We start from the raw sequence: 57,671 nt of genomic DNA, 5'->3' as shown, positions 1-57,671 counted from the left end.
GGAGTTACGGAATCGGCAGTACGAAGCGTTCCGGAAAGCTACTATGAAGGCTCACTTGCGCTTGGCGCAACAAAAGAAAGAAGCATTTTCTTTGTTATGCTTCCGGCAGCAAAGTCAGGGATCCTGGCAGGCGTTGTCCTTGGGATCGGACGTGCCATCGGTGAGACCATGGCCGTGATCATGGTAGCCGGAAACCAGCCACGTATGCCGAAGGGACTTCTTCAGGGTGTCCGTACCATGACTGCAAACATCGTAACAGAGATGGGATATGCATCAGGACTTCACAGAGAAGCACTGATCGCAACAGGAGTTGTACTCTTTGTATTTATCCTGATCATCAACTTAAGTCTTTCACTGCTGAACAGGAGGGCGGAGCATGCAAACTAATGTATCAGTAGCCGCGGATCCTGCGGTAGAAACAACCATGAAAAAAAGGAATACACTTACCATAGGAGATCAGCTGAAGTCTTATGCAAGACATCCTGGCGCAGGAGTCCTGGCATTCCTCACATTGCTGGGAGCAGTGATCACTTTTGCACTGCTGTTCTTCCTGATCGGCTATGTGCTTGTAAAAGGTATTCCTTATCTGAATGCAAGTCTGTTCAGCCTTACCTATACCTCAGAGAATGTTTCCCTTCTCCCGTCACTGATCAATACCCTGATCATGACACTGGTATCTCTGACGATTGCCGCTCCGGTAGGAATTTTTGCAGCGATCTTCCTTGTGGAATATGCAAAAAAAGGCAGCCGCTTTGTAAAGCTGATCCGTATTACCGCAGAGACACTTTCCGGCATTCCATCCATCGTATATGGTCTGTTCGGTATGCTGTTCTTTGTAACTGCGCTGCACTGGGGCATGTCTCTTCTTTCCGGTGCCCTGACCATGGTGATCATGGTACTTCCCCTGATCATGCGTACCGCTGAGGAAGCGCTGAAATCCGTTCCGGATTCTTACCGTGAGGCAAGCTTCGGACTTGGAGCAGGCAAGCTCCGTACTATTTTTACTATCGTACTTCCCTCCGCAGTTCCCGGAATCCTGGCAGGTGTGATCCTGGCCATCGGACGTGTGGTAGGTGAGACAGCGGCACTTCTTTATACCTCCGGTACTGTTGCGGCAGTTCCAAACAGCCTGATGGGTTCCGGACGTACCCTGGCACTTCACATGTATGTGCTTTCCAGTGAGGGACTTCATGTAAACCAGGCATCTGCAACAGCAGTAGTCATTCTGGCATTTGTACTTGTTATCAATGGACTGTCCGGTCTGGTAGCCAGAAAAATTGCGAAAGGATAATGATCGATCATGAGTGAAAATACAAAAATTTCAATTGACAATATGAATCTCCATTACGGAAGCTTTCATGCCCTGAAGGGAATCAATATGGAGATCCCGGAAAAAGAGATCACAGCATTTATCGGACCAAGCGGCTGTGGTAAATCCACACTTCTGAAATCCTTAAACCGTATGAACGACCTTGTGGAAGGCTGTACCATCACAGGAAAGGTAGAGCTTGACGGGGAAGATATTTACGGAGATATGGACGTGAATCTTCTGCGTAAACGTGTTGGCATGGTATTTCAGAAGCCCAATCCGTTCCCAATGAGCATCTATGATAACATTGCATACGGCCCGAGGACTCACGGTATCCGTTCCAAGGCAAAGCTGGACGAGATCGTGGAAAAATCTCTCCGTGATGCGGCCATCTGGGATGAGGTCAAGGACCGTCTGAAAAAAAGTGCTCTTGGAATGTCAGGGGGACAGCAGCAGCGTCTCTGCATTGCCCGCGCCCTGGCAGTACAGCCGGAGGTGCTTCTTATGGATGAGCCCACATCTGCCCTGGACCCGATCTCCACTTCCAAGATCGAGGATCTGGCAGTAGAGCTTAAAAAGGATTACACCATTGTCATGGTCACACATAACATGCAGCAGGCAACCCGTATCTCCGACAAGACAGCATTTTTCCTTCTTGGTGAGGTTGTGGAATTTGCGGATACAGACAAGCTGTTCTCCATGCCGGCAGATAAGCGTACAGAGGATTATATTACAGGAAGGTTTGGTTGATATTATGTCAGAACGTTTTGTAAGACAGCTGGAAGAGCTTCACGTGGAACTGATCACCATGGGAAGTCTCTGCGAAAAAGCAATTTCACTTTCTGCCAAAGCTATTCAGGGTGAAGGCGGGATGACTCTCATTGGAAAGATCTTTGAGACGGAAAAAGAGATCGATGCACAGGAAAGAGAGATCGAAAATCTCTGCATGAAGCTTCTTCTTCATGAGCATCCGGTAGCCGGAGATCTGCGATCCATTTCCGCAGCGCTGAAGATGATCTCCGATATGGAACGCATCGGTGACCAGGCAGCAGATATTGCGGATCTGTCCAAGCATATCGAGGACAAAGCAGTTACCGGAAACAGCATCAACATCCGGAAGATGGCTGAGGATACAGTCCGCATGGTGACAGAAAGCATTGATGCTTTTGTAAAGGGCGATCTGGAACTCTGCAGACAGGTGATCAATGATGATGACAAGGTAGATAATGCGTTTAATGAGATCAAGGAAAAACTGGTTGAAATCTTAAGCAGCGGAAGCCCGGATGCCAGATTGGGGCTTGACATTCTCATGGCTGCGAAGTATTTTGAACGTATCGGTGATCACGCAGTAAACATTGCGGAGTGGGTAGAATACTCCATTACCGGAGTCCACAGAAGCAGCGCCAGTCACACGGACAATTATCTTACCGGAGAATGATTATTTTGAGTAAAAAAATATTTAAGTATATTATGCTGGTCTCATCCATGGTTACCGTGCTGGGACTGGCATTTGTCATTGGTATCCTTTCTCATTCATTCCAGCGTCAGCTGATGAATGAGCTGAAAAAAGAAGCTGTTTTCATTTCCAGAGGAGTAGAAGCAGCAGGGACAGATTATCTGGATCAGCTGAGTAACACAGATTCCAGGATTACCTATGTGGATGAAAGTGGAAAAGTCCTCTATGATAATGAAGCAGATGTGGAAAATATGGAGAATCACGGTCACAGAAAAGAGATCCGTGAGGCAGAGCTTAACGGAGAAGGAGAAGATGAGAGAATGTCTTCCACGCTTTCCGAAAAGACCATGTACTATGCGCTGCGCCTGGACAATGGCAATGTTCTTCGTGTCTCCAGCACCCAGAAATCAGCTTTTGCGCTTGTGTGGCAGCTGGTACCGCCGCTTTTGGGCGTATTGTTTCTGATTCTTGTTCTTTCTGCGGTATTTGCTTCCAGACTTTCCGGCAGGGTGGTGGAACCTCTTAACAATCTGGATCTGGAACATCCTGAAGAAATTAATGTGTATGAAGAGGTGGAACCTCTTATCAGCAAAATTTACCGTCAGAACCGTCAGATCCGTCTGCAGCTTGAGGCGGCCAGAAGACAGCAGAAAGAATTCTCCATTATTACGGAGAACATGCAGGAGGGCCTTCTTGTGATCGACCGTTATACCATGGTACTTTCCGGAAACTCCAGTGTCGGGAAGCTTCTTAAGGTAAACGAGATCAGAACCGGGGAAAGCGTATATCTTCTGAACCGTTCCGAGGACTTCAGAGGTGTTGTGGAGCAGGTTCTTGAAGGAAATCATGAGGACAAAATTCTCCGTCTGGATGGCAGCGACATCCAGGTGATCGCCAATCCGGTCACAAGAGAAAACAAGACAGAAGGTGCGGTGATTCTTCTGGTGGACGTAACCGAAAAAGTAGAACGGGAACAGCTGCGCAGAGAATTTTCCGCCAATGTTTCCCACGAGCTGAAAACACCGCTGACTTCTATTTCCGGCTTTGCAGAGATCATGCAGGACGGATTTGTGAAGGATGAAGATGTGAAGGTTTTTGCAGGGCGCATCTACAAGGAAGCACAGAGGCTGATCCGCCTGGTTGGAGATGTGATCCGGATTTCCCGTCTGGATGAAGGCGGAGTGCCGTATCAGTGGGAAGAACTGGATCTGTACAGTATGGTTCATGATATTTTTTCCACACTTCATGAAGCTGCCAGGAAGCAGGAAGTGCATATGTATATGGAAGGCGGAAGTACCATGCTGGATACGGTGCCTACCATTATGGAAGAAGTTCTTTACAATGTCTGTGATAATGCCATCAAATATAACCACAGGGGTGGAGAGGTTTTTGTACAGCTGAAGGATGAAGGCGATGTGGTTCGTATAAATGTGCGGGATACGGGAATCGGGATTCCGAAAGAAGATCAGGAACGCATTTTCGAGCGTTTTTATCGGGTGGACAAAAGCCATTCCAAGGAAATCGGCGGAACCGGCCTTGGCCTTTCTATTGTGAAGCACGGGGTAAAAACTCTGAACGGCAGGCTGTGGCTTAACAGTGAACCGGGACAGGGAACCGAGATCATTATGGAATTTCCGAAACATCATATGGAAAAGGAAGCAGCAGAGTGAACATAGGTCGTGCAGCGATGATGTTCATAGGCATGCAGCAGAGTGGAAGATGAACGGCCGTTCTGTTGTATGCATCTGCTGTTTTTTATATCGTAGTATATTGCTAGTTGGAGGTTGATGGTTTGACAGACTGGAAGGGTTATGCTATCTTATGTAATAATAATCAGAATAAGCAACAGGAAAGCGGATGATAACGGTCCGCTTTCTGTATTATAATTGGTTCGGAATAATTCCGGACGACTATACTGAGGGGAATAAAAATATGATACAGGCAATTGTTTTATTGGTGTTCCTGATCTTTCTGAATTCTGTTTTCGCAGGTGCGGAAATGGCGATTCTGTCCATGAATGAAGCGAAGATGAAGGAGCTGGCAGAAGAGGGAGATCACCGGGCGCAGATTTTGATAAAGCTTACAGAACAGCCGGCACATTTTATGACAGCGATCCGTGTAACGGTAACTACGGCCGGCTTTCTGCAGAGTGCTTTTGCAGCGGAATATTTTGCACAGCCTATGACTGCGGCACTGATAAAGGCAGGAGCAGATGTACCACAGAACATTCTGAAAATCGTATGTATGATCATTGTGACCATACTGCTTTCCTATGTAAGTCTTCTGTTCGGAGAACTGGTGCCAAGACGTCTGGGAATGAAAAATCCGGATGAGCTGTCTCTGCGTCTGGCAGGACTTCTTAAGATCGCGATGATCGCAGTCTGGCCGGCTACTGCACTTCTGACAGTAACTGCCAATGGTGTGCTGTATCTGATGGGGATCAAACCGGAAGAAAAAGAGGAGCAGGCCACAGAGGAAGAGATCCGTATGCTGCTTACAGAGGGAAATGAACAGGGCAGCATCCAGCAGGAAGAAAGCGAGATGATCCAGAATGTTTTTGACCTGGATGATACTGCGGCAGATGAGATCTGTACACACAGAAGAGATGTGGTTGTCCTCTATATGGAGGATTCAGATGAGGAATGGGAACGGATTATCAGAGAGAACCGTCACACCTTTTATCCGGTATGCGGGGAAGACCAAGATGATATTATCCATATTCTGGACACCAGAGATTATTTCCGCCTGGATGACAGATCCAGAGAAGCTGTTCTGCAGCATGCCTGTTATTCACCGTTTTTTGTACCGGAATCCATGCGTGCCAACCTGATCTTCCGGGAAATGAGGGAAAAACGGGATTATTTTGCAGTAGTGCTGGATGAATACGGCTGCTTTGTGGGAATTGTCACTCTGCATGATCTTGTGGAGACGCTGGTAGGAGATATTGACGACAGGACAGATCTGCCGAAGCCGGATGATATTGAGAAGACAGGAGAACATATCTGGAAAATACAGGGAGGAGCGATCCTGGATGATGTGGCAGAGGTCATAAATGTGGAGCTTCCTGTAGAAAAATATGATACTTTCAGCGGCTTTGTCTGCGGAGTTCTGGAACGTGTACCGGAGGACGGAGAACAGTTCCGATGCAGCTGGAAAAACCTGGATATTGTGGTAAATCAGGTCAGAAACCATACCGTTGTGGAGGGAATCGTTCATGTTCAGCCAGAGAAAAAAGTGCAGGAACAGAAAGAAGAGATCTGACAAAACCTTGTTCAGCCAGGTCATGGGACAGTTATCGGGAGAAAGATCTCCGGGGATTTATGGACATTTTCGAACATGTTGTTGCTTGAAAGTATGTTATTTTTATGACATAATAAGGAAATAACCCGAGGAAAGCTTGTGATGGGGGAGAGAAAATGCCAGGTTTTACAAGACAGATCATACTGCATACACTGACGGAACTTATGAACGAAAAACCATTGTCCAAGATCACGGTAAAGGACATCGTGGAACGCTGTGGAGTAAACAGGAATACATTTTACTACCATTTCAGAGATATTCCGGATGCAGTGGAAGCAATGGTAAAGGAAGAGCTGAATGACATTCTGAAGGATCAGAAAGTACCGGAATCAGTCAGCGACTGTATGGAAATCCTTGTCAACGCAGTTCAGAAGAACAAAAAAGCCATGATACATCTGTACCGCTCGATCCAGAGGGATGTATTTGCCGATTATCTGGATCATGCCGCAGAGCGTGTGGTGGAGGAGCTGATCAACAGGGCGGTCGGAGACTTTGAAATGGATCAGGAAGATAGGCATCTTATAAGCCGGTATTATAAATGTGTATTTGTGGGAGTGATCCTGGACTGGCTACGGCATGATATGGATTATGATATCCTGTCAGATATGCATAAGCTGGAGTATATTTACGAGAAGAGCCTTGAGAGTCAGTACAAAAATCTGAAATAAAAGCTATGATTTCAACTAAATGAAGATTAAAAATATCCATTTAGTGTAGAACAGGAATGTCCTCGAATTTTATTAAGGTATAGAAACGGTTAATTTTGAGCTGGTGTCTGAAATTTAGGCACTGGCTCTTTTTTGTCTGTTTTTTTAAACGACACAGGGATGTATAATTCAGTACAATAAATGAGAAAAAATTATCAAGGAGGGAACGTATGGATGACCTGAAACAGCTGAAGCTTGTAAAAAACATCTACATCGTCATGTCATTACTGTTCTGTGTGCTGGGTATTTTTCTGATGGCAAGGCCCAAAAGCTCTGTAAAAATGCTGTGCGTGCTTATGGGAATCATGCTGATCCTGTACGGAGCTATTAAGATCAGCGGATATTTCACGAGAGATGTTTTCTGTCTGGCATTTCAGTTTGATCTGGCTTTCGGGATCCTGCTGATGGCAGTGGGAGTGATCCTGATAGCCAGAAAAAATTTCGCAGTGGATCTTATTTTTTCCGTGTTCGGAATCCTGATCCTGGCAGATGCCCTGTTTAAGATCCAGATGTCTGTAGATGCGAAGAGATTCGGTCTGGCGTTGTGGTGGCAGATCCTGCTGATCGCACTGGTCACCGGAGTGATCGGAGTTCTGGTTTTTATCAGACCATTTGAAGCAGCAGCTATGATGATGGTGTTGGTAGGATTTTCCATTTTACTGGAAGGGATCCTCAATCTATGGGTCGGGATCCTGACGATCAAGATCATCAAGAGTCGGCTTTAAACATAAATATAAAAATAACCAATCACTTTAGATAATAACATAGGAGGAAATAGAGTATGGGAATCGTAGACAAAGCAAAACAGGCAGCGATCGCAGCTACCGTAACAAAAGCACTGGATTATCTTGAGAAGGATCCGGAGACAAATATACCGAAGATTATGGAAATGGTTGATAAAGTAACACCGGATGGCTGGTATGCAGGACAGAGAAATGCGATCCGTCACTCCATCGAGGCAAAGGACAACTGGTATCAGCTGATCCTTCGTATGTATCAGCTGGATGCGGGAGTACGCCAGACATTCTTCCGTAACTTTATTGTAAATGCCAGCCTTAAGGGAAGCGCAACACAGGAAAAAGTATCCGAAGAGAATGACTGCAATGTACCGTGGGCAATCCTTCTTGACCCAACCAGCGCATGTAACCTTCACTGCACAGGATGCTGGGCAGCAGAGTATGGCCACAAACTGAACCTGGATCTTGAGACCATCGATTCTATTGTTAAACAGGGTAAAGAGCTGGGAACTTATATGTACATCTACACAGGCGGTGAGCCTCTTGTCCGCAAAAAAGACCTTATTAAGATCTGTGAGATGCATCCGGACTGCGAGTTCCTTTCCTTCACAAACGGAACTCTTATTGACGAAGAATTCTGTCAGGAAATGCTCCGTGTGAAAAACTTTGTTCCGGCTATCAGCCTTGAGGGAACAGAGGCAACTACAGACGGACGACGTGGAGATGGCGTATACCAGAAGGTTATGCATGCCATGGAGCTTTTGAAGAGCCACGGACTTCCGTTCGGTGTTTCCACATGCTACACATCTGCAAACGTAGATGCAGTAAGCAGCGAGGAGTACTTCGATCATCTGATCGAGTGCGGAGCTTATTTTGCATGGTTCTTCCACTATATGCCGGTTGGAAATGATGCGGCAGCAGATCTTCTTCCCACACCGGAGCAGAGAATCAAAATGTACGACAGCGTCCGCAGATTCCGTGCCACAAAATCTCTCTTCACTATGGACTTCCAGAATGATGCAGAGTATGTAGGCGGATGTATCGCAGGTGGCCGCCGTTACCTTCATATCAATGCAAACGGAGATGTGGATCCTTGTGTATTCATTCATTTCTCCAATGCGAACATTAAAGAATGTACACTTCTTGAGGCGCTGAAGAGCCCGATCTTTATGGAGTATCATAAAGGACAGCCATTCAACAAGAACATGCTTCGTCCATGTCCGATGCTTGAGAATCCGGAGCTTCTCCGCAAGATGGTTGAGCGTGCAGGAGCGAAATCTACAGACCTTCAGTCTCCTGAGACAGCGGAGCATCTCTGTGCAAAATGTGACCACTATGCAGAAGTATGGAAAAAACAGGCAGATGAGCTCTGGGATGAGAGCCAGGCGAAAAAAGCTGCAAAAAAATCAACAACTTGTTAATTAATACTTGATATAGATGGTGGGATACTGTATAATGAACCCGTTTTTCAGGAGTCTGAAATAACAGTTCAGATAAGAGTGTCGAAACAGAAGAGACACGATACGTGTACTGACAGATAACAGGGCGGTTATATTCAGCAGTGGGTATAACTGCCTTCTTTTTTATGTTATCGTCAGGACATAGGGAAAGAAAGGATGGATTCATTATGGAAAAACAGGAGAAAAACACAGCCAGCCCTTATGAGCTGGACGGACGCCCACCTCTTAAGGTGGCAATTCCCCTTGGACTGCAGCACGTGCTTGCCATGTTTGTGGGTAACCTTACCCCGCTTCTTATCATCACGGCAGCCTGCGGAATTGAAGCAGGAGGGGATCTTCAGGTTGCATTACTTCAGAATGCAATGCTGATCGCAGGAATTGTTACACTTGTACAGGTCTTTACGATCGGACCGGTCGGTGGCAAGCTTCCTATCGTTATGGGAACAAGTTCAGGTTTCATCGGCGTATGTCAGAGCGTTGCCGGAGTCATGGGAAATGGTGTCGTAGCCTACGGCGCGATCATGGCAGCATGTTTTATCGGCGGTCTTTTTGAGACGGTTCTGGGAAGCTTTCTGAAACCTTTGAGAAAATTTTTCCCGTCTGTTGTAACCGGTACCGTTGTACTTTCAATTGGTCTTTCACTGATCGGTGTGGGAATCAGCTCCTTTGGAGGCGGAAGCTCCGCAAAGGATTACGGTTCTCTGGAAAACCTTTTCGTAGGTTTTGTGGTTCTGATCGTGATCATTGCACTGAAGCACGGAACAAAAGGTTTCACAAGCTTTTCTTCGATCCTCATCGGTATTATCGTGGGATATATTCTGGTAAGTATCATGGCACTGGTACTTCCAACAACATTTACATATGTAGATGATACAGGTGCCACTGTAGAAGCTACAAAAGCCTGGGTTCTGAACTGGGATAAGGTTGCACAGGCAAAATGGTTTGCAGTACCTGCACTTATGCCTGTAAAATGGGTATTTGACGCACGTGCCATCGTGCCGATCCTGATCATGTTTATTGTAACTGCAGTGGAGACTGTTGGTGATATTTCCGGAATCACAGAGGGTGGTCTTGGAAGAGAAGCTACTGATAAAGAGCTTTCCGGTGGTGTTATGTGTGACGGTCTTGGTTCTTCCTTTGCAGCACTGTTCGGTGTACTGCCGAATACTTCCTTCAGCCAGAACGTTGGTCTGGTTGCCATGAATAAGGTTGTAAACCGTTTCTGTATCGCTACTGGTGGAATCTTCCTGATCGCATGTGGACTGTTCCCGAAACTGGCTGCGCTGATCTCTATCATGCCGCAGAGTGTTCTGGGCGGCGCTGCTGTTATGATGTTCTCATCGATCGTTGTCAGTGGTATCCAGCTGATCACCAAGTGGCCGGTAGGACCAAGAAACGTTACCATCGTTTCTGTTGCACTGGGTCTTGGCTATGGACTTGGTTCCAATACAGCGATCCTTGTGCATCTGCCACAGGCTATCAGTCTGATCTTCGGTGGTTCCGGTATTGTACCGGCAGCGGTGTTTGCGATTATTCTTAATATTGTTCTTCCGAAGGATGAGAAGAGTGAGATTGAGAGAGCTGAGGAGATGCTTGAGAAAGTTAAGAATAAATAAAAAAGTGTAAGAATAAAAAGAGTTTTTTTCTTTTTTGAGGCTGTTGGACTTTATTGGTCTGACGGTCTCTTTTTTTTTATAATTTTTTATTTTGGGGATAAAGGTTCGGCCTTTTGGAAGGCGGTAATTTGCGAGAAGGGGAAGCACTCGGAGTTGCGAAGGCCGTCTCCCCTTCTCGCGCTCTTCCCCTCCTGGCCACGCCGCTGTTCTGCGTTGTGGTGGGCGTGAATGTTCTGACAGGGTGCGGGATTCGGGGGTGTCGAGAAGGGGAGGCTGTGCCGATCTGTTGGGTGGTGGATAATAATAAAAAGGATCTGTAAAAGGCGAGATTTCACAAATAGTTCTGCCTTTTTCAGATCCTTTTTTTGTTAGTAATTGTAGGCTCCCTCATAAGCATTGCATCGTTCTTTCCGATGTCCCTGCTCCACACAGGAGCTGCACCGGTCACAAAACTCCTGCTCATAGCAGGTAGAACAGACACACCCCTTACAGGCATCCCGGTCATAAGCCGGCGTGCAGGTAAAAGGAAGGGTATCTTTTGCAGTTTCCGTACTCATAAAATCACGCTCCTTTTTTCTACATTATAGACCCAACAAAAAAACGTTTCAATACAAATAATCAGAAAACATCAAAAGATACCCAACAAAAATCAGTCATAATTCATAATAAAAATATCAACTGAATCAAGGAAATCCCCCGCAGAATTGCAAAAAACAATAAGTAGCGAATCATTACCTGCCAGGGAACAGACCTACCTGCTCCACAGAATATTTCCAAAACAAATATAAAGTTCTACAAAGATAGACCAACCAGGGAACAGGCCCGCAAGCGGGCCGCCTTCCCGTCCACCAACCTCAGAATCGGCACAACGCTCCACAACCAACACAGCAGAATCCATCACCCCGCCAGCAATCCCACACCAACCAAAACGCAGAACAACTGCGTGGCCAGGAGGGGAAGAGCGCGAGAAGGGGAGACGGCCTTCGCTAACTCCGAGTGCTTCCCCTTCTCGCAAACCTGCCCACGCCAAAGTGTCCCCCAGAAAGGGAACCCCATCGCCCCCCAACAAAATGCGTCCCAGAAAGGGAAAAAAGGTGCAGGCTAATAAGGATGCCCCAAATCCTTATCCTACCGGGAGGAACACCACCTGCCAGAAGCCCCGCAAGGCAGCACCAGTCCACTCTCTGTCACAGGAAGTCCAATCTCCTGTGACTCCACACTACCTTTCCACGGTTTCAGTTCCGTAGCCAGCATATAAGTCAGCACCGCCGGAGCAAGACCCGTAGTATAAGAATTCACAAGGAAGAATAACGGATCATCACTTAAGATTTTAGTACAAAGTTTGATCAGCGGATGAATAGCATCCTCGATCTTCCAGATTTCCCCTTTCGGTCCACGGCCATAAGAAGGCGGGTCCATGATGATCGCATCGTAATGATTGCCTCTGCGGATCTCACGCTCTACGAACTTCACGCAGTCATCCACAAGCCAGCGGATCGGCGCACCGGAAAGTCCGGAAGCAGCAGCATTCTCTTTTGCCCAGTTCACCATACCCTTGGAAGCGTCCACGTGAGTAACGGAAGCGCCGGCTGCAGCTGCAGCCAGAGTAGCGCCGCCGGTATAGGCAAAAAGATTCAGCACCTTGATCGGGCGTCCTGCATTGCGGATCTTTTCACCGAACCAGTCCCAGTTCACAGCCTGCTCCGGGAAAAGTCCTGTATGCTTGAAGCTGAAAGGCTTCAGATTAAAAGTAAGGTCCTTGTAATGAAGCTCCCACTGATGAGGCAGATCAAAGAACTCCCACTCACCGCCGCCACGGCTGCTTCTGTGATAATGTCCGTTCATATGCTTCCAGCCACGGTTTTTGCGGGGAGTATCCCAGATTACCTGCGGGTCCGGACGAACCAGAAGATAATCCCCCCAGCGCTCCAGCTTTTCTCCTTTTGATGTATCAATAACTTCATATTCTTTCCATCCATCTGCAATCCACATGATGATCAATACCTCTTTCATAATAGTAAATTTATAAGATATATATAGCATTTTTATATAGCATTTCCGGAGATTACTGTACCAGATCCGGCTGATCGGGACATGAATCCATAAAACACCATAATAATGTTTTTTCCAGTATAGAGGAAAAATGGATGCTGTGCAAGAGAAGTGCAGAATTTTCCACGAAAGATTTGACAACAGCGCTTTTACATACTAAAATGTACGCAGAGATTTTCTGCCGGGGCAGAGGCTTCCCGCTTCCGTGAAACTGTGGCTGTTTTTTGCGGAAGAGATTTTGCAGAGAATTCCTGACAGACAGAAGTCTTTAACAGAAGAAACACAGCAACCGCAGATATGAAACTGTGCACAAAAAGAGGAGAAGCAAACTTATGAAAAAATATTGTGAGATGAGCAGGGAAGAGCTACTCGATTTAAAGAAAGAACTCGACCGTGAGTTCGCCGAGATCAAAGCCGAAGGTCTGGCACTGGATATGTCCCGTGGTAAACCGGCACCGGATCAGCTTGATCTTTCCATGAAAATGATGGAAGTACTTGCGGGCGATGCAGATCTGAAATGTGAGACCGGTGTGGACTGCCGTAACTATGGTGTCATCGACGGAATCCCGGAAGCCAAGAGACTTCTCGGCGAGATGTCTGAGGTAGAGCCTGAGAACATCATCATTTATGGTAACTCCAGCCTGAACGTAATGTTCGATACCATTGCACGTTCCTATTCTCACGGAGTTATGGGAAATACACCGTGGTGCAAGCTTGACAAGGTGAAATTCCTCTGTCCTGTACCTGGATATGACCGTCATTTCCGTATCACAGAATTTTTCGGCATTGAGATGATCAACATTCCGATGTCTCCGGAAGGCCCGGATATGGATATGGTTGAGAAATACGTCAATGAAGATCCGGCAGTAAAAGGTATCTGGTGTGTTCCGAAATACTCCAATCCACAGGGTTATACCTATTCAGAGGAAACAGTTAAGCGTTTTGCACATCTGAAACCAGCAGCACCGGACTTCCGTATTTACTGGGATAACGCTTACAGCATTCATCATCTCTATGATGACAATCAGGATTTCCTTCTTGAGATCCTTGATGAGTGTGCGAAAGCAGGCAATCCGGATATTGTTTATAAATTTACTTCTACCTCCAAGGTAAGCTTCCCTGGTTCCGGTATCGCAGCAGTTGCTGCATCCAAAGCGAACCTGGATGACTTCCGCAAATATATGACTGTACAGACTATCGGACACGACAAGCTGAACCAGCTCCGTCACGTTCGCTTCTTCAAAGATATCAACGGACTGCATGAGCATATGAGAAAACACGCAGATATTCTCCGTCCGAAATTCGAGCTTGTTCTTGCAACACTGGATAAAGAACTTAACGGACTTGGAATCGGTGAGTGGACGAAACCTCACGGTGGATATTTCATTTCCTTTGATGCAATGGAAGGCTGTGCGAAAGCCATTGTTGCCAAAGCAAAAGAAGCAGGTGTTGTCATGACTGGCGCCGGAGCAACCTATCCATATGGAAAGGATCCGAAAGACAGCAACATCCGTATTGCACCAAGCTATCCAAGCGTTGAGGAACTTGGCAAGGCAGCAGAGGTATTTGTTCTCTGTGTGAAGCTTGTAAGTGTGGAAAAACTTCTGGAGAAATAAATCGATCACATCAGACTGCCCGGTATTTCAGCGTACGTAATACCGGGCAGTCATAACTATCGGAGAGAGATCATGGGTGAGGAAAAAGAAAAAATGAAAACCGGCAAAAAGGTGATCATTGCACTGATCATAATCCTGCTGATCTTTACAGCAGCAGCTTATGGATACGGTGTGCATTATTTTACAGATCATTTCTTACCGGGATCACAGGTAAACGGTTTTAACTGCTCCTATAAAACTGCAGACGAAACTGAGAAACTTCTTGCAAAAGAAGTGCAGGCATATGTCCTTACTGTGGAAACAAGAAACAACGGAAAAGAGAGCATTACCGCAAAAGAAGCAGGTTTGGTCTACAAACCGGATGGCGGAGCCAGGAAACTGATCAAAAAGCAGGACCGTTATAAATGGTTCCTTGCATTTAATCAGAAGAAAAAATATACACTGGCAACAGATACCACTTATGAAGATCAGAACAAGCTGACAGAAACCGTAAAAAAACTGAAATGTATGCAGAAAGACAAGATGGAGAAACCTGTAGATGCATGCATTAAAGACACTGGCGAGTCTTATGAGATCCAGCCGGAAAAAGAAGGAACCACACTGGACACCAAGAAAGTGCAGAAAGTGATCCGAAAAGCAGTTTCTGCCGGAGATGTAACAGTCAGCCTGGAAAAAAACAACTGCTATAAAAAACCATCCGTATATAAAGACGACAAAACCCTGAAAAAAGAATGTGACCAGATGAACAAGCTTACCAGCTGTGTGATCACATATGATTTTTCAGACCGTTCCGAGCAGCTTGACCGGAATACTATTAAGGACTGGCTTGTTAAAGACGCAAACGGAGATTATTCTGTAGATAAAAATCAGGTTGCGGCATATGTAAACAGCCTGGGTTATAAATATGATACGTTTGGATGCACCAGGACATTTACTACTTACGATGGCCGTCAGAAGACCATCCAGGGCGGTGATTATGGTTGGGCTATCGACCAGACAACAGAGACGGAATGGCTTTATAATGCAATCCTTGCGGGAACTACAGAAGTAAGACAGCCTGCTTATGCTTACAGTGGCCTTTGCAGAGATACCAATGATATTGGAAATACCTATGTAGAAATTGACCTGACCAACCAGAGAATGGTATTTTATAAAGATGGACAGCTTCTGGTAGATACACCGGTAGTTACCGGCTGTGTGCGAAAGGGACATGCCACACCAACCGGATGCTTTGCGCTGGATGCCATGCGTTCACCGGCGGTCCTCAAAGGACCTGGATATGCGTCGCCGGTTACATACTGGATGCCGTTTTCCGGGGGAGTTGGAATCCATGATGCAAGCTGGCGTTCACAGTATGGCGGACAGATCTATATAACCAATGGTTCTCATGGGTGCGTAAATACCCCGAAGGATCAGGCTGCAATCATTTACAATAATATTAGCGTAGGAGTACCGATCGTAGTTTATGAATAAGAGACTAAAAGAAATATTAAAAGAATACGAAGAAAGAAAACATAAAATTATCAAGGGAGATGAAAGTATGAATATCGTTGTATTGGCAGGTGGAACCAGTACAGAGAGAGAAATCTCCATCGTAACCGGAACCGGTGTATGCAAGGCACTTCGTCAGAAAGGACACAATGCCATTCTCGTAGATATTTTCTGTGGCCTGGAGCCGGTAGACTGGGATGAACCTTTCGGAGATAAAGATTATGAAGTAGATTCCGCAGCGGAATATATGAGAAGCTTTGACGATGATATCGAAGAGATCAAACGAACAAGAAGAAGCTTTTTCGGACCGAATGTCCTGGAACTGTGTCAGGCTGCTGACATTGTATTCATGGGTCTTCATGGCTCTAACGGAGAAGACGGAAAGGTTCAGGCAACTTTCGATCTTCTGGGAATCCGCTACACAGGAACCGGATACTTAAGCAGTGCCCTTGCCATGGATAAAGGCCTCACCAAGAAGATCTTTCTTATGGACCAGGTACCGACACCCAAGGGTGTTTCCATGCTGAAAGAAAACTGTACAAGAAATATCCAGGATCTTGGCATGGAATTTCCTGTTGTTGTAAAAACATGCTGCGGTGGTTCCAGTGTAGGTGTTTATATTGTAAACAACCAGAAAGAATATGAGGATGCCATTGACGGTGCCTATTCTTATGAGGATGAAGTCGTTGTTGAGGAATACATCAAAGGCCGGGAGTTTTCTGTTGCAGTTGTAGATGGCAAAGCTTATCCAATTATCGAGATCGCACCGAAGCAGGGCTTCTACGATTATAAGAACAAATATCAGGCAGGTTCCACAGTAGAGACCTGTCCGGCTGAGATTTCTCCGGAACTGACAGAGAAGATGCAGCACTATGCGGAGGCCGGTGCAAAAGCTCTCTGCATCGAAGGCTACGCACGTTTTGACTTCATGATGAAGGAAAACGGCGACATGTACTGCCTGGAAGCAAACACACTTCCGGGAATGACACCGACCAGCCTGATCCCGCAGGAAGCAAAAGTTCTGGGAATTGATTACCCGGATCTCTGTGAAGAGCTGATCCGCATTTCTCTTAAAAAATACAGCAAATAAAATATCTGACCATAACTCCTCCTGTTGACCGAAGCAGTTTCAGAACATGTTGATCTCTGAAATGCTGTAAATACAACAGGAGGAGTTTCTGGCAAAAGAAAGGATTTTATTCATGAAAAATCTTACATTGGAAAATATCACAAAAGTCTGCAATGGTACTTACCATGGCCCGCAGGAAAAACTTCAGGAAGAAGTGACTGCCATCACAACAGACAGCCGTAAAGTAGAAAAAGGCGGTCTTTTTGTTCCGGTAGTAGGAGAGCGTGTGGATGCCCACCGCTTTATTCCCCAGGTGATGGAAGCAGGTGCACTTGCAACCTTATCCGAGAGGGTTCTTGAAGGTGCTGACTATCCGTACATTCAGGTAGAATCTTCCCTTCAGGCAGTGAAGGACATTGCGGAGTTTTATCTGGAGCAGCTTGATATTCCGGTTGTGGGAATCACAGGAAGTGTTGGAAAAACCAGCACAAAAGAGGTGATCGCCTCTGTCCTGAAAGAGAAATACCGCACCCTGAAAACCCAGGGGAATTTCAACAATGAACTGGGACTTCCGCTGACTGTATTCCGTCTCCGTAACGAGGATGAGATTGCGGTCCTGGAAATGGGAATCAGTGACTTCGGCGAGATGACCCGCCTTGCAAAGATCGCGAAACCGGACACCTGCGTGATCACAAACATCGGAACCTGCCATCTGGAAAATCTTGGAGACAGAGACGGTGTCCTGAAAGCAAAAACAGAGATCTTTAAATATGTGAAGAAAAATATCGTACTCAATGGTGATGACGATAAGCTTTCCACAGTAAAAGAATACAATGGTATCCGGCCGGTATTTTTTGGAAACGGAGAAAATGCTTCTGTCACCTGTGAAAATGTGGAGAGCCGTGGACTGAAAGGAATGAGCTGTGACATCTGTCTGAAGGGAAAAATGGCAGAGAACGGAGAGTTCCAGAAATTCCATGTAGATATCCCAATGCCAGGACGCCATATGGTTTCCAATGCGCTGGCAGCAGCAGCCATCGGCAGACTTTACGGACTGAATGCAGAGCAGATCAAAAAGGGTATCGAAAGCCTGGAGCCGGTCAGCGGAAGATTCAATATGATCGAGACCGACAAGTTCCTGATCGTAGATGACTGCTACAACGCAAACCCCATGTCCATGAAGGCATCTCTGGATGTTCTGCAGGACGGACTTGGAAGAAGAGTTGCCATTCTTGGAGATATGGGCGAGCTTGGAACCGACGAAGTTGCACTTCATGAAGGCGTTGGCGTTCATGCAGGTCACTGTAAGATCGACGCCTGCATCTGTGTTGGACCGCTTGCGGCACACATTGCGAAAAAGGCATCCGAGACCAATCCGGACCTGACAGTTATCCAGGAAAACGATCTGGAAAGCCTTCTTAAAAATCTGAACACCTATGTAAAAAAAGGAGACACCATCCTTGTAAAAGCTTCTCATTTCATGAAATTTGAAAATGTAGTCAAAGCACTGCAGGAAATGTAAAAAGACCGAAAACCAGGCGATCATTTGACGAACGAAAATTCTTTCCAGCCAGGCGATATAGAAGTATAATATTCCTAAAGCAATGAGCAGTGCGTCCGGAACCGGTATCCGGTGCGTTGTAAAGCAAAACAGAATGACGTGTGGGTACTGCGGGCAGTGAAAAGGGAGGGGCTTATGCTGGAGATGATCATGAAGCTGAACATTCCGCTTTACGTCATGACATCCATGGGATGTATCGGTGGCCTTGGGATGCTGGCAACAAACCTTACCTACAGAAGAATGATCCGAAATACACAGCGATTACAGAATCTCAAAGAAAAATGGCTGAACCTGTGGAAGTCAAGAGACAGGCTCTGGCACAGAATGAACCGTTTTGTGTGGTATCCGTCTCTGCTATGTACGTTTCTTCTGGTCCTTTCTGTGATCCTTAACAGCAGGCTGGAACCTGGGGAAGGTCTGCCTATGCTTTATCTGTATATTGGTGCAGCTGTGCCTGTGACATTGCTGCTTCTGAGACAGGGACTGGATTTTTCCTACAAAGAAGAACTTGTGATGGCTTCCCTTGCAGATTACGTGGAACAGGTACGGACCTGGGTGGAAGAAATTCCAGTTCCCCAGAAGACAGATCCCGTTTTGCAGGAAGAGATCGTGGATCGGATCACAAGGAGCATCCGTCAGACTGCGGCAACAGGAAGCCATTTCAGCAAGATGCTTTCTCCGGAGGAGGAAGAGATCATGAGGGAGATCATAAGAGAATTTATGAAGGAGTAGAAGTGGACGCCGGAAGTTCAGAGAATGACACACGGCGATACCGGAATTACGGTGTGATATATAATATGATGAAAAAATCTCCGGCAGATACGGTTCCTGGTATCCTGCCGGAGATTTTTTTGTGTATTTGTGTAAGATAAGGATTCTTTGGCTGTCTGACTCTGCGGACTGGTTATCAGCCCATGGAGATCGGGCCGCCGCGGAGTTTGCCTGCAGTGGTGATTCTCTTGATGGCAACCATGTATGCAGCCATACGGAGCGTTACGTTCTTCTCCTGGCTGAGAGCATAAACTTCGTTAAATGCGGTAAGCATGATCTTCTGAAGCATCTTGTTAACTTCATCAAGATCCCAGGTAAGGTTCTGGATGTTCTGAACCCACTCGAAGTAGGAGACAACAACACCGCCTGCATTGGAAAGGATATCCGGGCATACGATGATTCCTCTGGAATTCAGGATCTCATCTGCCTCAACAGAAGTCGGTCCGTTGGCTGCCTCGATGATAAGTTTAGCCTGGATGCGTCCTGCGTTATCTTCTGTGATCTGGTTCTCAAGGGCGGCCGGGATCAGAACGTCGCATTTGCATGTGATCAGGCCGTCGTTGGTAATATGGGAAACGCCCTCTGCCTCGTATTTATCGAGAGTATTTCCTTCGGAAATAAATTTACGGATCGCCGGAATATCAAGTCCGTCCTCACAGTAAAGACCGCCGGTGTAATCACTGACCGCAACAACTTTCTGTCCATTCTTATAAAAGATCTCAGCGGCAGTTCCGCCGACATTTCCCATACCCTGAACAGCGATGGATGCTTTTGCCGGATCAATGTGGTTTTTTTCCATGCACTGGTAGGCGATGATGGTAACGCCACGTCCGGTAGCTTCCACACGGCCTACGGAGCCGCCGATCTCGATGGGTTTTCCGGTAACAACACCTGGAACCGTATGGCCGGTAAACATGCTGTAAGTGTCCATGATCCATGCCATAACCTCGCCATTTGTATTAACATCCGGTGCAGGAATATCCTTATCTGGTCCGATGATCGGAAGGATACGTGTGGTATAACGACGGGTAAGACGTATAAGCTCCGCTCTGGAAAGCTTGGACGGATCAACTTTGATTCCCCCCTTGGCACCGCCGTAAGGAATATTTACAACCGCACATTTAAAGGACATCCAGGCTGCAAGCGCTTTTACTTCGTCCATATCGGAATTCTGATGGTAACGGATGCCGCCCTTGCACGGTCCACGTGCGCTGGAATGCTGAACACGGTATCCCTCGAATACCTTAATGGAGCCGTCATCCATACGGATCGGGATAGAAACCTTAAGTTCACGTTCCGGGTAGCAAAGTGTTGCGTAATCTTCGTAGCTGAGACCAAGAGCCTCTGCAGACTGCTTCAGGACAGAGAGCATATTGTCATAAGGATTATACTTTTTATCTGCCATTGTTACCACTCCTTTGAAAATAAATATTTTTTCTATTTGATTTAAGAATAATATTATTTATCTGATGAGGTGAGTATATCATGCTATATCTGAAAAGTAAATAATTTTATTCATAAAAATATATACAAAAATATTTATATCTTTTTGGGCGTTTTCACATAAGCCTGTGATAAAATAAAAAAACTGAAACATGCAGGTTTCCCAAACTGCTGTGACCAGTGATAATTATGACGGGGAGGATATTTCATGGAGAATCGGTTACAGAATCTGATCATTTCAGCACAGCTGACACCAAAGGAAAAAGAGGTTGCGGATTACGTCCTTGAGAATCTGCAGAAATGCTGTTTTATGACATCAACAGAGCTGGCCGGAGAATTGAATGTGAGTTATTCCTCCGTGATCCGGCTTACCAAGACGCTGGGATTTACCGGATATCCGGATTTTCAGAATTTTTTGCGGGAAACTTATGCAGAACAGTCCAGAGATGTGGACACCGGAATTCTCATCCCCGCGGAGCGCATTGAGGCGATCAAGAAAAAAGAGCACAAGGCAACAGTCCAGGATACGGTATGCGCCTATACCCTCAGCAATATACAGAGCACCATTGCCAGTAATACCGAAGAACAGTACCGTAAGGCCAGCAGTATTCTCATCAACAGTGGGGTGAAATACATTTTTTCTTCAAGAGGATCTACCTGTGTGGGGGAATTTCTGAATACGATCCTGCGGCAGACGCTTCCCCACGTATACAATTACGGAAGCCACGGGCAGAACATGTTTGACTTTGCCAGCGACCTGGGGAAAGGCGATGCGGCGGTTTTTATCACCTATTCCCGGTATTCCAGGCTGATGTATCTCACTGCGGAGATGGTACATAAGCAGGGGGCTTCCATTATCCTTCTGACAGACAAACCTACCTGCGAAGCAGCCAAGTTCGCGGATGTGGTACTGACTGCCAGAGGTGACAGCAGTGAATTCTATAATTCCTATGTTGCAGGAATGTTTGCCGCAGAAATGCTCTGCGCCTATATATGCAGGGAAACGAATTACTCCAATCAGGAGCTTCTGGAGCGCATTGATGAATATACTTCCCAGATCGGAAACTTCTGAAAAAAGAAAACGCAGGATAAGCATTTATAGCTTTCCTGCGTTTGCTTCAATCTTCCTCGATCACCTGGATCTCCAGATAATCAAATTCAATATGTTCAATGAAATTATCCTGATAAAAACGTGCCTTGTCATGTTTCTTGAAATCCCGCACCGTGGCATCCAGCCAGATCGGGTTTCCCAGATCCATCTGATAGCAGATTTCCTCAAGTCCGTGAAAAATCTTGTGTGTTCTGGTATCATCGCTGTCATCACAGACTACCGTGTCCTGCAGCATATGATTATCTTTCCATATTTTTCCCCATAAACGAAACATAAATATTACCTCCGTATCGTAACTGCCCAGGCCGGCAGAAGTTTTTGGATCGATCGTCTGACATGCCCTTCAGTATAGCGGATTTTGCAGGGAAAGTAAAGTTCAGGGCGGATTCCTGTTTTGTACATAAAACAATGCACCGGGCCGCTTCACTTTTATTGACTAATGTGTAAAAATCCTCTATAATAAACGAAATTGTGAAAAAAGAATTATAATAGATTGGAGGAACCGAAATGAAACTTTACGATACCGGTGTCTATCTTCAGAACGGCCAGGAAATCATTCCTGAGAACCAGGCGAACCTGCCTGTAGCGAAAGAAGAGGCTGCCAGGAATACCATCGCATATTCTATTCTCAAGGCTCACAATAAATCGGATAACATGGAGAAACTTCAGATCAAATTCGACAAACTGACTTCCCATGATATCACATTTGTAGGAATTATCCAGACTGCAAGAGCTTCAGGACTTGAGAAATTCCCGGTACCATATGTACTGACCAACTGCCACAACTCTCTCTGTGCAGTAGGCGGAACCATCAATGAAGATGACCATATGTTTGGACTCACCTGTGCCAAGAAGTACGGCGGAGTTTACGTACCGCCTCATCAGGCAGTTATCCATCAGTTTGCAAGAGAAATGCTTGCAGGCGGCGGAAAGATGATCCTCGGTTCCGACAGCCATACAAGATACGGAGCACTTGGAACCATGGCTATGGGCGAGGGCGGACCGGAGCTTGTTAAACAGCTTCTCTGTCAGACTTATGACATCAATATGCCAGGCGTTGTAGCTATCTACCTGAAAGGCACACCACGCCCGGGCGTAGGACCGCAGGACGTTGCACTGGCCATCATTGGAGAAGTTTTTGCCAATGGTTATGTGAAGAACAAAGTTATGGAGTTCGTAGGACCAGGCGTTGCCAACTTAAGCGCAGATTTCCGTATCGGAATCGACGTTATGACAACAGAGACCACCTGCCTTTCCTCCATCTGGCAGACAGACGCGAAGATCGAGGAGTTCTATGCGATCCACGGAAGACCGGAAGATTACAAAGAACTGAAACCAGGCAATGTTGCATACTATGACGGCTGCGTGGAGATCGACCTCAGTGAGATCAAACCAATGATCGCAATGCCGTTCCACCCGAGCAACACCTACACCATCGACGAACTGAAAGCGAACCTGGACGACATTCTCGCAGACGTGGAGAAGAGAGCACAGGTAAGCCTGGATGGAAAAGTTCCGTTCACATTAAGAGACAAGGTAGTTGATGGCAAGCTTTATGTTGAGCAGGGAATCATCGCCGGCTGTGCCGGTGGTGGATTCGAGAACATCTGTGCAGCAGCAGACATCCTCAAAGGCAAAAACATTGGCCACGATGCCTTTACCTTAAGTGTATATCCGGCAAGTACCCCGATCTACATGGAGCTGGCTAAGAATGGTGTCCTTGCAGAACTTATCGGAACAGGTGCAGTTGTCAAAACCGCATTCTGCGGACCATGCTTCGGTGCCGGCGATACACCTGCAAACAATGCGTTCAGTATCCGTCACACAACCAGAAACTTCCCGAACCGTGAAGGCTCCAAGATCCAGAACGGCCAGATTTCCTCTGTTGCACTTATGGATGCACGTTCCATTGCAGCTACAGCAGCAAACAAGGGATTCCTTACATCTGCAGAGGAGTTTGACGGAAGCTATTCCGAGCATAAATATTACTTTGACAAATCTATTTATGAGAACCGTGTATTTGACAGCAAGGGCGTAGCAGATCCGAGCGTAGAGATCCAGTTTGGACCGAACATCAAAGACTGGCCGGAAATGGCTGCACTTGCAGACAATCTGATCCTGAAAGTTGTTTCCGAGATCCATGATCCGGTTACCACAACCGACGAGCTGATCCCATCTGGTGAGACATCTTCTTACCGTTCCAATCCGCTCGGACTTGCAGAGTTCACACTCTCCAGAAAAGATCCGGAGTACGTTGGCCGTGCGAAGGCGATCCAGGCAGCACAGAAGGCGATCCAGGCAGGCAACTGTCCGGCAGAAGCTGTTCCAGAACTGAAACCGGTGATCCAGACCATCAACAAGACATATCCGGATGTAGACAAGACCAACCTTGGTGTAGGAAGCACTATTTTTGCAGTGAAACCTGGCGACGGTTCTGCCAGAGAGCAGGCAGCATCCTGCCAGAAGGTACTTGGCGGCTGGGCAAACATTGCCAATGAGTATGCAACCAAGAGATATCGTTCCAACCTGATCAACTGGGGTATGCTTCCATTTTTGATCCCTGCCGGAGACCTTCCGTTTAAGAACGGAGACTTCCTGTTCTTCCCGGGAATCCGTAAAGCAGTTGAGGAAAAAGCAGACGTGATCAAAGGCTACACCGTTGACGGAGACACCCTGAAAGAGTTCGAGGTAACACTTGGCGAGCTTACGGACGATGAGAGAGAGATCATTCTCAAAGGCTGTCTGATCAATTACAACCGTAAATAAAATACAGAATATTTTTCGAAAGGCCGACGATGCGAAGATCGTCGGCCTTTTTCGACAAAATGTAATAAAAAATTAAAAAACTGTGCCATGGAAAAATTGCTGAAAATACGGGAATATGGTATGATAATATATAAAAATGTAAAATTCTGTAAAATATACACAATTATCAGGTGAATGAAATGGAGGTGCCGATTATTATTTCTGATGAGAATAACAAGTCAGAGATTTCCAGCAGAAAAAAATTAAAAAACAGACTCACCACAGGTACGTTTGCCCTTCTGATCGCTCTTTTTGCGGTCGTTTCCGCAACGTATGCGTGGTATGTATATAACACAGGTCGCCATACAACGAAAGTCCGTATGGCAGCAGGTGCCGTAGGAGAAGTAAGCGAGATCGCACCGGAAGACATAAGTGATGGAGAAGATGTGGGCAGTCAGGAAGCAGAGGAGATTCTGAATGATGGGGAGACCAGCGTGGAACAGCCGGACAGTGCAGATGCATCGGATACATCGAATCCTCAGGTAGAAATTGTTCTTCCGCAGAAAAACGTTTTTATACCGGTTTCAGAATTTCTTCCTGTTCAGGAGCGGGAAGAATTGCTTTCGCTCATTTCTCATGATGAGGTTTATCTTGTTCATATCAGGGACGATTCAGAAATGCAATATTCCATTTTTTTTAATCAGGCCCTGGAACAGAAGGATGTGTGCTTATATCGTTTTGATTCAGAAGAAAATAAAGTAGTGGATGCTGATTCGGTACAGGATGTAATGAGCTTTGATGAAAATAATAGGACTCTTGTACTGAATACAAAGGATTCCTCAGATTATGTTCTTGTGATTTCAAATGCGGAGAAATATAAGGAACTGGGGTATACTGCGTCGATTGCTGCTGCACAGCAGCAGACTGAACCATCTGAGACCGGGGAAGAAGAGACGGAAAACAAAGCAGCAACAGAAGTTGCTCTTACTTCTGTGATTTTGAAGCCAGATTCGGAGCTGGAGACTGTACCGGTCGCATTTTTGGAGTATTTAAGTGATCTGGATGTCTGCTCTGTGACGCTTGTCTATGCGGATGGTTCGGAAAAAATGCTGGATAAAGAGGATGGGCGCTATGAATGCTCTGCAGAGCATGCGGATGAAGAGGATGCAGAAGGGACCGTTCGAAGAACTTATCATGTTGTGGTAAAAGAACTGGCAACCGGAGCGGTGTTTGAAGATACGGAAAGTGTCGAAATCGGAAGAAAGGATCCGGTTGAGATAAAGACGGAGGATATGACTACCGTAATGCTGGAGGGCAGAAAAAAGTGGATGATGGTTCAGTCTGTTCCGGATGTTTCCGGTCGTTATGCTATGAACTGCGATAAAGGAATTGAGAAGATTTACTATGTTTCAGATGACGGTGATCTGACCTGCGCAGAAGATTCTTTCCAGCTCCAGGCAGGCGAGAAGTATACGTTTCTGATTAAACTTCAATAGGGACAGTGTTTTCCGGTACTTTTATTATCACCGGTGGCTGTTCTTGATGGAAGTAAGTTGCTTCAGGCAATTTGACTTAAAGTTAATGTAATAAATGTAGAAAATAAAAAACAAATCCCCAGTCAGGAGAAATGTCATTCAGACAATAACCTGCCTGGGGATTTTTATCGAAAAGATTAAGTTAAAGCCAGTTATCGGACATGTGCTATCCTATAAACAGACTACCGGTAAGCGCTCTGTTAAATCAAACCAGGAAATTTACGACAGGATCAGAGGGGAGGATAATGATAGATAACACAAAATGGCTACTGGGAAGTTACAGACCACAAAAAACCGTCTGTAGGCTGATAAAAAAGAATTTACAGAAAATAATAAAAAATATAAATAAATAATAAAATATATACACATAAAACGAAGAATGACAAAAATATTAAAGAAAAAATTTAAAAATGTATTGACAAAGCGAACTGACGATGGTATTATAAGAACATCAAAAAGATCAAGAGAAAAAACAAAACAAAGAAATTAAAAAATCAGAAATTCATTCAATTCATAGCATAGATGCACATGAAAGGATGAAGAAAGGAAAAGGTGATTCCAGTGGGAACATAACAATCACATCCATCAATATGAGAGTGACAGGAACCGGATTTCCTGCAAGAAAGACCTGATACATATCACATAATGATAACCCTTAAGAACACAATCATTTCTCTCATAAGATATAAATAAGAACCTCTTAAATCTTACTTATATTTTAACTGAAGTTAAGATGAGAGAAATAAGAAAGTTAAGGAAATCAGTATTTCAGGTAATATAGAATCGGTAACTCATATTGAACAACTGTCACACACCTGAGACAAAGATTTCAGGAAATATGTAAAGAAATATTTCCCGAAAGAGTAAAACCCTCAGCTCACCGGTTCGTTGGAAAGAAGAGATTCCAGGAACAGAAGTGAAGATGAGAACGATACTTTGAAATGCATATCAGATTCATCAGGATATGGATTGAAGCTTTGCATCAGAAGAATATCTGATAGGATATTAAGATCGAAGAAACGGGCAGGAACTTTTTTCAGGATACTTTAAAGAACTGCAGAGGAGAAAATCCCAATAGGTCGATTTGAATCAGCAGATCACGAAGTACAGAGATGACAAACGGTTTTGAATTTAAGAAGTTAAGTCCAGAATTGTTGAGGAAACAGAAAGAAGTATAACCACCGAAATTCTTCAAAAAAGGAAATCGAACTTCGGAAAAAACGATTTCAATCCTATACAACTTTCTAAATAATCGAAAAGATATACTTACATATATCAATCGCTTATGAGCAGGAAATAAAAAAGAAGAGAGAACGTAGAAAAAGAAAAGTGTATAAAATTGAATAAAGAGAATCGAAATTATTTTATAATCATATAAAATCAGAAATTTCGGTTGACAGAAAATCATATAACCAGAAAACATTATTCAAAAAACAAAGAGGAAGAAAAATTGAATAACGAAGAGTGTTGAGACGGTCATCATTTTTGAAATTATTAAAGTAAAAAGTGATGACCGTCTCATTTTCTGTTATGTTAATTGTTATATTTACCAGTTGCCAGTATCGATATCTTCCGTTATACTTCATGAAGAAAGGAAACCCAAAAATAACAGCAGTGGTGAAAACATATGTGGAACAATCAGATCAACGAAAATATTTTATATGAAGATAAAGAAATTCTTGTATGCAGGAAACCGTCGGGAATGCCGGTACAGGCAGCGAGAATCGGAACCATGGATATGGAAAGTGCCCTGAAGAACTATCTGGCACAGAAAACACCTGGAAAGATTCCATATCTGGCAGTGGTCCATCGCCTGGATCAACCGGTGGAAGGTGTCCTTGTATTTGCAAAAACTCAGGGAGCAGCAGGGAATCTAAGCAAACAGATAATGGCAGGCGGCGCAGGTAAATATTATCTGGCAGTAACTGAAGGTGTGCCAGGAAAGCAGGAAGGAATTTTTATTGACTATCTGAAAAAAAACGGAAAAGCCAACATGTCTCAGGCAGTACCGGAAAATACACCTGGAGCAAAAAAAGCAATTCTCCATTATAGAGTCCTTGATCAAAAAGAAATGAATGGAAAATCCCGTGCTCTTCTTAAAATCAAACTGGAAACAGGACGTCATCACCAGATCCGTGTACAGCTTTCACATGCGGGAATTCCTCTTCTTGGAGACCGAAAATACAACCCTTCAGGGGAAAAAGGTACTTCTCTTGGCTTATGTTCCTGCGGTCTGGAATTTAAACACCCGAAAACAGGAAAAATAATGAAATTTGAAACAGAGCCGCAGGGAACTGCATTTCTGGATTTTGTGAAAAAACTGTAAAAACTCTGGACGGAAAAGCGAAAAAGTGTATAATGTAAAAAGCGAGTAACCAAATGTAAGAGTTTTGTAAAGTATAAGTTACTGTAGACGGATAATGCAGACGATGAAGAACAGTAACCAGCGAGGAAGAGGAGATTAAAATGAGAAGAGCTGCAGTAGCGTCGGTAGCCTTGTTGGCTACGGTAACCCTGCTGACAGGATGCCAGAAAGAAGAAGCAGAGAAGCTTGTTGCACCGCTTGTAGCAGATGCCCAGGAAACCCCGGAAGCCAAGAAAGCAGAAGAGAAAAAGAGTCCACTCATCCCGGAGATCGACGATAACCTTTCTATTGAAGAAGGTGCCAGAATAGCTGTTGTCAGCAAATGCAAAAAAGGCGAATTCTGGGATAAAGTGAAAGAAGGAATGGAAGCTGCTGTCAAAGATGTGAATGAGGCATACGGCTTCAAGAAAGACAAGCAGATCACAATGACTTTCGAAGGACCGGATAACGAGGAAGATGTAGAAAGTCAGATCAATACTCTTGATGCGGTAATTGCCGAGAATCCATCTGTAGTATGCCTTTCTGCCGGAGACATGGATTCCTGCCAGGCACAGCTGGAAGCTGCCAAAGAAAACGGCATTCCTGTGATCGCATTTGATTCTAATGTCAGCGATACGAAACTGGTCAGAGCTTTTCGGGGAACAGACAATACACAGATTGGTAAGTACGCTGCATATAAGCTTGGAAGCGCCATTGGAAAAATGGGAAATGTAGCAATTTTTTCCGCACAGGAGAAGACCCAGAGTTCACAGGAGCGTGTAAAGGGATTTCTGGATAATATCGCAAATTATACAGACATTAAAGTTGTAGAAACTGTATATTCTGATCAGGTTGATGATATGAAAGAAGCGATGAAAGAAGTTCTGGATAAATATCCTGCACTGGATGGAGTTTTCTGCACCAATGCCAATGTTTCCGAGATGTTTCTGGAAGTAAATAAAGACAACGGTGAGAATAAAGTTGCCATGGTAGGTGTGGATGCCACCAGCAAACAGCAGGAAGCAATTAAAAACGGACAGGAGCTTGGAGTTCTTTCACAGAATCCGTATGCAATGGGATATCAGACCATGTGGGCAGCCATTCAGTCCACCGCACCGAAGAAAGAAACAAAAATTGAGAAAAAAGTTTTACTTGACCCTGCATGGATCGACGCAGAAAACCTTGGAAGCGAAGATTACGCAAATTATATATATAACTGACAGGCAGCAAATGTAAAGAGAATCAAAAGCCAGAAGATCAAAAGCCATTTACCAGATGAAAACGTAAAAAGTGATTTCATCTGGCAGATGGCTTTTTTGTGCTGTGTGGAACATTTTTTGTGAATAAAAACAAAAAATATGAACAGAATAAACAAATAAAAAGTTTGCGAAAAAATGGTAAAAATATAACGAATTTGACGATTTTTTGACGCAAAAAGAATATATTTTTCGTTAAATTGCATAATAAACATTGTTTTAGATAAAAAGTTGTGGTACAATTTGGATATGCAGAGAGGCGGTGATCAGATGATCCAGGAAACGATCAAGGCAGTGAAAGAGGCGGAGGCAAAAGCACAGCAGAAAATAAAAGACGCATCCGTCCGTGCACAGAACATCATCAGCGAAGCTGAGAAAGAGGCGGAGGAGATTATCAGAAAAGCGGAAATAACCGCAGGTGAACAGGCGGCATCTGATATGAAAGCAGCCGAAGAACGTGCACACAGTACAGAGAACACTGTCGTTGGACAGGCAGAGGAGGAGCTTGCAGCTTTGAAAAAGAAAGCGGAGTCGAGGCATGAGCAGGCCATCCAGACAGTAATGGACAGTTTGTTCTGAGAGGGGGAATGCGAAAATGGCAGTATTGCAGATGCAGCGAATCAGTATCTGCGCAATGAAGAAGAACCGTAAGGCCATATTGGAAGAACTGCAGTCACTTGGAGTATTGGAGATCGATGCGGCGGAACTGGACCCGGAACTTAAGACCATGGATACCATGAATGCCAGACTGATCTTCGAAAAGAACGCATCCCTGTGCGATCAGGCAATCGAGATTCTGGATGAATTTTCGAAGGAGAAGGGATCTATGCTGGCATCCCTGGCAGGAAAGCCTCTGATCGGAAGAAAGCAGGAGGAAGAAGCCATCCGGGATCAGGAAGAGATCCTGAGGACAGCCAGAGAGATCCAGGGGTACCGGAAGAAACTCACAGAGAACAGCGCAGCAGTTGTTAAGATCGAACAGCAGGAAGCGGCACTTGCTCCATGGCTGGATCTGGATATCCCCATGAATTCGCAGGGAACAGCGAAAACGGCAGTACTTGTGGGAAGTATTGACGGGAATGTAACTCTGGACCAGGTATACAGTCAGCTGGCAGTGGACGCACCACAGCTTGAAGCTTTTGACATCCAGGAAATCTCAAATGATGCCGGTAAGCTGAGCCTGGTGGTTGTCTGTCTGAAGACACAGGCACAGGAGATGGAAGAAGCACTCCGCATGCAGGGATTCGCAAGACCGGCACAGCTGGTATCAGAGGTTCCGGCACAGGAACTGGAGAACCTTAAGAATGAAGTGGTGCGCATCCAGGAAGAATCCGAACAGATCCGGGAGCAGATCCGTGATCTTCATGACAGGAAGAATTCCCTTCAGCTTGTATCCGATTACTTCCGGATCCGTGCACAGAAATATGAAGTTTTAGGTCAGCTCCGCCAGTCAGAGAGCACTTTTTTTGTGACAGGATATCTTCCAAAGAAACAGGTTCCCGCAATGGAGAAACGGCTTACGGAGAAGTACGATATTGTTTTTGAAGCAGAAGATGCTGATGGAGAAAATGTTCCGGTTGCCCTTCAGAACAGCAGATTCGGAGCGGCAGGAGAAGGAGTTCTTGCAGCGTTTGGTCTTCCCGGAAAGGGAGAGATCGATCCGTCCACCATTATGACAGCCTGCTATGTATTCCTTTTCGGACTGATGCTATCAGATGCAGCCTACGGACTGATCGTGTTTGCGGTCTGTCTGGGAGTGCTTCTGAAATTCCCCAGAATGGAAAGCGGAATGCAGAAATCCATCCGGCTGTTCATGTACTGTGGACTGTCCACTTTGTTCTGGGGCGTAATGTTTGGCGGATATTTCGGAGATTTTATCGATGTATTCTCAAGAGTATATCTGCATAAACCGGTCACTGTGAAGCCGGTATGGTTTGCACCGTTGAATGAGCCTATGAGACTTCTGGTGTTCTCCATGCTGTTTGGTCTGATCCATATGTTCCTTGGAATGGGACTTAAGGGCTACATGCTGATCCGTGACAGAAAATATCTCGACTTTTTCTGCGATGTAGTACTCTGGTTCATGCTCCTTATGGGACTGATCCTTATCTTTATCCCGAGCAGTATGTTCCGTTCTATTTCTCAGATGGACTTGAACCTTCCGCCCGCAGTGATACAGGTGGGCAAATGGATGGCCATCATCGGAGCAGTGGGAATTCTCTTCATGTCAGGAAGAGATAAGAAGAATCCGTTCCTCCGGCTGGCGCTTGGAGCTTACGACCTTTATAACATCACAGGATGGGTCAGTGATATCCTTTCCTATTCCAGACTTCTGGCCCTGGGACTTGCCACCGGTGTTATTGCGTCGGTTATGAACCAGATGGGCAGTATGCTGGGAGACAGTATTTTTGGATGGATCGTATTTATTCTTGTATTTGTGATTGGTCATACGTTTAACCTTCTGATCAATCTTCTGGGTGCATACGTGCACACCTGCCGATTACAGTACGTAGAGTTCTTCGGCAAATTCTTTGAGGGCGGAGGAAAAGAGTTCCACCCCTTCCGCGAAAATACAAAATATGTAGATATTAAGGAGGATTAATATTATGAGTGGTATCGTTTGGGCATTATTGGGAGCAGCAATTTCCGTAGCTCTTGCAGGTATAGGTTCCGCTATCGGCGTTGGTACAGCCGGCCGTGCAGCAGCAGGTGTTGTAACAGAAGATCCGGACAAATTTGCCAAGGTTCTGCTTCTTCAGCTTCTTCCTGGTACCCAGGGTATTTACGGACTGCTGGTAGCATTCCTTGCACTTTCCAAGGTCGGGATCCTGGGCGGCGGTGTTGCCGATATTTCTCTGGAAACCGGACTTATGATCTTTGTGGCATGTCTCCCGATCGCCATTGCAGGCCTTCTTTCCGCGATCCATCAGGGAAAAACTTCCGTAGCTTCCATCGGCATCGTAGCCAAGAAGCCGGAGCAGTTCGGTAAAGCTATGCTTTTCCCGGCAATGGTTGAGACATATGCGATTCTGGCTCTTCTGATCTCTATTCTTGCAGTCAGCGGAATTCAGGTTTGATTCATCAGGAGGGGCAGATCATGACAGGATTAGAGAAGATGGTAAGCCAGATTCTTGAAGAAGCCGATGCTTCTGCAGCCGTTATGATCAGTGACGCGGAGAAAAAAGCCGCGGAGATCCTCGGGGAAGCCGGAGAAAAAGCTGATAAGATTCGGCAGCAGAGGGAAGAACAGTCCAGGGCAAAGGTGAAAAGCTATGAAGAGCGGACAGCTTCCGCCGCAGATATGAAGAAACGTACCGCAGTTCTTGCAGCCAAGCAGGAGCTGATCGGGAAGGTGATTGCGGATGCCTGTGACCGTGTGAAGAATCTGGATGAAGGAAAATATTTTGAGATCCTTAAGAGTATGGCAGAGAAATATCTGCTTCCAAGAGAAGGAGAGATCTGTTTTTCAAAGAAGGATCTGGAACGTATGCCGGCGAATTTCCGTGAGGAGATTAAAGGCCTGGCACAGAAAAAAGGCGGCACACTGGAGATTTCCGGTGAAGCCAGAAATATAGACGGAGGTTTTATCCTGGTATACGGCGGCATTGAGGAAAACTGTTCCATTGATGCCATGTTTGCAGAGAAACGGGATGAACTTCTGGATCAGGTAAGAAAGATTTTGTTTGCGTAAAACACCATCGCAAAAAGGAGGGCGTGAAATATGTTTGGTGAAGATTATGCCTATGCGGTGGCGCGGATACGTGTTCTGGAGACCGGACTTCTGAATCAGGCGGCGATCGAACAGCTTCTGGCATGTCAGGATGAGCAGCAGTGCCTTCAGATCCTTACAGAGAAGGGCTGGGGAAACGGTGATCCTGCAGCCGGTGCGGACGCCATTCTTTCCAGGGAGCGAGAAAAGATCTGGGAGATCATGGATTCGCTGGTAGCGGACCGATCTGTTTTTTCCGTTCTCTCTTATCAGGATCTTTTCCATAACCTGAAAGCGGCTGTGAAGGCCAGCATCCTGGATGGGACAACGCCGAATATTTTTTTCAGCGACTGTGCCATTGACGGCGAGGATATGGTGAAATTCCTGAAGGATAAAGAATACGACCGTTTTCCGGAAGATATGCGGGAAGCGGCAAGAGAAGCCTATGAGACCTTTTTGCACACAAGAGATGGACAGCTTGCGGATATTATCGTAGACCGGGCGGCACTGGATGCCATAAGAGCGGCCGGGGAGAGATCGAAAGAAGAGATCGTCCGGCAGTATGCGGAATCTACAGTTGCGGTAGCAGATATCCGGATCGCAGTCCGTGCCTGCAAAACAGGAAAAAGTTCGGACTTCATGAAAAAAGCTATGGCAGAATGTGACACACTGGATAAGGAAAGACTGATCCACGCTGCAGTCAGCGGAATGGATCAGATCATGAGTTATCTGGCAGAAACGAAATACGGGGACGGAGCTCTGGCACTGGCGGAATCGGCTTCCGCTTTTGAGAGATGGTGTGACAACCAGATCATGGAGACTATCCGACCTCAGCTGTACAATTCATTTTCACTGGGACCGCTGGTAGCCTATGTGCTCGCCCGTGAGAATGAGATCAAGACGGTGCGGATCATTCTCACCGGAAAGCGCAGCGGCCTTCCGGAAGAGTTTATCCGGGAAAGGGCAAGGGAAATGTATGTATAAGATCGCGGTTTTGGGTGATTATAACAGCATTTACGGGTTTGCGGCGCTTGGCCTTGATACCTTTCCGGTGGAAGATCCCGCAGAGGGAAAAGAGAAGCTAAACCGTCTGGCAGCCGGTGAATATGCGGTTATTTATATTACGGAACAGCTGGCAGCCCAGCTTTCCGCTGAGATCAGTAAATACAGTGAAGCGCTGATGCCGGCGATCATTCAGATACCGGGAATTGCCGGAAATACAGGCGCAGGAATTGAAAATGTAAAGAAATCTGTGGAGACGGCAGTTGGCTCCGATATTCTTTTCAGCAATGAGTGACAAGAAAGCAGGTGATTGGTTCAGATGAGCAGAGGGACCATTAAGAAGGTAGCAGGACCGCTGGTAATTGCCAAAGGTATGCGAGATGCGAATATGTATGACGTGGTTCGTGTAAGCAGCCAGCGTCTGATCGGTGAGATTATTGAGATGCATGAAGATGAGGCTTCCATACAGGTATATGAGGAGACTTCAGGACTTCGCCCGGGAGAACCGGTAGAGTCTATGGAAGTTCCCCTTTCCGTGGAACTGGGACCTGGCCTTATCACAAGTATTTACGATGGAATCCAGCGTCCGCTGGATGACATTATGAAAGTAGCAGGCAGCAACAACCTGAAACGAGGTGTTGAGGTACCTGCACTGAAGCGGGACAAAAAATGGAATTTCGTCCCGGTTGCGAAAGTGGGAGATGAGCTGGAAGGCGGCGATGTTCTCGGAACTGTTCAGGAGACCATCGTTGTTACACAGAAGATCATGGTACCACCCAATATGAAAGGTACTCTGAAAGAGATCAGATCCGGTGAGTTTACCGTAGATGAGACCGTTGCAGTTCTTTCCACGGCAGACGGAGATAAAGAACTGACACTGATGCAGCACTGGCCGGTACGACGTGGCCGTCCATACAAGAAAAAACTTCCGCCGGCAAAACCTCTGGTAACAGGCCAGCGTGTTATTGATACCATGTTCCCAATCGCCAAGGGTGGTGTGGCAGCAGTTCCTGGCCCGTTCGGAAGCGGCAAGACCGTTATCCAGCATCAGCTTGCAAAATGGGCAGAGGCAGATATCGTAGTTTATATCGGCTGCGGTGAGCGTGGAAACGAGATGACAGACGTTCTGAACGAGTTTCCGGAATTGAAAGACCCGAAAACCGGACAGTCTCTGATGGAGAGAACTGTTCTGATCGCAAACACCTCAGATATGCCGGTTGCGGCACGTGAGGCTTCTATTTACACAGGTATCACCATTGCGGAGTATTTCCGTGATATGGGTTACTCTGTAGCACTGATGGCAGATTCCACTTCCAGATGGGCCGAGGCTCTCCGTGAGATGTCCGGACGACTGGAGGAGATGCCAGGTGAGGAAGGTTACCCGGCGTATCTGGGTTCCCGTCTTGCACAGTTCTACGAGCGTGCCGGACACGTGATCTGTAATGGAAAAGACGGAAGAGAAGGTGCCCTGACAGCTATCGGTGCGGTATCTCCTCCAGGTGGTGATATTTCCGAGCCTGTTTCCCAGGCAACACTTCGAATCGTGAAGGTATTCTGGGGACTGGATGCAAACCTTGCATACAAACGTCACTTCCCGGCAATCAACTGGCTGACCAGTTATTCCCTGTATCTGGACAGTGTAGGTGGATGGTTTGATGAAAATGTGGCGCCGGACTGGATGGAGCTCCGTCAGAGAATGATGACCCTTCTCCAGGAAGAGGCAGAGTTGGAAGAGATCGTAAAGATGGTAGGTATGGATGCACTTTCTCCGGGCGACCGCCTGAAAATGGAAGCAGCCCGTTCCATCCGCGAGGACTTCCTTCATCAGAACTCTTTCCATGAGATCGATACCTATACATCTCTGGAAAAACAGCACAACATGATGCGCCTGGTACTTGCATTCTATGATGCAGGCCTGGATGCGCTGAAACAGGGTGCAGATATCAATGATATCGTAAAACTGCCGGTACGTGAGCAGATCGGCCGTTACAAATATACAAAAGAAGATCAGCTGGCAGCGGAATATGAGAAGGTAACCCACCAGCTTGCAGCAGAGACTGCGGAACTTCTGGGAAAGGAGGGCCTGTAAAATGCCAAAAGAATATAGGACCATACAGGAAGTTGCCGGCCCTTTGATGCTGGTACGAGGCGTTGAAGATGTGGCATTTGACGAGCTGGGTGAGATTGAGCTTGCCGATGGCGAAACAAGAAGATGCCGTGTTCTGGAGATTGACGGAAGCAATGCGCTGGTACAGTTGTTTGAGAGTTCCACAGGTATCAACCTTTCCAACAGTAAAGTACGTTTTCTGGGACGAAGCATGGAGCTTGGTGTATCCGGCGATATGCTGGGCCGTGTCTTTGACGGACTGGGCCGTCCCATTGATGACGGTCCGGAGATCCTTCCGGAAGAGAGAAGAGATATCAATGGCCTGCCGATGAATCCGGCAGCCAGAAGTTATCCGGAGGAGTTTATCCAGACCGGTGTATCCGCTATTGACGGACTGAACACCCTGGTACGTGGGCAGAAACTTCCGATCTTCTCCGCATCCGGTCTTCCTCATGCACAGCTTGCGGCACAGATCGCGAGACAGGCGAAGGTTCGCGGAAAAGACGAGCAGTTCGCCGTTGTATTTGCTGCCATGGGTATCACTTTTGAGGAGTCAAACTTCTTCGTAGAGAGCTTTAAGGAAACTGGGGCTATAGACCGTACTGTTCTTTTTGTAAACCTGGCAAATGACCCGGCTGTTGAGCGTATCGCTACTCCGCGAATGGCACTGACAGCAGCAGAGTATCTTGCCTTCGAAAAAGACATGCACGTTCTTGTAATCCTTACAGATATCACAAACTATGCGGATGCTCTCCGTGAGGTTTCTGCAGCACGTAAAGAGGTTCCGGGCCGTCGTGGATATCCCGGATACATGTATACAGACCTTGCTTCTCTCTACGAGCGTGCAGGCCGTCAGAAAGGAAAAGCAGGAAGTATCACCATGGTTCCGATCCTGACCATGCCTGAGGATGACAAGACCCATCCGATCCCTGACCTTACCGGTTACATCACAGAGGGACAGATCATTCTGAGCCGTGAGCTTTACCGTAAAGGAATCACACCGCCCATTGATGTTCTTCCGTCTCTGTCACGACTGAAAGATAAAGGTATCGGTGAGGGTAAGACAAGAGCAGACCATGCCAACACCATGAACCAGCTGTTTGCCGCATATGCCCGTGGTAAAGAGGCCAAAGAGCTGATGACCATTCTTGGTGAGGCTGCCCTCTCTGACATTGACCTGATCTATGCGAAATTTGCGGATGCTTTTGAGAAGGAATATGTTTCCCAGGGCTATCAGGCAAACCGTGATATCGAGGAAACCCTGGCCATCGGCTGGAAGCTGCTTTCCATTCTTCCGAGAAGCGAGCTGAAACGTATCGATGACAAATTCCTTGACCAGTATTACGGAAAAGTATAAAGGGGGGATGATTTGTGGCATCAACACAGGTGAATCCTACCCGTATGGAGCTTACGAAGCAGAAAAAGAAGCTGGTGACTGCAGTCCGTGGCCATAAGCTTCTGAAGGATAAGCGGGACGAGCTGATGCGACAGTTCCTGGATCTGGTGCGCGAGAACATGGAGCTGCGTAAAAAAGTAGAGGCTGGTATCCGAAGTGCCAACACCAATTTTGTCATTGCAAAAGCCGGAATGTCGGAGGAGACTCTGAACACTGCCCTGATGGCTCCCAAGCAGGAAGTCTATCTGGAAACCGGCAAAAAGAATGTCATGAGTGTGGATATTCCTGTTTTTGAATACAAAACAAGAACCCCGGATGCCAACGATATCTATTCCTATGGTTTTGCTTTTACCTCCAGTGATCTGGACGGAGCGGTAAAATCTCTGGCAGATATCCTGCCGGATATGCTCCGACTGGCAGAAGTGGAAAAAGCCTGTCAGCTGATGGCTTCTGAGATCGAAAAAACAAGGCGTCGTGTAAACGCCCTGGAGCATGTCATCATACCGGAAGCACAGGCAAACATCAAATACATCACCATGAAGCTGGACGAGAACGAGAGAAGTACCCAGATCCGGCTGATGAAGGTGAAAGATATGATGCTGGAGGAGGCACATCATTACAAGGAGCGGGAGGCAGAGCGCGGAGCGTAAAGCATAAAATACAAAGCGCAGGCATCCTGCAAAGAAAAAGAAAAGTTGATATAGAAAGTTTTGAGTAACGGGAAGGAGACGCCTCTGTGCTGTGCGATGGTTTGAACAGTGCAGGGGCGTTTTGTTTATAAAATATTTAGTTTTCGTTTTCAGAAAATCAAGAGATGTACGGTATAATGATCAACAGTAAAGAATGTGCGGCGGAAGACAAGCCCGGGTATTTTATCTACCTGTCGCAGCAGAAAGAGAAGGGAATACATATGAATACTTTTTTACAGTCAGTACAGAATCTGGACGGAGAAATCCTTCTCCAGATCCAGCAGCATTTAAGAACGGATATGCTGACACCATTTATGAAAATCGTTACATTTCTGGGAAACGGAGGATGGTTCTGGATCCTCTGTGCAGTTGTTCTTCTTGCTGTTCCAAAGACAAGAAAAACAGGCTATGCGGCAGTTTTGTCCCTGATTTTCGGAGTGATCGTTACGAATCTGCTTCTCAAAAACATAGTAGCAAGGCCAAGGCCTTTTGCGGAAATCGAAGCTCTGATCCCGCTGATCGCCAAACCAACGGATTTCTCCTTTCCGTCAGGCCACACAACAGCATCCTTTGCCGTTGCCCTGGTAATGCTTCGGATGCTCCCGAAGAAAATTGGAATCCCGGCAGTAGTCCTGGCAGCGCTGGTGGCATTTTCCAGATTGTATCTTGGTGTCCATTATCCAACAGATGTCCTGACCGGGTTCGTTGTTGCGCTGGTGGGAAGCTCGCTGGCTGTGTGGGGTGTGAGGACGAAGCTGGGAAATCAATAAGTTTGATAACAGATGTTGAGAAATAGAAGTATATAATGTGGGTTTAACCAAATAAAGGAAGTTCCCTGGGAATGTGTGTCACTTTCCCAGGGATTTTTTTATATACACTTTAATTTGATAAAGTATTGACACGCCAGACGGAAACGGGGTACAATTATAAACAAGATTGTCAGGAAACGGTGAAAATGATGATGTAGAAATTAAACCAGATCAGGGAAGAGCCCTGTGGGGTTGTGAAAAGCAATAAGCAATGGGTGGGGACTTGCTTGTATCAGGAGGAGCAAGCCTGCTCAGAATAAAAGGAGAGAACACGAAATGATATCAGAAAAAATGAAACCCTACGTAAAAAACAATTCTGCCATCCGTATGATGTTTGAGGAAGGAAACCGCCTCCGTGCAAAATACGGCGCAGATAAGGTTTTTGATTTCAGCCTTGGAAATCCAAGTGTACCGGCGCCGGACAGTGTTCGTGAAGCCATTATCGATCTTGTAAATAATACGGACCCGACCGTCCTTCACGGATATATGAGCAACGCAGGTTTTGAAGATGTACGCCAGACTATCGCAGAATCTTTAAACAGACGTTTTGATACAAAATTTTCTGCAAAGAACCTGATCATGACAGTAGGCGCTGCAAGCGGCCTGAACGTAATTCTGAAGACGATCCTGAACCCGGGAGAAGAGGTGATCGTTTTTGCACCATATTTTCTGGAATACGGTGCATATGTCCGCAATTATGACGGTGTCCTTGTGGAAATCTCTCCGGATACCACAACCTTCCAGCCAAATCTCGCTGAATTTGAGCAGAAGATCACACCGAAGACAAAAGCAGTTATCGTAAATACTCCGCACAATCCAACCGGAGTTGTATATTCAGAAGAAACAATCAGGAAACTTTCCGCAATTTTGGAAGCAAAACAAAAAGAGTTCGGAACCGTGATCTACCTGATCTCCGATGAGCCATACCGTGAACTGGCTTACGATGGCGTGGAAGTTCCGTACCTGACGAAATATTATGACAATACAGTTGTGGGATATTCTTACAGCAAATCTCTTTCCCTTCCGGGAGAGCGTATCGGATATCTGGTGATCCCGGATGAGGCGGACGGAAGTGAAGAACTGATCTCAGCTGCAACCATCGCAAACCGTACACTTGGCTGCGTAAATGCACCATCCCTGATCCAGAAAGTAGTTGCGAAATGTGTAGATGCAAAGACAGATCTTGCAGCTTACGATAAAAACCGTCAGGCACTTTACAATGGCCTGAAAGAATGCGGCTTTGAGTGCATCAAACCACAGGGTGCGTTCTATCTCTTCGTAAAATCTCCGGTAGCTGATGAAAAAGCCTTCTGCGAGGCCGGCAAGAAATATAACATCCTCATGGTACCGGGAAGCTCCTTCGCATGCCCTGGTTATGTGAGACTGGCATACTGTGTATCTTATGATACCATTGTAAATTCTCTTCCGGAGTTTAAGAAACTTGCAGCAGAGTATGGCCTGAAATAAATTAACGAGAATAAACGATAATTATAAAGCGATTATATAAGAGATCCCCGGTACAGCCTGTTCATACAGAACTGTATCGGGGATCTTTTGCAAGAGGGAAATAAGCAAAGGAAACGCAGCCGGGAGCGAATAAACTCCCGGCCGTGTTTCCCTTAGAAGGGTGTTCCACATTTATTTGGCTTTTTTCTCTTCTTTCTTTGGCATTTCTCCGTAGTATGCCTTCAGATAGATATCTTTCAGCTCGGATACAAGTGGATATCTCGGGTTAGCGCCGGTGCACTGGTCATTGAAGGCCTGCTCGGACATCTCATCCAGAGTCTCCAGGAAGTATTTCTCATCTACGCCGTAGTCACGGATTGTAGGCATGATCTCGATTGTTCTCATCAGGTCATCCAGTTTGGCGAGAAGTTTTTCGAATACTTCTGCATCGTTCTTGCCTGTAAGACCTACAGAACGGCCGATCTCAGCATAGCGGGCAAGTGTCTTTGGATACTGGTACTGTGGGAAGGTACCCATCTTGGTCGGAACCTCAGCACTGTTGTAACGCATAACATCCAGAAGAACAACTGCGTTTGCGATACCGTGTGGCAGGTGATGGAAAGCACCAAGTTTGTGAGCGAGAGAGTGGTTAACACCGAGGAATGCATTGGCGAATGCAAGACCTGCCATGCAGGAAGCGTTAGCCATATGGTCTCTTGCCTCTACATCGTTGCCGTCTTTATATGCACGTGGCAGATACTCAAATACCAGTTTGATCGCTTTCAGTGCAAGACCGTCTGTGTAATCGGAAGCCATCATGGAAACATAAGCCTCGATTGCATGTGTCATAACGTCGATACCGGAAGCACGGGTCAGTCCCTTCGGTGCGCTCATCATGTTGTTGGTATCTACGATCGCCATATCCGGAAGAAGCTCATAGTCAGCCAGCGGCCATTTAACGCCGGTATCCTGATCTGTGATGATGGCGAAAGGTGTAACCTCGGAACCTGTACCGGAAGATGTCGGGATTGCTACGAAGTAAGCTTTTTTACCCATCTTCGGGAAGGTGTAAACTCTCTTACGGATATCCAGGAAGTCCATGGACATATCGGAGAAGTCAGCGTCCGGATTCTCATAAAGCATCCACATAACCTTGCCGGCATCCATTGCGGAACCACCACCAAGAGCGATGATGCAGTCAGGCTCAAATGCTGTCATAGCCTTGGCTCCGGCTTTTGCGGAAGCGAGAGATGGATCTGGTGCTACATCAGAGAAGCATGTATGAACGATGCCCATCTGATCCAGTTTATCTTCGATCGGTTTGGTGTAACCGTTCTTGTAGAGGAAGGAGTCTGTTACGATGAAGCAGCGTTTCTTGCCCATAACAGTACCGAGCTCGTCAAGAGCAACCGGCATACAGCCTTTCTTAAAGTAAACCTTTTCCGGTGTTCTCATCCAGAGCATATTCTCTCTCCTTTCAGCAACGGTCTTGATATTCAGAAGGTGCTTGACACCAACGTTCTCGGATACGGAGTTACCGCCCCAGGAACCGCAGCCAAGAGTGAGGGATGGAGCAAGTTTGAAGTTGTAAAGGTCACCGATACCACCCTGAGAAGAAGGCGTATTGATAAGGATACGGCAGGTCTTCATAGCTGCCTCGAATTTATCCATCTTCTCTGTCTCATTCACGTTGATGTAGAGGGAAGATGTATGGCCGTAGCCGCCGTCAGCAACAAGACGCTCAGCTTTTGCGATAGCATCGTCAAAATTCTTAGCCTTGTACATGGCAAGTACAGGGGAAAGTTTCTCGTGTGCGAATTCCTCGCTGATATCAACGGACTCAACCTCACCGATAAGGATCTTGGTCTCAGCCGGTACGGTAACGCCTGCCATCTCGGCGATGGTAGCTGCCTTCTGGCCTACGATCTTGGCATTCAGAGCGCCGTTGATGAGGATTGTCTTTCTGACTTTCTCGATCTCGTCTTTTTTAAGGAAGTAGCATCCTCTGTAAAGGAACTCTTCTTTTACTTCTTTATAAATGCTCTCCAGAACAGTTACGGACTGTTCGGAAGCACAGATCATACCATTGTCAAATGTCTTGGAGTGGATAATGGAGTTAACTGCAAGACGGATATCTGCACTGTCATCAATGATGGCAGGTGTATTTCCAGGTCCAACACCAACAGCAGGTTTACCGGAGGAGTAAGCTGCCTTAACCATTCCAGGACCACCGGTTGCAAGGATGATATCTGCGTTCTGCATAACCATGTTGGTCAGCTCAAGGCTCGGGATATCGATCCATCCGATGATTCCTTCCGGTGCACCAGCGGCAACAGCTGCATCCAGAACAACTTTCGCTGCTTCAATGGTAGACTTCTTGGCACGCGGATGCGGGCTGATGATGATTGCGTTACGTGTTTTCAGAGAAATAAGAGATTTAAAGATTGCTGTGGAAGTCGGGTTGGTAGTCGGGATAACTGCGGCAACCAGTCCTACAGGCTCCAGGATCTTCTTGATTCCGTATGCCTTGTCTTCTTCTACAACACCACATGTCTGTGTGTTCTTGTATGCATTATAAACATACTCTGCTGCGTAATGGTTCTTGATAACCTTATCTTCCATGATACCCATGCCTGTTTCTTCAACGGCCATTTTGGCAAGTGGGATACGCATTTTGTCGGCGGCAGTAGCAGCTGCCTTAAAGATCTTGTCAACCTGCTCCTGTGTGTAGGTAGCGAAGATCTTCTGTGCTTCTTTCATTGCAGCCATTTTCGCGGTCAGGGCTTCTGGAGTGTCGATGATGGTAGGGATAGTTTCTTTCTTTGCCATGTGGAATCCTCCTGTTTTCATATGATAATGATCTGTGGTTCTGCGGGCCTGTTTTTTATGCCGGCAGATGCTGCAGAGTTTTTGTAAGTCCCCGCGCTGCGTTGCTTGGTTGATTCAATCTGATTGAATTTTCTGTTTCGATGATTATATAGTATCAAAATTCAGAAAAAAACGCAAATTCTGAATTTTGCAGCTATGTGCAAAATGACGAACAGAAAATCAGGGGAAAATACTGTAAATTTCACTCCGCAGAACGCTGAATTATTGAAAAATCCTTTAAAAAAAATCTTTAAATTCAGCACTGTGCACAAAAAACATGTTAAATATTTGTCAGCACTGACAAAAAACATGCACACATATGAGGGGCTGGCAAAAGATAAAACGTATCATGTAGTTAAAACATTAACGTTAAACTTTTGTCAATCAATCATGAACACATTATAATTTAACAGATTCCAGACGTCAATAGCGAATGTGATAAATAATTAACGAAAATAACGAAGAATTTTGATAAATAATTCACAAAAATATCATGTCACGGTAAAGCGTCAAACCATAATTGATAAAAAAACTTGAAATTATTTGAGTTTTCAGAACAATTAAGCAAAATATATGGAGACTTTTTTCAGGAATGCAGAAAGAAATGGATAGATTTGTCTGAAAATGAAAAACAGGGCAGGAGATAACTGCCAGAATCCTGCGAGCAGGAAAGCCCGATGTTGTTCAGGGAAATTCGCCACAGGCAGAGAATCCTGCAGCCTGGATTCTTCCTGCAGAAAGAAACGGTCATGCAGGAAATGATTCCAGAAAAAAACTGCCATACAGGAAATGATTCCCGTATGACAGTTGTGTAAATCGTGTTAAAGATATATCCGAATCATTTATAACTGCAAAACACTGCCAGAATCCAGTAAACAATAAATAATCGTCAAAATTCTATCAGCTCTTGCGGAATGCAGCACGTTTTCGATCTCTGGAATCCAGGATACGTTTACGGATACGAAGGCTCTTAGGAGTTACCTCAAGAAGCTCATCCTGGTCGATGAACTCGATTGCCTGCTCAAGGCTTAATACCTTAGGCGGAACAAGCTTCAGCGCATCGTCTGCCGAAGAAGAACGGGTGTTGGTGAGGTGCTTGGTCTTGCAGACATTCAGCTCGATATCCTCAGCCTTACCATTCTGTCCGATAACCATACCGCTGTAAACCTTCTCGCCAGGTCCGACGAAGAGAGTACCACGCTCCTGAGCGGAGAAAAGACCGTAAGTTACAGTCTCGCCTGCCTCGAAAGCGATGAGGGAACCCTGTTTACGATACGGGAAGTCTCCCTTGTATGGTGCATATCCGTCAAACATGGTGTTCAGGATACCGGTACCCTTGGTGGAGGTAAGGAATTCGTTACGGAATCCGATCAGTCCACGGGAAGGGATGGAGAACTCAAGACGTACAGTTCCGTCGCTTGCTGTGCTCATACCCTGAAGTTCACCTTTACGCTCGCTGAGTTTCTGGATGATGGTACCGGAAAATTCCTCCGGAACATCAACATATGCGATCTCGATCGGCTCCAGTTTGCGTCCGCGCTCGTCTGTATGATAGAGAACCTCCGGTTTGCTGACTGCAAATTCATATCCTTCACGGCGCATGTTCTCAATAAGAACGGAAAGGTGAAGCTCACCACGACCGGAAACCTTGAAGCACTCAGTTGTATCTGTGTCTTCCACACGAAGGCTGACGTCTGTATTCAGCTCACGGTAGAGGCGGTCACGAAGGTGACGGGAAGTGATAAATTTACCTTCCTGTCCTGCAAGCGGGCTGTCGTTTACAAGGAAGTTCATGGAGATGGTAGGCTCGGAAATCTTCTGGAACGGAATGGACTCCGGGTTATCTCCTGCACAGAGTGTATCTCCAATGTGGATATCTGCAATACCGGAGATCGCAACGATGGCTCCGATGGTAGCACTCTTGACTTCAACCTTGTTCAGGCCGTCAAATTCGTAGAGCTTGCTGATCTTTACGCGCTCGTGTTTGTCCGGGTCATGATGGTTCAGAAGCATCAGCTCCTGGTTCACGGAAATGGTTCCGCGCTCAACTTTACCGACACCGATACGGCCTACATATTCATTGTAGTCGATGGTGCTGATAAGAACCTGTGTATCTCCGTCCGGATCTCCCTCCGGAGCAGGAATTGCATCAAGGATGGTCTCAAAAAGCGGAGCCATATTCTCAGGCTTGTCCTCAAGGTTACGAACTGCATAGCCGGCTTTTGCGGAGGCATACAGGAACGGGCAGTCCAGCTGCTCGTCAGATGCGTCCAGATCCATGAGAAGTTCCAGAACTTCGTCAACAACTTCCTCCGGACGTGCTTCCGGACGGTCGATCTTGTTGATGCAGACAATAACATGCAGGTTCAGTTCGAGAGCTTTACGAAGTACAAATTTAGTCTGAGGCATGGCACCCTCGAAGGCGTCCACAAGAAGAATAACGCCGTCTACCATCTTCAGCACACGCTCTACCTCGCCGCCGAAGTCCGCATGGCCTGGAGTGTCGATGATATTGATTTTTACACCCTTGTAATGAACTGCGGTGTTTTTGGAGAGAATCGTAATGCCGCGCTCACGCTCAATATCGTTGGAGTCCATGACACGTTCCTGGACTTCCTGGTTCTCACGGAAAACACCGCTCTGTTTCAAAAGCTCGTCAACAAGTGTTGTTTTACCGTGATCGACATGGGCGATAATGGCCACGTTACGAACATCTTCACGCTTGGTCTTCATATAATCCAAATCCTTTCTTTCCATATATAAGTAATCTTTTTGTTAAAAATGATGTCCAAATTTACAGTTTATCACATTTTCGTGAGATTACAAGATATAAAAAAATATTTTTAGTTTTTCATTTTCCAGACATATTATACCCCAAATGCACATACATTGGTATAGACGAAATACACGAAGAGGAAGGAGAGCTACTTATTATGGCAGATAAAATTATTGAAAACAATCAGGTATCGGTTATGGGGCGTATTGCCACCGGATTTACCTTCAGCCATCAGGTTTTTGGAGAAGGGTTTTATATGATGGATATTCTGGTAAAACGTCTCAGCGATTCTGAGGACAGGATTCCGGTGATGGTGTCCGAGCGTCTGATTGATATCACCCAGGACTATGTTGGGGAGTATATTGAAATCCACGGACAGTTCCGGTCCTATAACCGTCATGAGGAAAAGAGAAATAGACTTGTGCTTTCGGTATTTGCCAGGGAAGTGAAATTTGTGGAAGAGGGAGAGGAATCCATACCGGTCAATCAGATTTTTCTGGACGGGTATATCTGCAAACCGCCTGTATACAGAAAAACTCCGCTTGGAAGAGAGATTGCGGATCTTCTGATGGCAGTCAACCGTCCTTACGGAAAATCCGATTACATACCATGTATATGCTGGGGAAGAAATGCCAGATATGCTTCGGCTTTTGAAGTAGGCGGACATGTGCTGATCTGGGGCAGAATTCAGAGCAGGGAATATATGAAACGAATCAGTGAAAATGAGACAGAAAAAAGGATAGCCTATGAAGTTTCGGTGAGCAAATTGGAATATGTTGAGTAACATTGGACAGGTTATGGAATATTGGTGGGAACATTAAGGTAACACTTGCATTTCCAGCCAATCTGCGGTAATATAAGAAAAATTAAAAAAATGGGGAATTACCGGTTTCACTAAACAGTAAGAGGAAGAATCATGGAAAAAGAAATAACAGAGGTTTATTGCGGGAACGGGAAAGGAAAGACGACACTGGCTATCGGCCAGGCTTTGCGCTTTGCCGCGCAGGGAAAAAGTGTGATCATCATACAGTTTCTCAAGGGCAGGGAACGCAGAGAACTGGATTTTCTTGAGGATCTGGATAATCTTGATTTCAAGATTTTCCGTTTCGAAAAAATGGACACCTGCTATAATGACCTGAGTGAGCAGGAAAAGACAGAAGAGAGAACCAATATTCTCAACGGCCTTAATTTTGCACGGAAGGTAATTGCTACCGGAGAGTGTGATTTTCTGCTGCTGGATGAAATCCTCGGGCTTATGGATAAAGGAATCGCTCCAGTTGAGACGATCATCGATATGCTTAAGCAGAAGGATGAAAGTATGCACATAGTTATGACCGGACGCTGGCTTCCGGAAGCACTGAAGCCATATGTGGACAGTGTTACCACAATGACAACAGAGCTGACCGGACAGGAACGGAAATAAGCAACAGTTCACAGAAGAAAGAAGGAGGAAGACAAATGGCAATTTTTAAAGGAACAGGCGTTGCAATCGTAACACCTATGCACGAAGACGGTAAGGTAAATTATGAGAAACTTGAGGAGATCCTTGAGGATCAGATCGCGAACAGCACAGACGCCATCGTTATCTGCGGAACAACAGGAGAATCTTCTACTCTGACACACGGAGAGCACCTTCAGACAATCAAGTTCACAATTGACAAAGTTAACAAACGTGTGCCTGTAATCGCAGGAACAGGTTCCAATTGTACAGAGACAGCGATCATGATGTCCAAGGAAGCAGCTTCCTATGGTGCAGACGCTCTTCTTATTGTAACACCTTATTATAACAAGGCTACACAGAAGGGACTTATCGCTCATTACACAGCAATTGCCAATGCAGTTCCGGAAACTCCGCTCATCATGTACAATGTACCGAGCCGTACAGGCTGCAACATCCAGCCGGCTACAGCAGCTTACCTTGCAAAGAATGTAAAGAACATTGTCGGAATCAAGGAAGCAACCGGAGATCTTTCCCAGATCGCCAAAATGATGTCTCTGGCAGACGGACAGCTTGAGCTTTACTCCGGAAACGATGATCAGGTACTTCCGATTCTTTCTCTTGGCGGACTTGGTGTTATTTCCGTACTTTCCAATGTTGCACCGAAGTTTACACATGACATGGTCATGAAATATTTCGACGGTGATACCAAGGGAGCAACAGAGGATCAGCTGAAAGCTCTTCCGCTGATCAACGCACTGTTCAGCGAAGTAAACCCGATTCCTGTTAAGACAGCTATGAACCTTATGGGAATGAACGTAGGACCGCTTCGTATGCCACTTTGCGAGATGGAAGAAGACACAAAGGCAGCTCTTGCAAAAGAGATCGAGAAATTCGGCCTTAAGCTTGCAAAATAATCAGACTGTAAGCGGAAGGTAAAGGAGAATATACTATGGTAAAAATCATCATGCATGGCTGCAACGGACATATGGGTCAGGTGATCAGTGGCATTGTGGAGAAAGATCCGGATGCAGAGATCGTGGCAGGCATCGACATTGCAGATCAGGGAAAAAACAGCTATCCGGTATTTACCGATATTGATACATGTCAGGTAGAGGCAGACGCGATCATTGATTTCTCCTCTGCAAAAGCAACAGACAAGCTTCTTGAGTACAGTGCCGCACGCCAGATCCCGGTTGTTCTCTGCAGCACAGGCTTAAGCGAGGAGCAGCTTGCAAAAGTAGAAGAGACATCCAAAAAAATAGCAGTGCTGAAATCCGCAAACATGTCTCTTGGCATCAACACACTTCTGAAACTGGTTCAGGATGCTGCCAAGGTTCTTGCAACTGCAGGATTTGACATGGAGATCGTTGAGAAACATCACCGCCTGAAAGTAGACGCACCAAGTGGTACTGCACTTGCACTGGCAGACAGCATTAATGAAGTTATGGATAACAAGTATCATTATGTATATGACCGCAGCCAGAAACGTGAGAAACGTGACGATAAGGAGATCGGAATCTCCGCAGTTCGTGGCGGAACCATCGTAGGTGAGCATGAGATCATTTTTGCAGGTCAGGACGAAGTGATCGAGTTCAAGCATACTGCATATTCCAAGGCTATTTTTGGAAAAGGTGCTGTAGAAGCAGCCAAATTCCTTGCCGGCAAACCGGCAGGACGTTACGATATGAGTGACGTGATCGGCTGATCCTGACAGGTTGACAGTTTAATCTGTAACAGAATGATACAGGTAATAAAAACGGGTTTCGTGTAAAAGCGGAGCCCGTTTTTTTGAATGAAATTGCGAAGCGATTTCATTCATGAGCATGTAGTGGAACGGAATGCGAATGTCCGCTATATGGCCTTATAGCAAAGAATATTTTTGAAATTTTTGCCAGGATAGAATACTGGAAAAAGTGCCATATTAGGAATACAGAATTTTTCAGAAAAAGGAGAAGATCATATGAAAAAATGGAAGGCGATTCTTTTTGGCACTTTGCTCACTCTGTCTCTGTGTACATTTACAGCCTGTGGTACAGAGGTAAATAATGCGGATGAAACTGTGGACGAGAAAAATAATGATGAGAGAAATAAGAAAAAAAATACAAACGAAAATACTGCCACAGAAAATGGAATTATGGAAGATGAAACAGATAATGACGGTGTGATGGACAACGGCGGGATCATTGAAGATTCTGGCACAGATAACAATGAGATGGCCGGTGGAAATATTACCGTGACTCCTGCGGGAAATGGAAATAATACAACAGCAGCGCCTGGAACTACAGATGCCAACGGAACCGGAAATGACGGAACGGTATCCGGTGAGCTGGGTGACAGTGTGAAGGACCTGGGCGACGGCGTAGGAAATGCGGTGGATGATATTGGCAATGCAGTAGGAAATGCGGTAGAGGGCAGATAGAGTTGCTGTTTATTTCGTGGTCAGCAACTGTAAGGTAACCTGGTGCTACAGATATTTTACCACAGCATTGCATAAAACTGCTTCTGATGCTATTATCAGTGCATGGAAAGAAAACGGAGGACAGGATTATGAAATTCAGACCATGCATTGATATACATAACGGAAAAGTAAAACAGATCGTAGGAGGAAGCCTGAAAGATCAGGGTGATCAGGCGGCAGAAAATTTTGTGTCAGAGCAGGATGCGGCTTTTTATGCAGAGCTTTATAAGAAGGCGGGATTAAAGGGCGGTCATGTGATCCTTTTGAACGGAAAAGATTCTCCCAACTATGAAGCGACGAAAGCCCAGGCGCTTCTTGCCCTGAAAAGATATCCCAGAGGACTTCAGATCGGAGGCGGTATCTGCCCGGAGAATGCGTCAGAGTATCTGGAGGCTGGTGCCAGCCATGTGATCGTAACCTCCTATGTGTTTAAAAACGGAGTGATCTCCTGGGAAAATCTGGAGAAGATCCGTAATGCAGCAGGAAAAGAACATCTTGTGCTAGACTTAAGCTGCCGCAAAAAAGACGGTAACTATTATATTGTCACAGACCGCTGGCAGAAATTTACAGAAGAGATCGTGACACTGGAACTGATGGAAAAGCTTGGAAGTTACTGTGATGAATTTCTGGTCCATGCAGTGGATGTGGAGGGAAAGGCTCATGGTGTTGAGACAGAACTTGCGGAACTTCTGGGACAGTATACAGCTCATCCGGTAACTTATGCAGGCGGTGTCGGCTCCATGGCAGATATTGAGGAACTTCGAAGGGCAGGACAGGGAAGACTGGACGTGACTGTTGGCAGTGCACTGGATATTTTTGGCGGAAGCATACCGTTTGAAGTTCTGGCAGAGATGAAGTAGAATAGTTGCATATTCATGACAAAAAAATCCTTTTGCAGGAATATATTGAATAAATTTAGAAAAAATTTGTAAAATTTTTGAAAAGTGATGTTAAAATTCAACTTAATGTGTTATAATAGCAACATAAAACAGCAAAGGGGATGGAAGTCATGAAATTTATTATTAGTGGAAAGAATATAGCAGTAACAGAAGGACTTAAAACAGCTGTTGAGGACAAGCTTGGTAAACTTGAAAGGTATTTTACTCCTGAAACTGAGATTTCAGTAACCTTAAGCGTTGAGAAGGATCGCCAGAAGATCGAGGTAACAATCCCTGTGAAAGGTAACATTATCCGTTCCGAGCAGGTAAGCAATGATATGTATGTATCCATCGATCTGGTTGAAGAGGTAATTGAGCGTCAGCTTCGTAAATACAAGAACAAGATCGTTGACAAGCAGCAGGAATCCACAAACTTCCAGAAAGCATACCTTGATAAGGATTATGAAGAGGATGAGGAAGTTAAGATCATCCGTACCAAGAAATTCGGAATCAAACCAATGTATCCGGAAGATGCATGCGTACAGATGGAGCTTCTTGGACATAATTTCTTTGTATTCTTCAATGCTGAGACAGAGCAGGTTAACGTAGTTTACAAACGTAAAGGTAATACTTACGGACTGATCGAGCCGGAGTTTTAGGCAGAAGTCTCTGTAGGAGATCATGGGTGAATGATCTTTTATAAAAACTGAATATTGAACGACTGAGAAAAGCTCCGGGAATCTGCGTGGAAAATCTGCAGATTCCCGGAGCTTTTTTTCAGGGCAGAAGAACAGCTCCGGACACGATTTGTTAATTAATTGTTCATTGTTTTTATAACTGGAAAGTGGTAGAATATATACCATATGTGATCTGGATATCAACAGAGAACTGGAATGATTATGATGATTGGAACGAACAGTGTCCTGGAATGATCCTGAATCGGATAGATAAGAGACTTAAATGTCCTATTTCGAATAAAATGATTGGAGCAGAAACATGAATGTTTTTTCAAAAGTATTTGGAACCCGCAGCCAGCGTGAAGTAAAGCGTATCATGCCGCTGGTTGAGAAAACCGAGAGCTATCAGTCCCAGATGCAGCAGCTCACAGACGAGCAGTTACGGGACAAAACCAGAGAATATAAGAAACGTCTTGCAGAAGGCGAAACACTGGATGATCTTCTTCCTGAGGCATTTGCCACCGTACGTGAGGCTGCCAAGCGTGTGCTTGGAATGGAGCATTACCGTGTACAGATCATCGGTGGTATCATCCTTCACCAGGGCCGTATCGCCGAGATGAAAACAGGTGAAGGTAAAACTCTTGTTTCCACACTTCCTGCATACCTGAATGCCCTTGAGGGAAAAGGTGTCCACATCGTAACTGTCAACGACTACCTGGCTAAACGAGATGCCGAGTGGATGGGTAAAGTCCATGAGTTCCTTGGCCTGACTGTAGGCGTGGTACTTAACGACATGAAGCCGGAAGAACGCCGTGCGGCATATGGATGTGACATCACATACGTTACCAACAACGAACTTGGATTCGATTACCTTCGTGACAACATGGTTATCTATAAAGAACAGCTTGTTCAGAGAGATCTTCACTACTGTATCATCGATGAGATCGACTCCGTCCTGATCGATGAGGCACGTACACCTCTGATCATTTCCGGACAGAGCGGCAAATCCACCAAGCTTTATGAAGTATGTGATATCCTTGCACAGCAGCTGGAGCGTGGTGAGGCCAGCCATGAGATGACCAAGATGGCAGCCATCATGGGTGAGGAAGTTATCGAGACCGGTGACTTCGTTGTAAATGAGAAAGATAAGATCGTCAACCTTACCGAGCAGGGTATCAAGAAGGTTGAGAAATTCTTTAATATCGAGAACCTGGCAGATCCGGAGAATCTGGAGATCCAGCACAACATTATCCTTGCCCTTCGTGCACATAACCTGATGCATAAAGATCAGGATTACGTTGTAAAAGATGACGAGATCCTGATCGTCGATGAATTTACCGGACGTATCATGCCGGGCCGTCGTTATTCCGATGGTCTTCATCAGGCGATCGAGGCGAAAGAGCATGTTAAGGTTAAAAGAGAGAGTAAGACTCTTGCAACCATCACCTTCCAGAACTTCTTCAACAAATATGACAAAAAAGGCGGTATGACCGGTACGGCCCTTACCGAGGAAAAAGAGTTCCGTGATATCTACGGCATGGACGTTGTAGAGATTCCGACCAACCGTGTGGTACAGCGTAAAGATCTTGATGATGCCGTTTACATGACAAAGAAAGAGAAATTCAATGCCGTTGTAGAGGCAGTTAAGGAAGCTCACGCAAAACATCAGCCAGTACTGGTTGGTACGATTACCATCGAAACTTCCGAACTTCTCAGCAGAATGCTGAAGAGAGAGGGAATCCCGCATAATGTACTGAATGCCAAGTTCCATGAGCTTGAGGCTGAGATCGTAGCACAGGCAGGACAGGCAGATGCCGTTACCATCGCAACCAACATGGCAGGCCGTGGTACCGATATCAAACTTGACGATGTGGCAAGAGAGGCCGGCGGTCTGAAGATTATCGGTACTGAGCGTCATGAGTCAAGACGTATTGATAATCAGCTCCGTGGACGTTCCGGACGACAGGGAGATCCGGGTGAATCCCGTTTCTACATTTCCCTTGAGGATGACCTGATGCGTCTGTTCGGTTCCGAGAGACTGATGAAAGTGTTCACATCTCTTGGTGTTGAGGAGAATGAGCAGATTGAGCATAAGATGCTCTCCAACGCCATCGAGAAAGCGCAGGAGAAGATTGAGTTCAACAACTTCGGAATCCGTAAAAATCTTCTCGACTATGACCAGGTTAACAATGAGCAGAGAGAGATCATCTATGAGGAGCGTCGTCAGGTACTTGACGGTGAGAATATGCGTGATGCCATCTACAAGATGATCACAGATATCGTAGACAGCATGACAGACATGTGTTTCTCCGATGATATGGATTCTTCTGAGTGGGATCTTGATGAGTTCAATACCGCGATCACTCCGATCATCCCAATCCACCCTCTGACTGCAGAGAAGGTAAAAGGCCATAAAAAAGACGAGATCAAACATATCGTGAAGGAAGAGGCTGTGAAGCTTTATGAAGCGAAAGAGGCTGAGTTCCCGGAACCGGAGCAGCTTCGTGAGCTTGAGCGAGTAGTTCTCCTGAAATGTATTGACAGTAAGTGGATGGATCACATCGACGACATGGAAATGCTCCGTCAGGGTATCGGCCTGATGGCATATGGCCAGAGAGATCCGGTTGTTGAGTACAAGATGAACGCATTCGAGATGTTCAATAACATGATCACTTCCATTCAGGAAGATACCGTACGTATGCTGTATCATGTTCATGTAGAGCAGAAGATCGAGCGTGAGCAGGTTGCAAAAGTAACCGGCACAAACAAGGATGACAGCGCCGGCCCGAAGAAACCGGTTCAGCGAAAAGAAGATAAAGTATATCCAAACGATCCGTGCCCATGCGGAAGCGGCAAGAAATACAAACAGTGCTGCGGACGTAAGGCGGCTAAGATCTGAGAATGAAGATAAAAATAGTCTCACCTGATGATATGGTGGGGCTATTTTTGTATAAGAGCAGAGAAAGGATATGATAATATGGCCGTTATAAAAACAGCAATTCTTCAGACACATGTATATACAGAAAAATCCCGTAACATCATTCAGGCAGCAGAAATTCTTGCCAGTCCGGAACTTCAGGGAATCGACCTGGCAGTTCTGCCCGAAATGTTCTGCTGTCCCTACGAGAACAAATACTTCCCGGAATATGCGGAATCCGAAGGCGGGGACACCTGGGAAAAATGTTCCAGGCTGGCAGCAGAACGTGGAATTTATCTTGTAGCCGGAAGCATGCCGGAGAGAGATGCAGCCGGTCATATTTACAACACATCCTATGTTTTTGACAGAAACGGGCATCAGATCGGGAAACACCGGAAGATGCATCTTTTTGACATTGATGTAAAAGGTGGCCAGTATTTTAAAGAATCAGATACCCTGACACCGGGAGATCAGGTGACAGTTTTTGACACAGAATTTGGAAAGATGGGCGTTTGCATCTGCTATGATTTCCGCTTTCCGGAACTTGCCAGGCTGATGGTGGATCAGGGGGCAGAGGTGATCATTGTGCCGGCGGCTTTTAATATGACAACAGGTCCTCTCCATTGGGAGCTGATGTTCCGCCAGAGAGCCGTGGACAATCAGGTATACACCCTCGGGGCCGCACCTGCCAGAGACCTGAATGCCGGATACCATTCCTGGGGCCATTCCATTGCCGTGGATCCCTGGGGAAAAGTCCTCATGGAAATGGAAGAAAAGCCGGACGTAAAAGTTGCGGAACTGGACCTGGAGGAGGTAAAAAAAGTCCGGGAACAGCTGCCTCTTCTGAAGCACCGGAGAGGGGATATCTATGAATTGTCGCAGATAAAATAGAAATGCCTGAACCACGTTTTCGTTGTAATTTTCAGGCCCATATGGTATTGTATAAGACAGGCAGGAGTTCCTGCATCAATATATAGAAAGAAGGTGAAGCTGTGGTTGAGTTAGATCAGTTCAAGAGTATTCTTGCAACATACACAGAGCCATTAGTGGAAGTGAGGGATTCACTTTGACCTCGCTAACAAAGAGCAGAAGGTCGAAGAATTAGAGCGCGAGATGGAAGCGCCTGATTTCTGGGATAACGCAGAAGTATCTCAGATGAAGATGAAACAGTTAAAGAGTCTCAAGGATGATATTGAGACATACCATAATCTGGAGACACAGATGGAAGATATGGAAACCATGATCGAGATGGGATATGAGGAGAATGATCCGGAGATCATCCCTGAGATCCAGGAAATGCTGGACGAATTCCAGGCAAGCTTTGACAGCATCCGTGTGAAGACACTTCTTTCCGGAGAGTATGACGGAGAGAATGCCATCATTAAGCTGAACGCAGGAGCCGGTGGTACAGAGGCATGCGACTGGTGTGGAATGCTTTACCGTATGTACAGCAGATGGGCGGAGAAAAAAGGATTTGCACTGGAAGTACTGGATTACCTTGACGGTGATGAGGCCGGTGTGAAATCCGTAACCTTCCAGGTAAACGGAGAGAACGCCTACGGTTATCTGAAATCCGAGAAAGGTGTTCACCGTCTTGTACGTATTTCCCCGTTTAATGCGGCAGGAAAGAGACAGACATCTTTTGTATCCTGTGATGTTATGCCGGATATCAAGAAAGATCTGGACGTTGAGATCAATGATGATGATATCCGTATTGATACCTACCGAAGCAGCGGTGCCGGTGGACAGCACATCAACAAGACATCCTCTGCGATCCGTATCACCCATTTCCCTACAGGAATCGTGGTACAGTGCCAGAATGAACGTTCTCAGCACATGAACAAGGACAAGGCCATGCAGATGCTGAAAGCCAAACTGTATCTTCTGAAACAGCAGGAAGCTGAGGAGAAACTTTCCGGCATTCGAGGCGAAGTGACAGATATCGGCTGGGGAAACCAGATCCGTTCCTATGTCCTGCAGCCATACACCATGGTAAAAGACCATAGAACCAATGAAGAAACCGGTAATGTTGACGCAGTTCTGGACGGTGGTATTGACATCTTTATCAATGCATACCTGAAATGGATCGCGCTGGCGAAAAAGAAAGAATAACATTACTGTCACGGAACCCCATAAAGACAGAGAAAAGGACTCCGCAGGCAAAAAATCGCTTGTGGAGTTTCTTTTATTATGATAATATATCTTTTGTACAAAAACACTTGTCTTTATGAAACGGACAGAAAGGTTGCTGCACACAATGTGAACAGCAACTAGAGAGGTTGCTATGCAGAAACAGGTTGAGAAGAAAAAATACTATGTAGTAAGAGAGAGGGCAGTGCCGGAAGTACTTCTTAAGGTTGTTGAGGCCAAGAGGCTGCTGGAATCCAACCGTGTGGCTACTGTTCAGGAAGCTGCTGAAAAGACCGGGATCAGCCGTAGCTCTTTTTACAAATATAAGGACGATATTTTTCCTTTCCACGAGGAGACCAGGGGAAAGACCATCACCTTTATCATTCAGATGGACGACGAGCCGGGACTTTTATCAATGGTGCTGCAGACGATTGCCCGTTTTCACGGTAATATCCTGACCATACATCAGAGTATTCCCATTAACGGAGTTGCAACACTGACGCTGAGCGTTGACATCCTTCCGGGAGAAGGCGACGCAGAAGCTATGGTGGAGGATATTGAACAGAGAGACGGTATACACTATTTGAAAATTTTAGGCAGGGAGTAAGCATATGATAAACATAGCAGTATTAGGCTACGGTACAGTAGGAAGCGGAGTTGTTGAAGTAATCAACACCAATCATGAGAGCATTAACAAAAGAGCCGGAGATGAGATCAACATCAAATACGTTCTCGATTTAAGAGATTTTCCGGGAGATCCGGTTGAGAAAGTTCTGGTTCATGATTATG

At 45.8% G+C, this 57,671-nt stretch carries 49 protein-coding genes (2 of these 49 cut by a window edge); 43 read left to right on the top strand and 6 right to left on the bottom strand.

The window, feature by feature from the left end:
- The 10 genes from pstC to GPK81_RS14140 form a co-directional block, all read left to right on the top strand.
- Window positions 1-387: the 3' portion of a phosphate ABC transporter permease subunit PstC gene (gene pstC, locus GPK81_RS14185; RefSeq protein WP_118061759.1), read on the top strand. It extends 471 nt beyond the left edge of the window; the window shows 387 of its 858 coding nt (coding positions 472-858); its start codon lies beyond the left edge, outside the window; the stop codon is at window positions 385-387.
- Window positions 377-1,291, top strand: coding sequence for a phosphate ABC transporter permease PstA (pstA, locus tag GPK81_RS14180; RefSeq protein WP_215707241.1), 915 nt, complete (start codon window positions 377-379; stop codon window positions 1,289-1,291). The genes pstC and pstA overlap by 11 nt, the downstream gene beginning before the upstream one ends.
- 9 nt (window positions 1,292-1,300) lie before the next feature.
- A complete protein-coding gene (gene pstB, locus GPK81_RS14175) occupies window positions 1,301-2,059 on the top strand; it encodes a phosphate ABC transporter ATP-binding protein PstB (RefSeq protein ID WP_015526284.1) in 759 nt (252 codons plus the stop codon).
- Window positions 2,060-2,063: 4 nt separating this feature from the next.
- Complete coding sequence (gene phoU / locus GPK81_RS14170) at window positions 2,064-2,747, top strand: phosphate signaling complex protein PhoU (protein ID WP_215707240.1); 684 nt, start codon at window positions 2,064-2,066, stop codon at window positions 2,745-2,747.
- A gap of 5 nt (window positions 2,748-2,752) precedes the next feature.
- Window positions 2,753-4,435 (top strand): sensor histidine kinase, encoded by a 1,683-nt coding sequence (locus tag GPK81_RS14165; protein ID WP_330384642.1) that lies wholly within the window; start codon window positions 2,753-2,755, stop codon window positions 4,433-4,435.
- Window positions 4,436-4,697: 262 nt separating this feature from the next.
- The gene (locus GPK81_RS14160; RefSeq protein ID WP_242997034.1) at window positions 4,698-6,026 is read left to right on the top strand and encodes a hemolysin family protein; all 1,329 of its coding nucleotides are present in this window, start codon (window positions 4,698-4,700) and stop codon (window positions 6,024-6,026) included.
- A gap of 155 nt (window positions 6,027-6,181) precedes the next feature.
- Entirely contained in the window at window positions 6,182-6,733 is a 552-nt protein-coding gene (locus GPK81_RS14155; protein ID WP_092069733.1) for a TetR/AcrR family transcriptional regulator C-terminal domain-containing protein, read from the top strand.
- A 209-nt stretch (window positions 6,734-6,942) separates the two neighbouring features.
- Window positions 6,943-7,497 (top strand): HdeD family acid-resistance protein, encoded by a 555-nt coding sequence (locus GPK81_RS14150; RefSeq protein WP_118070886.1) that lies wholly within the window; start codon window positions 6,943-6,945, stop codon window positions 7,495-7,497.
- A 56-nt stretch (window positions 7,498-7,553) separates the two neighbouring features.
- On the top strand, window positions 7,554-8,930 hold the full coding sequence (locus GPK81_RS14145; protein WP_173771901.1) for a radical SAM protein: 1,377 nt from the start codon (window positions 7,554-7,556) through the stop codon (window positions 8,928-8,930).
- Window positions 8,931-9,136: 206 nt separating this feature from the next.
- Window positions 9,137-10,585 (top strand): uracil-xanthine permease family protein, encoded by a 1,449-nt coding sequence (locus GPK81_RS14140; protein WP_178808556.1) that lies wholly within the window; start codon window positions 9,137-9,139, stop codon window positions 10,583-10,585.
- A gap of 368 nt (window positions 10,586-10,953) precedes the next feature.
- On the opposite strand, the gene GPK81_RS14135 is transcribed toward GPK81_RS14140, so the two are convergent.
- Window positions 10,954-11,142, bottom strand: a complete 189-nt coding sequence (locus GPK81_RS14135; protein WP_021977016.1) for a hypothetical protein — start codon at window positions 11,140-11,142, stop codon at window positions 10,954-10,956.
- 571 nt (window positions 11,143-11,713) lie between these two features.
- Window positions 11,714-12,577, bottom strand: a complete 864-nt coding sequence (locus GPK81_RS14130) for a class I SAM-dependent methyltransferase (protein WP_174087903.1) — start codon at window positions 12,575-12,577, stop codon at window positions 11,714-11,716.
- A 392-nt stretch (window positions 12,578-12,969) separates the two neighbouring features.
- Here GPK81_RS14130 and GPK81_RS14125 point away from each other — a divergent pair, with 392 nt between their 5' ends.
- The 5 genes from GPK81_RS14125 to GPK81_RS14105 all read left to right on the top strand — a co-directional run bounded on the left by GPK81_RS14125 (window position 12,970) and on the right by GPK81_RS14105 (window position 19,106).
- A complete protein-coding gene (locus GPK81_RS14125) occupies window positions 12,970-14,253 on the top strand; it encodes an aminotransferase (protein WP_118061768.1) in 1,284 nt (427 codons plus the stop codon).
- A gap of 72 nt (window positions 14,254-14,325) precedes the next feature.
- Window positions 14,326-15,726 carry a L,D-transpeptidase family protein gene (locus tag GPK81_RS14120; RefSeq protein ID WP_118061769.1) on the top strand — a complete coding sequence of 467 codons (1,401 nt, stop codon included), beginning with the start codon at window positions 14,326-14,328 and terminating at the stop codon, window positions 15,724-15,726.
- 67 nt (window positions 15,727-15,793) lie between these two features.
- On the top strand, window positions 15,794-16,834 hold the full coding sequence (locus GPK81_RS14115; RefSeq protein ID WP_118061897.1) for a D-alanine--D-alanine ligase family protein: 1,041 nt from the start codon (window positions 15,794-15,796) through the stop codon (window positions 16,832-16,834).
- 112 nt (window positions 16,835-16,946) lie between these two features.
- A complete protein-coding gene (locus tag GPK81_RS14110) occupies window positions 16,947-18,335 on the top strand; it encodes a UDP-N-acetylmuramoyl-tripeptide--D-alanyl-D-alanine ligase (RefSeq protein WP_215707239.1) in 1,389 nt (462 codons plus the stop codon).
- A 174-nt stretch (window positions 18,336-18,509) separates the two neighbouring features.
- The gene (locus tag GPK81_RS14105; protein WP_021977458.1) at window positions 18,510-19,106 is read left to right on the top strand and encodes a hypothetical protein; all 597 of its coding nucleotides are present in this window, start codon (window positions 18,510-18,512) and stop codon (window positions 19,104-19,106) included.
- A 175-nt stretch (window positions 19,107-19,281) separates the two neighbouring features.
- Here the strand turns inward: GPK81_RS14105 and GPK81_RS14100 are convergent, their stop codons facing one another.
- On the bottom strand, window positions 19,282-20,550 hold the full coding sequence (locus tag GPK81_RS14100; protein ID WP_021977457.1) for a Glu/Leu/Phe/Val family dehydrogenase: 1,269 nt from the start codon (window positions 20,548-20,550) through the stop codon (window positions 19,282-19,284).
- A gap of 246 nt (window positions 20,551-20,796) precedes the next feature.
- Between GPK81_RS14100 and GPK81_RS14095 the strand changes: the two genes are divergently transcribed.
- Window positions 20,797-21,660 (top strand): MurR/RpiR family transcriptional regulator, encoded by an 864-nt coding sequence (locus GPK81_RS14095; protein ID WP_021977456.1) that lies wholly within the window; start codon window positions 20,797-20,799, stop codon window positions 21,658-21,660.
- A 46-nt stretch (window positions 21,661-21,706) separates the two neighbouring features.
- On the opposite strand, the gene GPK81_RS14090 is transcribed toward GPK81_RS14095, so the two are convergent.
- On the bottom strand, window positions 21,707-21,973 hold the full coding sequence (locus GPK81_RS14090; protein WP_021977455.1) for a hypothetical protein: 267 nt from the start codon (window positions 21,971-21,973) through the stop codon (window positions 21,707-21,709).
- A 233-nt stretch (window positions 21,974-22,206) separates the two neighbouring features.
- Between GPK81_RS14090 and GPK81_RS14085 the strand changes: the two genes are divergently transcribed.
- From GPK81_RS14085 to GPK81_RS14015, 15 genes are all read left to right on the top strand, one after another.
- On the top strand, window positions 22,207-24,465 hold the full coding sequence (locus GPK81_RS14085; protein WP_118061771.1) for a hydratase: 2,259 nt from the start codon (window positions 22,207-22,209) through the stop codon (window positions 24,463-24,465).
- A gap of 179 nt (window positions 24,466-24,644) precedes the next feature.
- Entirely contained in the window at window positions 24,645-25,940 is a 1,296-nt protein-coding gene (locus GPK81_RS14080) for a hypothetical protein (protein ID WP_215707238.1), read from the top strand.
- Between the two features lie 1,666 nt (window positions 25,941-27,606).
- Window positions 27,607-28,305: an RluA family pseudouridine synthase gene (locus GPK81_RS14075; protein ID WP_118070893.1), complete on the top strand. Its 699-nt coding sequence runs from the start codon at window positions 27,607-27,609 to the stop codon at window positions 28,303-28,305.
- Window positions 28,306-28,445: 140 nt separating this feature from the next.
- Entirely contained in the window at window positions 28,446-29,543 is a 1,098-nt protein-coding gene (locus tag GPK81_RS14070; RefSeq protein ID WP_174087909.1) for a substrate-binding domain-containing protein, read from the top strand.
- Window positions 29,544-29,849: 306 nt separating this feature from the next.
- Complete coding sequence (locus GPK81_RS14065) at window positions 29,850-30,158, top strand: V-type ATPase subunit subunit G family protein (protein ID WP_178087484.1); 309 nt, start codon at window positions 29,850-29,852, stop codon at window positions 30,156-30,158.
- Window positions 30,159-30,174: 16 nt separating this feature from the next.
- Complete coding sequence (locus GPK81_RS14060) at window positions 30,175-32,181, top strand: V-type ATP synthase subunit I (RefSeq protein WP_215707237.1); 2,007 nt, start codon at window positions 30,175-30,177, stop codon at window positions 32,179-32,181.
- Window positions 32,182-32,185: 4 nt separating this feature from the next.
- Window positions 32,186-32,656 carry a V-type ATP synthase subunit K gene (locus GPK81_RS14055; RefSeq protein ID WP_015526259.1) on the top strand — a complete coding sequence of 157 codons (471 nt, stop codon included), beginning with the start codon at window positions 32,186-32,188 and terminating at the stop codon, window positions 32,654-32,656.
- 20 nt (window positions 32,657-32,676) lie between these two features.
- The gene (locus GPK81_RS14050; protein ID WP_021977448.1) at window positions 32,677-33,270 is read left to right on the top strand and encodes a V-type ATP synthase subunit E; all 594 of its coding nucleotides are present in this window, start codon (window positions 32,677-32,679) and stop codon (window positions 33,268-33,270) included.
- Window positions 33,271-33,300: 30 nt separating this feature from the next.
- Window positions 33,301-34,272 carry a V0D/AC39 family V-type ATPase subunit gene (locus GPK81_RS14045; RefSeq protein WP_021977447.1) on the top strand — a complete coding sequence of 324 codons (972 nt, stop codon included), beginning with the start codon at window positions 33,301-33,303 and terminating at the stop codon, window positions 34,270-34,272.
- Window positions 34,265-34,585, top strand: coding sequence for a V-type ATP synthase subunit F (locus GPK81_RS14040; RefSeq protein ID WP_021977446.1), 321 nt, complete (start codon window positions 34,265-34,267; stop codon window positions 34,583-34,585). The genes GPK81_RS14045 and GPK81_RS14040 overlap by 8 nt, the downstream gene beginning before the upstream one ends.
- 24 nt (window positions 34,586-34,609) lie before the next feature.
- Complete coding sequence (locus GPK81_RS14035) at window positions 34,610-36,379, top strand: V-type ATP synthase subunit A (RefSeq protein WP_215707236.1); 1,770 nt, start codon at window positions 34,610-34,612, stop codon at window positions 36,377-36,379.
- Between the two features lies 1 nt (window position 36,380).
- Window positions 36,381-37,754, top strand: coding sequence for a V-type ATP synthase subunit B (locus tag GPK81_RS14030; RefSeq protein WP_118061791.1), 1,374 nt, complete (start codon window positions 36,381-36,383; stop codon window positions 37,752-37,754).
- A 14-nt stretch (window positions 37,755-37,768) separates the two neighbouring features.
- Window positions 37,769-38,443 (top strand): V-type ATP synthase subunit D, encoded by a 675-nt coding sequence (locus GPK81_RS14025; RefSeq protein ID WP_021975777.1) that lies wholly within the window; start codon window positions 37,769-37,771, stop codon window positions 38,441-38,443.
- Window positions 38,444-38,703: 260 nt separating this feature from the next.
- Window positions 38,704-39,252 (top strand): phosphatase PAP2 family protein, encoded by a 549-nt coding sequence (locus tag GPK81_RS14020; protein WP_215707235.1) that lies wholly within the window; start codon window positions 38,704-38,706, stop codon window positions 39,250-39,252.
- 315 nt (window positions 39,253-39,567) lie between these two features.
- The gene (locus GPK81_RS14015) at window positions 39,568-40,758 is read left to right on the top strand and encodes a pyridoxal phosphate-dependent aminotransferase (protein WP_118070896.1); all 1,191 of its coding nucleotides are present in this window, start codon (window positions 39,568-39,570) and stop codon (window positions 40,756-40,758) included.
- Window positions 40,759-40,929: 171 nt separating this feature from the next.
- Here GPK81_RS14015 and adhE read toward each other — a convergent pair whose 3' ends face one another.
- Both adhE and typA read right to left on the bottom strand, forming a co-directional pair.
- Window positions 40,930-43,566, bottom strand: a complete 2,637-nt coding sequence (gene adhE, locus GPK81_RS14010; protein WP_118061794.1) for a bifunctional acetaldehyde-CoA/alcohol dehydrogenase — start codon at window positions 43,564-43,566, stop codon at window positions 40,930-40,932.
- Between the two features lie 939 nt (window positions 43,567-44,505).
- A complete protein-coding gene (gene typA, locus GPK81_RS14005; protein ID WP_021975803.1) occupies window positions 44,506-46,338 on the bottom strand; it encodes a translational GTPase TypA in 1,833 nt (610 codons plus the stop codon).
- Window positions 46,339-46,538: 200 nt separating this feature from the next.
- Between typA and GPK81_RS14000 the strand changes: the two genes are divergently transcribed.
- The 12 genes from GPK81_RS14000 to GPK81_RS13945 form a co-directional block, all read left to right on the top strand.
- On the top strand, window positions 46,539-47,165 hold the full coding sequence (locus GPK81_RS14000) for a single-stranded DNA-binding protein (RefSeq protein WP_021975802.1): 627 nt from the start codon (window positions 46,539-46,541) through the stop codon (window positions 47,163-47,165).
- A 132-nt stretch (window positions 47,166-47,297) separates the two neighbouring features.
- Window positions 47,298-47,804 carry a cob(I)yrinic acid a,c-diamide adenosyltransferase gene (locus GPK81_RS13995; RefSeq protein ID WP_021975801.1) on the top strand — a complete coding sequence of 169 codons (507 nt, stop codon included), beginning with the start codon at window positions 47,298-47,300 and terminating at the stop codon, window positions 47,802-47,804.
- Window positions 47,805-47,839: 35 nt separating this feature from the next.
- The gene (gene dapA, locus GPK81_RS13990; protein WP_021975800.1) at window positions 47,840-48,736 is read left to right on the top strand and encodes a 4-hydroxy-tetrahydrodipicolinate synthase; all 897 of its coding nucleotides are present in this window, start codon (window positions 47,840-47,842) and stop codon (window positions 48,734-48,736) included.
- 35 nt (window positions 48,737-48,771) lie between these two features.
- Complete coding sequence (gene dapB, locus GPK81_RS13985) at window positions 48,772-49,527, top strand: 4-hydroxy-tetrahydrodipicolinate reductase (protein WP_215707234.1); 756 nt, start codon at window positions 48,772-48,774, stop codon at window positions 49,525-49,527.
- 255 nt (window positions 49,528-49,782) lie between these two features.
- A complete protein-coding gene (locus GPK81_RS13980; RefSeq protein WP_021975798.1) occupies window positions 49,783-50,241 on the top strand; it encodes a hypothetical protein in 459 nt (152 codons plus the stop codon).
- 128 nt (window positions 50,242-50,369) lie between these two features.
- Window positions 50,370-51,140 carry a phosphoribosylformimino-5-aminoimidazole carboxamide ribotide isomerase gene (gene hisA, locus GPK81_RS13975; protein ID WP_021975797.1) on the top strand — a complete coding sequence of 257 codons (771 nt, stop codon included), beginning with the start codon at window positions 50,370-50,372 and terminating at the stop codon, window positions 51,138-51,140.
- 149 nt (window positions 51,141-51,289) lie between these two features.
- A complete protein-coding gene (hpf, locus tag GPK81_RS13970) occupies window positions 51,290-51,817 on the top strand; it encodes a ribosome hibernation-promoting factor, HPF/YfiA family (protein ID WP_015526242.1) in 528 nt (175 codons plus the stop codon).
- A 337-nt stretch (window positions 51,818-52,154) separates the two neighbouring features.
- On the top strand, window positions 52,155-54,734 hold the full coding sequence (gene secA / locus GPK81_RS13965) for a preprotein translocase subunit SecA (RefSeq protein WP_021975796.1): 2,580 nt from the start codon (window positions 52,155-52,157) through the stop codon (window positions 54,732-54,734).
- A 78-nt stretch (window positions 54,735-54,812) separates the two neighbouring features.
- Complete coding sequence (locus GPK81_RS13960; RefSeq protein ID WP_215707233.1) at window positions 54,813-55,643, top strand: carbon-nitrogen hydrolase family protein; 831 nt, start codon at window positions 54,813-54,815, stop codon at window positions 55,641-55,643.
- Between the two features lie 101 nt (window positions 55,644-55,744).
- Window positions 55,745-56,864, top strand: a protein-coding gene (gene prfB, locus GPK81_RS13955; RefSeq protein WP_118061801.1) for a peptide chain release factor 2 whose coding sequence is annotated in 2 segments (ribosomal slippage) — window positions 55,745-55,819 and window positions 55,821-56,864 — 1,119 coding nt in all. Because the reading frame shifts where the segments join, the coding sequence is not laid out codon by codon here.
- Window positions 56,865-57,036: 172 nt separating this feature from the next.
- Window positions 57,037-57,489 carry an ACT domain-containing protein gene (locus GPK81_RS13950; RefSeq protein ID WP_118061802.1) on the top strand — a complete coding sequence of 151 codons (453 nt, stop codon included), beginning with the start codon at window positions 57,037-57,039 and terminating at the stop codon, window positions 57,487-57,489.
- A 4-nt stretch (window positions 57,490-57,493) separates the two neighbouring features.
- On the top strand, window positions 57,494-57,671 hold the 5' end (the start) of the coding sequence (locus tag GPK81_RS13945; RefSeq protein WP_215707232.1) for a homoserine dehydrogenase. 1,034 nt of this gene lie beyond the right edge of the window; the window shows 178 of its 1,212 coding nt (coding positions 1-178); the start codon lies at window positions 57,494-57,496; its stop codon lies off the right edge, out of view.

The organism is Blautia sp. MCC283 (assembly GCF_018785565.1).
In the GTDB taxonomy this organism is placed as follows: Bacteria; Bacillota; Clostridia; order Lachnospirales; family Lachnospiraceae; genus Blautia_A.
The sequence above is the reverse complement of the archived record's forward strand: the minus strand, read 5'-3'. Positions and strand labels throughout refer to the sequence as shown.

Coding starts and splice junctions, on each gene's coding strand:
- pstA (WP_215707241.1), top strand. CDS start 377: ATGCAAACTAATGTATCAGTAGCCGCGGATCCTGCGGTAGAAACAACC.
- pstB (WP_015526284.1), top strand. CDS start 1,301: ATGAGTGAAAATACAAAAATTTCAATTGACAATATGAATCTCCATTAC.
- phoU (WP_215707240.1), top strand. CDS start 2,064: ATGTCAGAACGTTTTGTAAGACAGCTGGAAGAGCTTCACGTGGAACTG.
- GPK81_RS14160 (WP_242997034.1), top strand. CDS start 4,698: ATGATACAGGCAATTGTTTTATTGGTGTTCCTGATCTTTCTGAATTCT.
- GPK81_RS14155 (WP_092069733.1), top strand. CDS start 6,182: ATGCCAGGTTTTACAAGACAGATCATACTGCATACACTGACGGAACTT.
- GPK81_RS14150 (WP_118070886.1), top strand. CDS start 6,943: ATGGATGACCTGAAACAGCTGAAGCTTGTAAAAAACATCTACATCGTC.
- GPK81_RS14145 (WP_173771901.1), top strand. CDS start 7,554: ATGGGAATCGTAGACAAAGCAAAACAGGCAGCGATCGCAGCTACCGTA.
- GPK81_RS14140 (WP_178808556.1), top strand. CDS start 9,137: ATGGAAAAACAGGAGAAAAACACAGCCAGCCCTTATGAGCTGGACGGA.
- GPK81_RS14135 (WP_021977016.1), bottom strand. CDS start 11,142: ATGAGTACGGAAACTGCAAAAGATACCCTTCCTTTTACCTGCACGCCG.
- GPK81_RS14130 (WP_174087903.1), bottom strand. CDS start 12,577: ATGTGGATTGCAGATGGATGGAAAGAATATGAAGTTATTGATACATCA.
- GPK81_RS14125 (WP_118061768.1), top strand. CDS start 12,970: ATGAAAAAATATTGTGAGATGAGCAGGGAAGAGCTACTCGATTTAAAG.
- GPK81_RS14120 (WP_118061769.1), top strand. CDS start 14,326: ATGGGTGAGGAAAAAGAAAAAATGAAAACCGGCAAAAAGGTGATCATT.
- GPK81_RS14115 (WP_118061897.1), top strand. CDS start 15,794: ATGAATATCGTTGTATTGGCAGGTGGAACCAGTACAGAGAGAGAAATC.
- GPK81_RS14110 (WP_215707239.1), top strand. CDS start 16,947: ATGAAAAATCTTACATTGGAAAATATCACAAAAGTCTGCAATGGTACT.
- GPK81_RS14105 (WP_021977458.1), top strand. CDS start 18,510: ATGCTGGAGATGATCATGAAGCTGAACATTCCGCTTTACGTCATGACA.
- GPK81_RS14100 (WP_021977457.1), bottom strand. CDS start 20,550: ATGGCAGATAAAAAGTATAATCCTTATGACAATATGCTCTCTGTCCTG.
- GPK81_RS14095 (WP_021977456.1), top strand. CDS start 20,797: ATGGAGAATCGGTTACAGAATCTGATCATTTCAGCACAGCTGACACCA.
- GPK81_RS14090 (WP_021977455.1), bottom strand. CDS start 21,973: ATGTTTCGTTTATGGGGAAAAATATGGAAAGATAATCATATGCTGCAG.
- GPK81_RS14085 (WP_118061771.1), top strand. CDS start 22,207: ATGAAACTTTACGATACCGGTGTCTATCTTCAGAACGGCCAGGAAATC.
- GPK81_RS14080 (WP_215707238.1), top strand. CDS start 24,645: ATGGAGGTGCCGATTATTATTTCTGATGAGAATAACAAGTCAGAGATT.
- GPK81_RS14075 (WP_118070893.1), top strand. CDS start 27,607: ATGTGGAACAATCAGATCAACGAAAATATTTTATATGAAGATAAAGAA.
- GPK81_RS14070 (WP_174087909.1), top strand. CDS start 28,446: ATGAGAAGAGCTGCAGTAGCGTCGGTAGCCTTGTTGGCTACGGTAACC.
- GPK81_RS14065 (WP_178087484.1), top strand. CDS start 29,850: ATGATCCAGGAAACGATCAAGGCAGTGAAAGAGGCGGAGGCAAAAGCA.
- GPK81_RS14060 (WP_215707237.1), top strand. CDS start 30,175: ATGGCAGTATTGCAGATGCAGCGAATCAGTATCTGCGCAATGAAGAAG.
- GPK81_RS14055 (WP_015526259.1), top strand. CDS start 32,186: ATGAGTGGTATCGTTTGGGCATTATTGGGAGCAGCAATTTCCGTAGCT.
- GPK81_RS14050 (WP_021977448.1), top strand. CDS start 32,677: ATGACAGGATTAGAGAAGATGGTAAGCCAGATTCTTGAAGAAGCCGAT.
- GPK81_RS14045 (WP_021977447.1), top strand. CDS start 33,301: ATGTTTGGTGAAGATTATGCCTATGCGGTGGCGCGGATACGTGTTCTG.
- GPK81_RS14040 (WP_021977446.1), top strand. CDS start 34,265: ATGTATAAGATCGCGGTTTTGGGTGATTATAACAGCATTTACGGGTTT.
- GPK81_RS14035 (WP_215707236.1), top strand. CDS start 34,610: ATGAGCAGAGGGACCATTAAGAAGGTAGCAGGACCGCTGGTAATTGCC.
- GPK81_RS14030 (WP_118061791.1), top strand. CDS start 36,381: ATGCCAAAAGAATATAGGACCATACAGGAAGTTGCCGGCCCTTTGATG.
- GPK81_RS14020 (WP_215707235.1), top strand. CDS start 38,704: ATGAATACTTTTTTACAGTCAGTACAGAATCTGGACGGAGAAATCCTT.
- GPK81_RS14015 (WP_118070896.1), top strand. CDS start 39,568: ATGATATCAGAAAAAATGAAACCCTACGTAAAAAACAATTCTGCCATC.
- adhE (WP_118061794.1), bottom strand. CDS start 43,566: ATGGCAAAGAAAGAAACTATCCCTACCATCATCGACACTCCAGAAGCC.
- typA (WP_021975803.1), bottom strand. CDS start 46,338: ATGAAGACCAAGCGTGAAGATGTTCGTAACGTGGCCATTATCGCCCAT.
- GPK81_RS14000 (WP_021975802.1), top strand. CDS start 46,539: ATGGCAGATAAAATTATTGAAAACAATCAGGTATCGGTTATGGGGCGT.
- GPK81_RS13995 (WP_021975801.1), top strand. CDS start 47,298: ATGGAAAAAGAAATAACAGAGGTTTATTGCGGGAACGGGAAAGGAAAG.
- dapA (WP_021975800.1), top strand. CDS start 47,840: ATGGCAATTTTTAAAGGAACAGGCGTTGCAATCGTAACACCTATGCAC.
- dapB (WP_215707234.1), top strand. CDS start 48,772: ATGGTAAAAATCATCATGCATGGCTGCAACGGACATATGGGTCAGGTG.
- GPK81_RS13980 (WP_021975798.1), top strand. CDS start 49,783: ATGAAAAAATGGAAGGCGATTCTTTTTGGCACTTTGCTCACTCTGTCT.
- hisA (WP_021975797.1), top strand. CDS start 50,370: ATGAAATTCAGACCATGCATTGATATACATAACGGAAAAGTAAAACAG.
- hpf (WP_015526242.1), top strand. CDS start 51,290: ATGAAATTTATTATTAGTGGAAAGAATATAGCAGTAACAGAAGGACTT.
- secA (WP_021975796.1), top strand. CDS start 52,155: ATGAATGTTTTTTCAAAAGTATTTGGAACCCGCAGCCAGCGTGAAGTA.
- GPK81_RS13960 (WP_215707233.1), top strand. CDS start 54,813: ATGGCCGTTATAAAAACAGCAATTCTTCAGACACATGTATATACAGAA.
- GPK81_RS13950 (WP_118061802.1), top strand. CDS start 57,037: ATGCAGAAACAGGTTGAGAAGAAAAAATACTATGTAGTAAGAGAGAGG.